This is a genomic window from Synechococcus sp. CCAP 1479/9 (genome assembly GCF_019038535.1).
GTDB lineage: Bacteria > Cyanobacteriota > Cyanobacteriia > PCC-6307 > Cyanobiaceae > Cyanobium.
The window spans coordinates 1-56,323 of record NZ_JAFKRK010000023.1 but is presented as its reverse complement, the minus strand read 5'-3'; the positions used below and the strand labels follow the sequence as shown (position 1 = coordinate 56,323).

Here is a 56,323-nt window from a genome sequence, read left to right as displayed (position 1 = left end):
GCCAGGCCGTCTGGGCGAAGAACAGGGTCATGGCGGGAGAACGGTCGGGACCGGAGATGGCCCGCGTGGTGGCGAACACTAAGATCCCAGGCGCCTGGCGGTGGCCTTTCCAGGAAGGAAAGACCTATGGGTTCACCAAGCACTCGTTATCAGTCGGCCGGGGGCGGTTCGGGGCTCAGGCGTCGGCGCTGCGGCGGCGGCGCCAGAGCCGCCACACCTTCTCCAGCTCCAGGTAGAGGAAGAACAGCAGACTGAAGCCCACGCAGATGCCCAGGTCGCGGGCCGAGAGGGGAACGGTGCCGAAGAATTTGGCCAGCACCGGCACGTAGAGGAGCGACAACTGCAGCAGGGTGGTGAACACCACCGCCCCCAGCAACCAGGGGTTGGTGAAGGGGTTCACCTGCACCAGGGGACGGTCGCTGCGGCACGCCAGCGCGTGGCCCATCTGGGCCAGGCACAGCATTGTGAAGACCATCGTCTTCCATGGACCATCGGGCCCACCGGACCTGTAGGCCAGCACCATCATCGTGATTGTGATGGCGGCGAACACCACGCCGATGCGCAGGATGTAGCTGCCGATCCCGCGGGCGAAGATCGACTCGCCCGGTTCGGCTGGGGGGCGCTGCATCAGGCCGGCTTCGCCGGGCTCGAGGGCCAGGGCCAGGGCGGGGACGCCGTCGGTGACCAGGTTCATCCAGAGGATCTGGATGGGGGTCATCGGCACCCCCACCAGCCCCAGCAGCGGGGCCGAGGCGATGGTGATCAGCTCGCCGACGTTGCTGCCGAGGATGTACTTGATGAAGCGGCGGATGTTGGCGTACACCAGGCGGCCCTGCTCCACCGCGTTGACGATCGTGGCGAAGTTGTCGTCGAGGAGCACCATGTCGGAGGCCTCCTTGCTCACCTCGGTGCCGGTGATGCCCATGGCCACCCCGATGTGGGCCTGCTTCAGGGCCGGGGCATCGTTGACGCCGTCGCCGGTCATGGCAACGATCTGCCCCAGGCCCTGGAGGGCCTTGACGATGCGCAGCTTCTGCTCCGGAGCCACCCGGGCGTAGACGTTGCAGCGGCCCACGATCGCGGCCAGCTGGCCGGCATCGGCCTCCTCCAGCTGGCGGCCGAGCACCACCTCGGCACTGTCGTCCACCAGGCCGATGTTGACGCCGATGGCCCGGGCGGTGAGGGGATGGTCGCCGGTGATCATCACCGGCCGGATGCCGGCCTCGCGGCAGCGGGAAACAGCCAGCGCCACCTCGGGGCGGGCGGGATCCAGCTGGGCCATCAGCCCGAGCAGCACCTGGTGCTCCAGTTCCTGTTCGGGGCTGGGGTGGTGGGGCGCGCAGGCGAAGGCGAGCACCCGCAGGCCGGAGGCGGCCAGGTCCCTGGCCTGCTCCAGCCACCACTGGCGCTGGTCGTCGCTGAGGGCCGCCACGCCGGAGCCGTCGAGCCAGCGGTCACAGGTGCTCAGAATCACCTCGGGGGCCCCCTTGCTGATCATCAGGGTGGCCGAACCGGCGGCACTGGCCCCCAGGGGGGCCTGCAGGCTCCCCTCGCGGTCCTGGACCCAGACGGCCATCAGCTGGCGTTCGGAGCTGAAGGGGATCTCCGCTTCCCGCTTGTAGTGACTGCGCAGGGCGAAGCCATCGAGATCGGCCTTCGCGGCCGCCACCACCAGGGCCCCCTCGGTGGGATCCCCGAGGATCTCCCAGCGCCCGTCGGGTTCCTGCTTGAGTTCGGCGTCGCTGCAGAGGACACCGGCCTGCAGCAGCAGATTCCGGCCACCTGCGGCAAGGCCGCCCGCGGCACCCGCTGGTGGGGCCAGGTCGGTGGCGCGGAACTCCCCGTGGGGGTCGTAACCGTTGCCGCTCACCGCCAGGGCCGTGGTGCCGCTGCGCAGCTCCTGCACCACCTGGCGGTTGAGGGTGAGGGTGCCGGTCTTGTCGGTGCAGATCACCGTGACCGAGCCCAGGGCCTCCACCGCCGGCAGACGCCGGATCAGGGCGGCCCGCTGCACCATCCGCTGGGTGCCGATAGCCAGTGTCACTGTGATCACGGCCGGCAGACCCTCGGGCACGATCGCCACCGCCATCGACAGGGCCACCTCCAGCAGGTCGAGCAGGCGCTGGCCCAGCAGCCAGCCCAGCAGCACCACCGCGGCCACCAGGGCCAGGGCGGAGCCCACCAGCACGTTGGCCAGGCCATCGAGCCGTTCCTGCAGCGGTGTGGTCTCGCCACCCGCGGTGTTGATCATCTCGGCGATCTTGCCCAGTTCGGTCTGCATGCCCGTGGCGGTGACCACCGCCAGGCCGCGGCCCCGCACCACCTCGGTGCCCTGGAACAGGCAGTTCTGGCGCTCCAGGACTGGGGTGGTGGGTTCGAGCACCAGCACGGCCAGCTTGTTCACCGCTTCGGCCTCGCCGGTGAGGGCCGCCTCCCGCAGGCCGAGCTCGGCCACCTCCAGCAGGCGGGCATCGGCGGGCACCCGATCGCCCGCCTCCACCCGGATCAGGTCCCCGGGCACTAGCTGCTCGCTCGGCAGACGCTCCCAGATGCCGTCCCGGCGCACGGTCACCAGGGGCTGGGCCATGTCGCGCAGGGCCTGCAGGGCCTGCTGGGCGCGGCTTTCCTGCAGGTAGCCCAGCAGGGCGTTGAGGCCCACGATCAGCACGATGGCGATCGCATCCTTGGGGAACCGCTGTGCGGCGTAGGCCACACCGGCGGACACGGCCGCCACCGCCAGCAGCATGATCAGCATCACGTTGCTGAACTGGTCCCAGAGGATGCGCAGGTTGCTGCGCCCGGCCTTGAGCTCCAGCCGGTTGGGCCCGAGCCTGGCCAGGCGTTCGGCGCACTGGGCCGTGCTCAGCCCTTCGGTGCTGGCCTCGAGCGCCTGCAGGCAGGCCTCAGGCGCCAGGGCGTGCCAGGGGCTGGCGGCAGGGGAAGGGGTCAACGCGGCAGTTAACGAATCGCTCAAACATTAGTCAGAGGAAGCGATGGCTTTTGTCAGCCAGGCGCGCCCGGCGGGGCGGACGTGATGCGACCCAGCCGCCGCTCCAGCAGCAGCAGGCCCACCACCGTGGTGACGGTCACCATCAGCACCAGGGACGAGAACTGGACGGCATCGATCAGGCCCTGATTCAGGGCCGTGGTGGCGAACACCAGCCCCGGCAGGCCCCGGGGGATCAGGCCGAACACCACCAGCCAGCGGTCGACCCCCGCCCGCCGGTCGTGGCGGTCGATGCCCAGGCCGCAGGCCAGCTTGCTGAGCAGGGCCATCACGATCAGGACCGCCGCCAGGCCCCAGGCCGCCGGCTGCAGCAGGGTGCCGGCGCTGATCCGCATCCCCACACTGATGAAATAGAGGGGCAGGAACACCTCCGAGAGCACGGTCAGCACCCGCTGCACCTCCCCCTCCACGGGCCCCAGCCGGGCCATCAGCACCCCGCCCCAGAGGGCGCCGAGCAGGCTGGTCAGGCCGCAGGCCTCCCCCACCCAGGCCGAACCGATCAGCAGCATCAGGATCGCCAGCGCGCTGGTGGGCCGCCGGCTGTGGTGGCGGGCCCAGTGGGACACCGCCAGCCAGCTCAGACCCGCCAGCAGCACGCCCACCAGCGGCCCGCCCCAGCCGATGCCATGGGTTCCCAACCGCAGGCCGGCGCTGGCGGTGGCGATCGCCAGCAGGGCGATGGCTGGCAGATCATCGAGGACCGACACCCCCACCAGCATCCGGCCCGAGGGGGTCTGGATGGCACCCCGCTGGGCGAGGACCCGCAGGGTCACACCCGTGCCGGTGGCACTCAGCACCGCCAGGCACAGCAGGGTGGTGGGGATGGACAGGTCGAACAGGGTCCTGAGGGGCCAGAAGGCCAGCAGCGGCGTGCAGAAGCTCAGCGCCACCGTGCGCAGGATCGCGGCCCGGCGGGAGCTGAGCAGGTCGCCGCGCACCTCCAGGCCCACCTGGAAGAACAGGGTGAGCACCCCCAGCTCCGTCAGGCCGCTCAGGGGCGCCATGGCCTTGAACGGCACCACGGTGTTGCCGAGGATGAAGCCCATGACCAGTTCCAGGATGATCGCCGGCACGGCCAGGCGTGCCATCCAGCCTTCCGAGAGGCGTGCCAGCAGCACGCCGATCAGCAGGATCAGGAGGGTGCTGAGCAGGGAAGGGTGAGCCATGGCTCTGATCAACCCAGGCGAACCATCTGGGGATTCGGCGACGCTGGGTGGATTCGGAAACAGACCTAGCGTCCTAGTCCATCCTGCGGAAGAGCCCCGGCTGCATGCTCATCCTTGACAACCTGCGACGGCGGCTGATCGGCACTCCCCTGCCCACCAGTGCCCACCACGAGGAGCGCTACAGCAACGCCGAGGCCCTGGCGATCCTCAGCTCCGACGCCCTCTCCTCGGTGGCCTACGCCACCCAGGAAATCGTGCTGGTGCTGGGGATGGGTGGGGCGGCGGCCCTGCCTTTCACCCTGCCGATCACGGTGCTGATCGTGGGACTGATGCTGATCGTGGCCAGCAGCTACCGGCAGACGATCAAGGCCTATCCGCACGGGGGCGGCTCCTACCGGGTCTCGCAGCAGAACCTCGGCCAGACGGCGGGTCTGGTGGCCGGCGCCTCCCTCTCGATCGACTACGTGCTGACGGTGGCCGTGAGTGTGGCCGCCGGCATCTCGGCCCTCACCTCCTATTTCCCATTGCTGGAGCCCGAGCGGGTCCCCCTCTGCCTGTTGGCGGTGCTGCTCGTCATGCTGGCCAACCTGCGTGGCGTGAGCTCCAGCGCCCGATTTCTGAGTGTGCCCACCTATCTGTTCATGGGCGCCGTCGTCACCCTGCTGGTGGCGGGGTTCTTCAAGACGGGACTGGGCCTGCTGCCACCCCTGCCCCTGGCGGAGCAGCAACGGCTGCTGGAGGCCGCCCACCAGGGCAGCCAGGGGCTGCAGGCGATCGGGCCGGTGCTGCTGATGCGGGCCTTCAGCTCCGGTTGTGCCGCCCTCACCGGCATCGAGGCCATCAGCGACAGCGTCTCCGCCTTCCGCCCGGTGGAGTGGCGCAACGCGCGGCGCGTCCTGGTGGTGATGGTGCTGATGCTGGCGGGCATGTTCAGCGGCATCAGCGCCCTGGCCCACCAGAGCGGCCTGGTGGTGGAGGAGAACGGGCCCACGCTTCTGTACCAGCTGGGGGAGCGGATCTTCGGCGATGGGCCGCTGCTGTTCGTGCTGCAGCTGGCGACGCTGCTGATCCTGCTGCTGGCCGCCAACACCGCCTATGCCGATTTCCCCCGGCTGGCGGCTTTCCTGGCCCAGGACGGCTTTCTGCCCCGTCAGCTCAGCTCCCTGGGCGACCGGCTGGTGTTCAGCAACGGCATCTTTGCCCTCAGCGCCATGGCGGCCCTGTTGCTGGTGATCGTGGATGGCAGCGTCAGCCGCCTGATCCCCCTCTATGCGGTGGGTGTGTTCATCAGCTTCACCCTGTCCCAGGCCGGGATGGTGGTGCATTGGTGGAAGCTGCGGGATCGGGGCTGGCGCTCCCGGGCGCTGATCAACGGCATCGGCGCAGCGATCACCGCCGTGGTGGCGGTGATCCTTCTGATCAGCAAATTCACCCACGGGGCCTGGGTGGTGGTGGTGGCCATTCCGTTGCTGGTGGCGATGTACCTGCGCATCCGCACCCACTACAACCATGTGTCGAAGCGCCTGCGGATGGGCTCCGACGTCCGACTGAAACTGCCGCCTTCGCCTCCGAACGGAGCTGGCACCCCCACGGTGGTGCTGGTGGGCCAGCTGCACCGCGGCACCTTCGAGGCCCTCTGTTTTGCCCGCAGCGTCGCCAGCGACCTGGTCGCCGTGCATGTGGATCTCGGTGATGGCCGTGCCGAGGCCTTCCGCCAGCAGTGGAACCGCCAGGTGCCGGATGTCCATCTGGAGGTGCTGGAGTCGCCCTATCGCTCCCTGGTAGATCCGGTGGTCGATTTTGTGGGCCGCTTTGAGCGCCAGCACCACAAGGGTCGTCTGTCCTTCTGCCTGGTGGTGCTGCCGGTGTTCGTCACCCGCCACCGCTGGGAGAACCTGTTGCATAACCAGTCGACGATCCGCCTGCGGCGCGCCCTGCGCGAGCACGGCACCCGGGTCGTCACTACGGTCGGCTTCTACCTCTGAACGGCCCGATGCAAGCGTTCCTCGCGGTCGCCGCCACGCCGGAAGGCCTGATCACCCTGGCGGTGTTCGCTGGGGCGATGGTGCTGTTCGTCACCGGCTGGCTGGCTCCGGAGGTCACCGGCCTGCTGGCGGCCGCCCTGCTGGTCAGTTTCAAGGTGCTCAAGCCCGATGAGGCGGTGCAGGGCTTCGGCAGCCCCGCCCTGATCACCCTGATGGGCCTGTTCGCCGTCTCCGCCGGGCTGTTCCGCAGCGGTGGCCTCGACCGGCTCCGGGCCCTGATCGGTTCCGATGCGGTCCGCAGCCCCAAGCGGATGATCGCCCTGATGGTGGGGGTGGTGGCCCCCATCTCCGGCTTCATCCCCAACACCCCGATCGTGGCCACCCTGCTGCCGGTGATCGAGGGCTGGTGCCATCGCCGCGGCGTCTCCCCTTCCAAGGTGCTGCTGCCCCTCTCGTTCGCCACCGTGCTGGGCGGCACCATCTCCCTGCTCGGCACCTCCACCAACCTGCTGGCCAGTGATGTGAGCCGCCAGCTGGGTTTCGGCTCCCTGGAACTGTTCAGCTTCACGGCCATCGGCATCCCCGTGTGGCTGCTGGGGGGGCTGTACATGGTGCTGGTCTCCGACCGGCTGCTGCCCGACCGCGGCCAGGGGGATGAGGACCTGCTGGGCGGACTCGCCCGCGACGGCTATCTCACCGACGTGCTGATCCCGGACCAGTCCGAGCTGATCGGCCAGTCGCTGCACAACAGCCGCCTGCAGCGGCGCTTCGACGTGGACGTGCTCGAGCTGCACCGGGGCCAGGAGAGCTTCAGCGCCCCCCTGGCCGACCTGCCCCTGCAGGCCGGCGACCGGCTGCTGCTGCGCTGCAACCGGGACAACCTGCTGCGTCTCCAGCAGGAGCACACCGTCACCCTTGCCCCGATCGGCGAGCAGGAGGAGGATCTGCGCGAGCTCTCCGGTGAGACCACCTCCCCCCAGCGGGTGGTGGAAGTGCTGCTGCCCAACGGTTCCACCCTGGCCGGGGCCAGCGTGCGGGACATGCGCTTTCGCCAGCGCTACAACGCCACCCTGCTGGCGGTGCGGCGCGGCAACCAGGTGCTGCGCGAGCTGCTGGGCCGGGTGGTGCTCCAGGCCGGCGATGTGCTGCTGCTCCAGGCCCCCGTGGATGCCATCCGCGGCCTGCAGGCCAACAACGACCTGGTGCTGCTCGACGAGCTCGAGAAGGACCTGCCCACCACCGATCGCAAGCTCATCGGCATGGTGATCGCGGGGCTGATGATCCTGCTGCCGATGCTCAAACTGCTGCCGTTGATGGCCGCGGTGCTGCTCGCCATGGTGGCGATGGTGGCCACGGGCTGCCTGCGTTCCGGTGAGCTGCTGCGTTCGATCCGCTGGGACGTGATCCTGCTGCTGGGCTCCCTTTCCTGCTTCAGCGTGGCGATGCAGAAGACCGGCCTGGCGGAGGCCCTGGCCACCGATCTGCTGCGCTCCCTCAAGGGCTGGCCGGCCTACGGGGTGCTGCTGGTGGTGTTCGTGCTGGGACAGCTCTTCACCGAGGCCCTCAGCAACGGCACCACCGTGGTGCTGCTGATCCCGATCGCCACCGAGCTGGCCAAGGGGCTGGCGTTGCCGCCCATGGCCTTCATCTTCGCCATCACCTTCGCCGCCAGCCAGAGCTTCCTCACCCCGATCGGCTACCAGACCAACCTGATGGTGTTCGGCCCCGGTCGGTATCGCTTCCTGGACATGGCCCGCTACGGGGCACCACTCACGATCACCCTGGCCCTGGTGGTGCCCTGGCTGATCTGTCGGCACTTCGGCCTGTAGGCCCCGCAGGCACCGGTCGGGTTCAGGGCGTGCGCCTCAGGCCTCCCCGTTGCCGCAGTGAATCGCCGAGGGAGAGCAGCAGCAGCACGATGCCGATCAGGCCCGTGACCCATTCGGGCAGATGGAGATCGTGCTGCTTCAGGACGATCCCGGCCAGCATCAGCACCCCCAGGGCGCCGATGGCGTAGTGGGCGCCATGCTCCAGGAACACCAGCTGATCGAGCGCCTTCTCCCGGCTGAGCATCAGGGTGAGGGAGCGGATGAAGAGGGCCCCGAGGCCCAGGCCGGTGATGATCAGGCCCAGGTTCTGGGTGATGGCGAAGGCGCCGATGGTGCCGTCGAGGCTGAAGGAGGCATCCAGCAGTTCCAGGTAGAGCAGGCTGGCCAGCCCACCCCCGGCCGCCAGCCGCAACCCCGCCTGCTCCTCATCGCCGAAGGCCTCGGCCAGGGAGGTGCTCAGCAGCTGCAGCACCAGACCGATCACGCCGCTGATCATCACCTCGGCCCGCAGGCGCTCCGGCAGGGCGGCAACGAGCAGCAGCAGCAGGATGAGGGCCAGGGCCACCTCCAGGGCTTCCACCCGGCCGGCGGCGCTGAGGCGGCGCTCCAGGGGACGGACCCAGTGGAGCGTTTTGGCCTCATCGAAGAAGTAACGCAGGAACACCATCAGCAGGAACAGGCCACCGAAGGCGAGGATCCTGGGCTCGGCCAGCTCCAGCAGGTCCCGGTAGCGCTCCGGGTGGTGCAATGCCGCATCGAGGGCGGTGCCCATGCCGACGCCACCGGCCAGGGAGACCATCACCAGGGGGCCCGCAAAGCGCACGCCGAAGACAGGAATCACCAGACCCCAGGTGAGGAAGAAGCGCTGCTGGCCGGGCGTCAGCCGATCGAGCACCCGGGCGTTCACCACCGCGTTGTCGAAGGAGAGGGAGATCTCCAGCAGCAGCAGCACCAGGGTGATCCAGGCCGCCTCGAGGCCATGCAGGCCAAGCACAATCGCCAGCCCCCCGGCGCAGCAGGCCAGGGGCACCAGCAGATAGCGCAGATATCGCATCAAGGGGAGCTCTCTTCGGCCCCATCGTCCAGCTGACGCTCTTCAAACCGGGAGATCAGCATCGGAATCGCCAGCAGCACCACCACCAGCACCAGGGCCCCGAGGCCGAACTGCACCACCCCCCCCACCATGCGCTCGAAGGGGATCCAGCGCCCACCGAGCCAGGCCAGGCTCACCATCGTGCCCGCCCAGAGCACCGCTCCGAGGCAGTTGAACAGCACGAAGCGGCGGTAGGGCATGTGCACGGCCCCGGCCAGGGGGCCGGCCAGCACCCGCAGCACCGCCACGAATCTGCCGATCAGCACCGACTTGCCGGCATGGCGCAGGAAGCTGGTCCGCAGGGACTCCATCTGCTCGGGGGAGCGGCGCAGCAGGCGCCCGACCCGCAGCACCAGGCCCCAGCCGGCACGGCGGCCCACCCAGTAGCCGAGGTTGTCCCCCAGGATCGCGCCGCCGGCCGCCGCCGCCATCACGCCGAAGACATTGAGATGGCCGCTGCCGGCGGCATAGCCGCCAAGCAGGGTGACGGTCTCCCCGGGCAGGGGCAGGCCGGCGTTCTCCAGCAGCATGGCGCCGAACACCACCCAGTAGCCCCAGTGCTGGAGCAGGGACTCCAGGGCGGTGGTGCTGATGGTCCCGTCGAAGAAGGCCAGGGGCCAGGCCATCGCAACGTGGAAGGTCTTCAGACCCTATCTCCCTGGCCAGGCCAGCGTTCCGGTCCAGAGCCAGCGGCGGCGGCGCAGGGGGTTGGCGTGGGGGCCCGGCCAGGTGAAGCGGGGCAGGGCCAGGGCCGGGGTGGCGGGGGTGAGCAGGGCCCCATCGACGGTGGCCACCTGGAGGAAGTGGCGGCCGCAGATCTGGTCGTCGCCGGGCAGGTGGCTGTTGAAGGGATAGGAGAACGACCGGGGCGCTTCCCCCAGGACCCCGCCGAGCACGGCGCTGGATCGGACCAGTTCCTGCTCGAACGCCGCCGGGCTGATATTGCAGCGGGGGACATGGTGGTGGCCGTGGCTGCCGATCTCGTGGCCGGCGTCCCGGGCCCGGCGCAGGTGGGCCTCGCTGGGGTAAAGGCCAACGGCTGCCGCCACCAGCTCGCCGGCCGTGCCCCAGCGCTCGGCCAGCTCCGCCAGCAGATCCCGGACCCGGGCCACGGGGGTGGCATCCCGCAGCCGGGCGATCAGGGCCGCCCCCCCCAGGTCGGCCGGCAGACCCAGCCGGCGCCGGGCCAGCTCCTCCAGCCGGGGCGCATAGGTGGGGTGGGCCCCGTACCAGTAGAGGGCGTGCTCCCAGACCAGTTCCCCGCCGGCGAGCATCCCGGTGGACTGGAAGAACACCGCGGGGATGCCCAGCGCCTGCAGGACGTCCATCCCTTCCTCGTAGTTGCAGCGCAGGCCGTCATCGAAGCTGACGATCACTGCGAACTCCTCAGCGGAGGGAAAGCGGCCCGCCCGCAGATCGGCGTAGGTGAGGAAGCGGGCGCCGTGGCGCCGCAGGAACCCCAGTTCCGCAGCCAGCTCGTCAGGGGGGATCGGCGGCACCCCGAAGCGGTCGAGGAACGGCACCCGGCCAGGCTCCTCCACCCGGTGGTAGAGCAGACACAGCACCTTGCCCCGCAGGCGCCGGCGCCAGAGGCGATCCAGGGGCGGCAGGAACAGCAGGTCCGCCGCCCGGTTGGCCGCCCGCCCCAGGCGGCTCATGGCTGCTCCCCCCGCACCACCCGCGCGCTCCGGTCCCGGTTCGCCTGGTCGGCCAGGTAGTCGCGCACCAGGCCGCGGTCGATGCGGCGGTTGGCCAGCAGCCGCTGCCAGGGCTCGTAGACATAGCCGGTGCGCCTGAGGAACAGCTTGCCCTTCTCCCACTGGGGCACCCGTGGGGCGGTGCCGGCCTCGAGCCTCCGGGCCGCCTCGATCAGCAGCTCAATGCCCACATGGAAGCTGCGTACGTCAATGGTCTCGACGTCGTCGTCGGGCTCCATCGGCACCCGGGCCGACAGGATGATGTCGCCGCTGTCGATGCCGGGATCGATGTGGTGCACGGTGACGCCCACCAGCTCCGGATGCCCCTCCATGAGCATGTAGAGGTTGCAGTTGGCGCCGCGGGAGTAGGGCGACAGCCCGGTGTGCAGATTGATGAGGCCGTGGCGGAGGGTGGGGATCAGCTCCAGCACCGGTGCCCGCAGCAGCTGGGTGCCGTTCACCAGGACGATGTCGGGGGCGACCTGGCGCAGGAAATCGGCGGTGCGCTGCTCGTTGATGGCCGAGGTGACCAGCACCGGCACCCCTTCCGGCAGCTCGGGCGGGGCGCCGTTGTAGTGGAACAGCTGCCGCTGCAGGGCGGCGCCGCGGCGGTCGTGGGGCCGCAGCAGCACCCGGGCGATCAGCTGGCGCAGCAGCCGCAGGGGGCGGCGGTATTTGGCCAGCCGGGAGAGGGTGCTGCGGCTGGCCGGCGGCGACACCTGCAGCACCCCCCCCACGAGGGTGAACTCCTCGGCCACCCGCCGCACCAGGTGGCGCTGGTAGAGGCCGTCGCAACAGAGCACGGCCACCCGCAGGGAGCTCACGGCCATGGATCCGCCGATCGCAGCATCATCTGCGGATGGTACGGACGGGGCGGCCGGAAGGCGGCACAGTGGGACCGATCCTGAGGCGCCCATGGCCGTCCGTGACGTGCTCACCATCGGCGATCCGCGCCTGCGCCAGGTGAGTGCGCCGGTGGAACGGTTCGACGACTCCGCCCTGTCGGCCCTGCTCGACGACCTGCGCGACACCATGGCCGCCGCCGATGGCGCCGGCCTGGCGGCCCCCCAGATCGGCGTGCCCCTGCGGGTGGTGATCTTCGGCATCACCCACAACCCCCGCTACCCGGAGGCGCCCCCCATCCCGGAAACGGTGCTGATCAATCCCGTGCTCACACCCCTGGGCGACGACCTGGACGACGACGCCTGGGAGGGCTGCCTGAGCGTGCCCGGCTGGCGCGCCCGGGTGCCCCGCTGGCGCCGCCTGCGCTACAGGGGCTTCGACGGCCAGGGGCAACCGATTGAGCGGGAGGTGGACGGCTTCCACGCCCGGGTGGTGCAGCACGAATGCGACCACCTCGATGGGGTGCTGTTTCCGGACCGGGTGCCGGCGGGGCTGCCCCGTGGCTGAGCTCACCGCTGCCGTCCCGCCGCGGACCCCCCGCTGGTGGGTGCGCGGCGACCTGGACGGCTTCCTCGGGCTCGGCCTCGACAACCTGATCCAGATCCTGCTGATCCTGGGCCTGTGTCGCGGCGTGCTGGGGTATCCCGATGAGCTGATCTTCGGCACGATCCTGCCGGCCACCGGCATCAGCCTGGTGGTGGGCAACGTGGCCTACGCCGTGCAGGCCCACCGGCTGGGGCGGCGCGAGGGCCGTGACGACCGCACCGCCCTGCCCTACGGCATCAACACGGTCAGCCTGTTCGCCTACGTGTTCCTGGTGATGCTGCCGGTGAAGCTGGCGGCCACCGGCCAGGGCCTGGATCCCCAGGCCGCTTCGCTGCTCTCCTGGCGCGCCGGGCTGCTGGCCTGCCTGGGGTCGGGGCTGATCGAGGCGGGGGGCGCCTTCCTGGTGGCCCCCCTGCGCCGCTGGCTGCCCCGGGCGGCCCTGCTCTCCACCCTGGCCGGCATCGCCCTCGGCTACATCGGGCTGGGTTTCCTGCTGCGCACCTATGCCGTCCCGGTGGTGGGGCTGGCCGTGCTGGCGGTGATCCTGCTGGCCTATTTCGGCCAGGCCCGGCTGCCCCTGCCGGGTGGCGTGCTGGCGGTGCTGGTGGGCATCGTGCTGGCCGCGGCCACGGGCCTGCTGCGGCTGGATGGGCCCACCTGGCAGGCCAACGTCGCTCAGGTGGGTCTGCATCTGCCCGTGCCCCGCCTCGGCGCCCTCTGGGAGGGTCGTGACGCCCTGGTCCCCTGGCTGGGGGTGACGGTGCCCATGGGTCTGTTCAACCTGCTGGGTTCCCTGCAGAACCTGGAGAGCGCCGAGGCGGCCGGTGACGCCTACCCGGTGAAGAGCTCCCTGCTGATCAACGGCATCGGCACGATCGCGGCGGCAGCACTCGGCTCCTGCTTCCCCACCACCATCTACATCGGCCACCCCGGCTGGAAGGGGATGGGCGCCCGCATCGGCTACTCCTGGCTCAACGGCCTGGTGATGGGCCTGGGCTGCCTGCTGGGGCTGTTCGGCGTGGTGGGCCAGCTGGTGCCGATCGAGGCCGGCATGGCGATCGTGCTCTACATCGCCCTGGTGATGGCGGCCCAGGCCTTCCAGGCCACACCCCCCTCCCATGCCCCCGCCGTGGCCCTCGGCCTGCTGCCCGGCCTGGCGGGTTGGGGATCCCTGATGCTGAAGGCGGGGCTGCGGGCCGGGGGCAGCGGCACCCCGGCCAACCCCTTCGGTCCCCAGTTGCTGTTGCCGCTGCAGCAGGCGGATGTGTGGGCCGCCGGTGCCTTCGCCCTGGAGCAGGGCCAGATCCTGGCGGCGATGCTGCTGGCGGCGATGCTCGTCTATGTGATCGAGCAGCGCTTCCGCGCCGCCGCCCTCTGCGCCCTGGTGGCGGCGGCCGCCTCCTGGTTGGGGCTGATCCACGCCTGGAGTTTCACCCTGGCCGACACGGTGCTGGACCCCGGCTGGGGCAGCGGCACCCCCTGGGCCCTGGGTTATCTGGCGATGGCGGTGGTGTTTCTGCTGGGGCGACGGCAAGGACCCACCTGACCATTCAAGGACAACGAATCAGGAGTCCTTGTTCTGGTTGTTGTCCTTGAGAATCTCTTTGCTGTGAGTTTTCTTCTTCAGTTTGGCCATCTGCTTTTGAGAGGCACGGCGGGACGACCTGAGTTTGCTGTGATAGGCGCGTTTGGCCTGCCAGGCCTCGACTCTGGCCAAGAGGCTCTTGCGTTGTTTTTCTGCGCTACGGGTGGCATCGTGTTGACTCTTCCGCTTGCGGAGGCGACTCCATTCCTGTAGCACGGTGAGTTCACTGTCCGGTCGCTGGGCCGAGGCCGCAAACGCAAGGCTGAAGCCCAGGGTGGAGATGGTCACATGAAAACAGCGTTGCAACAGACTCCACAGGATGGAAGGCTTGGCTCTGCCGAACTGCTCCATTGCGTTGCGTTTTGCCTGCTCCAGGGAAACCAGGAGTTTTGCCCGCAACACCGGAAGTGAAGTGGCGAGATTGGCCTCCGAAAGGCTCGGCCCGCCCGCCGCTTGGAGCCGGGACTTCAGATCAGCCGGACTGGACGCCCCCGTGATGGCAAGGCGCATGCCCTCGAACCGCTGGCTCACGACGGACTGCTCATTGCCACTCTGGCCTTGAATGTTGGCGGCATAAAGGCGCCAGGAAGAGACGACCTGCAGGGGCACGAGCAGCAGGAAGCCCAGGGCCACAACCAAGGCCCATCTGGAGATGAAGCCGTGGTAGGCGCGCAACGAAAGGTTGGACCCGTCCAGATGCATCGCCAGATGGGTGATGGCCATCCCGACCAGGGGAAGGGCCGCGTTCTCCACAAGCACCGAACACAACCGCAACTGCCAGTTCGCATCGAGTAGGGAAATCGGCAGGATGCCTGTGAGCACAACGGCTCCATAGGCCAGGAACAGGGCCAGGGAGATGAACGAAAGCTTGAAGCCTAAGTTTGAGGTCATCGCTCGATCAGAGGTCATCGTCTCAACGAACCAGGAGAACCATCAACGTTCGAATAAAAAAAGCCCTGCGGTAATGCAGGGCTTGGGTAGGGCAGGATTCAGCCGCGATCTCTCTGGGGAGATTCGCTGGAGTCAAGCCGAAGCGGAGATCTTCTTCCTGAGCCTGCGGCTCCAGGCGAAGGTGGCGCCGACCCCCAGCAGGGGCAGCGGGCCTGGGACGGATGACGTGCCAGTTGGCGGCACCACAACCACTTCGCCGCTGGAGACATTGAAGCGCCACACACCGGCCTCACCGACGTTGCTGGTGTTGACCAGATTCAGGACGTCAGCTGTCTTGGAGCCAGGAATCGTGTAGAAGTCCGTGCCGTTGCCCGCATCAAACCCGGCCAAGGCCGGTGTGCCTCCCAGACCCTGGCTGTTGCCACCGCTGGCTTGCCCCGTCGTCCAGTTGAGATCGTCGTAGCGGAACTCGAAGGAGAAATCGCCAGCGGTTCCAGTGGTGGGCTCAAGATTGCGCAGCACCAGCTGAAAATTGTTGGTCGGCGGTCTCAGCTGGTTGTAGACACCAACGTTGTTCCAGGTCACAACCGTGGTGTTGGCATCGGGATTGGTGTACCAGACCAGCCCCTCATCCCCGGAACTGGGGTTTCTTGTGTCCACATCGGCCCACCATGGGGCGATGATGGGCTGGGGGGCACCGGGGAAGAAGGACGGTGTGAATGTTCCGAAAACGGACTGGAAGGTTATGTTCCCGTTGGTATTGGCGTAGTAGTTGTTGTAGGTCGTGCCGTAGAAGTTGATGGCAAACGGCAGGGCGATGGGGCCAACGCCTTGGTCGTCATTCCTGAAGACCGAATTGGTCCCGAAACCCTTCGGACCGCCAAAGCCGCTCAACAGGGGGGCGGCTTGGGCCGGGACCACCAACAGGGCGAGGCCGGAGCCCACTAAGGCCAGCCCAAGTAAAGGGTGGAGAATCTTTGAGGGTTTCATTAGAAAATGGTGGATCTTCCGGTGAAGCTACCATCACTATTGATAAAGTAATCATTAGTCCTGCAACGTTATGCTAAGTAGTCCGCAGCGAACAGTTGTGGTGAGGGGGCTCTGTGCCCTCAGCCACCAGCCAGGGGCCGGTCACCGTGCCGAAGGCCTTGCACCACCCTCCCTTCTTATGGTGGGCTCCCAGAAGGCCTTCTCGGCATGACGGGTTCCGGGAAGGGTCGCTTCAAGCGGTACGAGCATCGCTTTGAGCGGGTGCTGTGGCGCCTGCGCCTGATCGCCATCCTGCCGGTGATCATGAGCCTGGTCAGCACGGTGGTGTCTTTCGTGCTGGGCACGCTCGAGATCTGCAAGGCGCTCGCCGCCTTCGGCAAGGTGGACCAGCTCGACAAGAAATTCGTGGCTGAGCTGCTGGGGGCGATCGTCTCAGGCATCGATCTCTACCTGATCGGCATCGCCCTGCTGATCTTTGGCTACGGGGTCTATGAACTGCTGATCTCCCCGATCGAGGCGGCCCGGGAGCATGACCAGGGCGGCGGCGGCCTGCTGGACATCCGCAGCCTTGACCAGCTGAAGGAGAAGCTGGTCAAAGTGCTGGTTGTGGCTCTGATCGTGTCCGCCTTCAAGGCGATGCTCACCCTGCCGATCAAGGACGGCCCCTCCCTTGCCTTCTTCTGCCTGAGCGTGCTGCTGCTGGCCCTGAGCGGCTATCTGGTGACGGCCAACGTCAACCGTTCGCTGCCCTGAGCATGGGACTATCTTCGCCGCAGTCGGACGCAGTCCCCCAGCTCCTGCGCCTGCGCCGTCCCGACGACTGGCACGTGCACCTGCGTGATGGGGCCCTGCTGCAGGCGGTGGCCCCGGCCACGGCCCGCAGCTTCGCCCGAGCGATCGTGATGCCCAACCTCAGCCCGCCGATCACCACGGTGGCGGCCGCCGCGGCCTACGGCGCCCGGATCCGGGCGGCCCTGCCGGATGGCAGCCGCTTCACGCCCCTGCTCACCGCCTACCTCACCGACACGATCGATCCGCTCGAGATCGAGCGCGGCCACCGCGAGGGGGTGTTCACCGCCTGCAAGCTCTACCCGGCCCATGCCACCACCAACGCCGCCGCCGGCGTCACCGACCTGGCCCGGATCGAGGCGGTGCTGGCCACGATGGAGCGCATCGGCATGCCCCTGCTCATCCACGGCGAGGTGACCGACGCCGAGATCGACATCTTCGATCGCGAAGCCGTGTTCATCGAGCGCCACCTGGCGCCGCTGCTGCAGCGCCATCCGGGCCTGAAGGTGGTGCTGGAGCACATCACCACGGCGGAGTCCGTCGCCTTCGTGCGCCAGGGGGGCGCCAACCTGGCCGCCACCATCACCCCCCATCACCTGCACATCAATCGCAACGCCATGTTCCAGGGCGGACTGCGGCCGGACTTCTACTGCCTGCCGGTGGCCAAGCGCGAACGCCATCGTCTGGCCCTGCGCGAGGCGGCCACCTCGGGGGAGTCCTGCTTCTTCCTGGGCACCGATTCGGCCCCCCACCCCCGCTCGGCCAAGGAAAGCGCCTGTGGCTGCGCCGGCATCTACAACGCCCCCTTCGCCCTGGAGAGCTACGCGGCAGTGTTCGAGCAGGAGGGGGCCCTGGATCGCCTCGAGGCCTTCGCCAGCCTGCATGGGCCCGCCTTCTACGGGCTGCCCCTGAACGAGGGCCACATCACCCTGGTGCGGGAGCCCCACACGGTGCCGCTGCGTCTGCACGGCAACGCCGCCAATGGGGACGCCACCACGCTGGTGCCCTTCCATGCCGGCCAGGTGCTGCCGTGGCGGCTGGCCGACGACGACTGAGCGCCAGCCCCGCCGGGATGGATCAGGGGCGCGGTGCCAACGGCGCCCCGTCCGCCAGGGAGGGAACGCCGCTCAGCACGGCGGTGCCCGCCGGTTGTCGGCCGGCCGCCGGGATGCGCTCCTTGCTGCGGTAGCCCCGGCCGTCGAACACCTCGCGCACCCAGGTGGCAGGTGCGCCGCCGCCGGACTGCAGCCGCCAGAGATCGCGCCAGCGGTTGCGGCGCGCCTCCGGGACGATGACCGGCAGCCGGCTGGTGGGGAAGCTGGTGATGAGGCGGTAGCCCCGGGCTTCCTGGCGGAACACCTGGAGCGTGCAGCCACCGGTGCCGCAGACGTAGGGACCCATCAGGTAGACGAGCACGTCCTGACGGCCATCCCCATCGAGGTCGGTGCGGCCGTACACGTAGCTGACCCGACCCATGCCCCCGGCGGCGCTTCCCAGGGGGCGGCGCAGGTCGGGGGAGGCCGCCATGATCGCCGTCTCCAGCGCCGGGTCGGGCCGGTTGCTGTAGCCGGGCCCGGCGGCGGCGCGGGGTTCCCAGATGAGGATGCCGCCATCGGCCAGCAGGCTCAGGTTGAGCCGGCCGTCCCGCAGCAGGTAGCCCCGCACATAGGGAAGCTGGCGGGCCAGGGGTTCCCCCAGGCTGGGCGCCGGGCACAGGGCCTTGGTACTGGCCAGGGGCCCGAAGCGGAAGCCGCCGTTGCCTGGGTCGGTGCTGGGCTCCACCTGCCAGCTGCCCGTGGCGCGGTTGCAGTCGAGCTGCAGGACCGCCCGGCCATCGGCCTGGAGCGAGAGGGTGTAGCGGGAGGCGTCCTGCGGGCGCTTCAGGCCCTGGGCGTCATCCATCGACTGGATCCCCACCAGCTGCCAGCTGGTCCCCTGTAGCGGCGGGTTCTGGGGGGCTGCGTGCAGGGGTAGCGCCGCCCCCGCCAGGAGCGAAGCCGCGGCCACGGCGCCCCCGCTCCAAGCCGCCAGGAGCCGGATCGAGCTGGCTGGGAAAGGCATCGGGCGTCTCCGGCGGGCTCTCCACAATCGGACACGGACGCCGGAGTGGCGGCAAACGTACGAGCATGGGCGTGCCGCCCTGTCGCTGCCATGGGCCTTCTCCGCGCCGCCGCCACCTACTTCGCCCTGGTCTTCGGCACCGGCTTCGTGCTGGGGGCGGTGCGGGTGACGTTGCTGGTGCCGCGGCTGGGGCAGCGCCTCGCCGAACTGCTGGAGATGCCGTGGATGGCCCTGGCGATGGTGCTGGCCGCCCGGCTGGTGGTGCGGCGGCAGCTCCCCGGCCGAAGCCCCCTCACCCGGGCGGCGGCCGGGGTCCTCGCCCTGGTGTTCATGGTGGCGGCGGAGCTGGCGGTGGGGCTGTTCCTGCAGCAGCGCCCCCTGCAGGACGTGCTCATCGGCCGCGACCCTGTCTCCGGCGCCGTGTATCTGGCCCTGCTGCTTCTCTACGCGCTGCTACCGCTGCTGCTGGGCAGGGGCTCCACCACCACGGCGGTGCCGTAGCAGAGCACTTCGGTGGCGGCGGCGGTGCCGCCCTGCACCTCCGAGCCGTCGTAGCGGGTGCCGACGATGGCATTGGCCCCCAGGGCCCGGGCGTGCTGGATCATCTGCTCGTAGGCCTGCTCCCGGGCCTGCTCGCACATCTCGGTGTAGGCGCCGATGCGGCCGCCCACGATCTGCTTGAGCCCGCCCAGGAAGCCCTGCACCAGGGTGGGGGAGCGCACGACGATGCCGCGCACCAGGCCCCGGTAGGCGGTGATTGTGTAGCCCTCGATCGTGAAGGTGGTGGTCACGAACACGGGTTTGACCATCGGAGAGCGGTCGGCGGCTGCCCCATCCTGCTGGGCGCGGCAACGCGCATCAAGCGGCGTGCTTCAGGCGGCCGGGGCGAGGGCTGCTTCCAGGACGGGAATCGCCCGCTCCAGGGCCACCCCGCGGCTGGCCTTGAGCAGCACCCGGTCCCCAGGCTCGAGCCAGTCGAGCAGCACGGCGGCCGCCTCCTCCGGCGTGGCCGCCCGCGCCAGCCGCGGCAAGCCGGCGGCGGCGGCGAGCATTTCCTGCGCCTCGGCCTCGGCGGCCACGATCACCAGTCCGTCGAGGCCCAGCGCCCGGGCCCGTCCCGCCACCTGGCGGTGCAGCTCCAGGCTGCGCTCCCCCAGCTCGAGCATCGTGCCCAGCACCGCATAGCGGCGGCCTGCGCAGGCTCCATCCGGGGCCCCCAACAGCTCCAGGGCGGCGAGAACCGCCTCCGGAGAGGCGTTGTAGGTCTCATCGAGCAGCTCCACGCCCCCCAGCTGCAGGCGTCGGGCGCGACCGCCCGGCAGTTCCACCGCCAGGTCGGCCAGGGCTGCTGCCGGCACGCCCAGTTCCCGGGCGACGGCCACCGCCAGAAGCAGGTTGCGGGCGTTGTGGCGGCCCTCCAGCGGCAGGGCCAGGCTCGGGCCGTCCAGGAGGCACAGGCGAGACCCCTCCAGCCGGCCCACCAGCTCCGGCGCAGGCAGCCCCGCCGGGAAGCCCGTCGCCTCGTCCTCCAGGGCGACGCGCACCACCCGGCCCCGCCACACCCGCGCCAGGGACTGCTCCAGCAGCGGATCCCCGGCGGGAATCACCAGCACCCCTTCCGGTCCGAGTCCGGCGGTGATTTCGCACTTGGCCTGGCCGATCGCCTCCCGGCTGCCCAGCCGGCCGATGTGGGCGGTGCCGATGTTGGTGATCACGGCCACGTCCGGCTCGGTGCAGCGGGTCAGACGGTCGATCTCCCCCAGTCCCCGCATCCCCATCTCCACCACCAGGGCCGCCGTGCCCGCGTCCGCTTTCAGGATCGTGAGCGGCGCTCCCACGTCGTTGTTCTCGTTGCCGCTGCTGGCCACCACCGGCCCCAGCGGGGTCAGGGCGGCCCGGATCAGCTCCCGTGTTGTCGTCTTGCCCGCCGAACCGGTCACCGCCACCACCGGCAGCCCCAGCTGCCGCCGCCAGAGACGGGCCAGCTGCTGGTAGGCCTCCAGGGTGTCGTCCACGGGCCAGATGGGCCGGCCGCTGCCGGCCACCAGCTCCGCCAGCGCCGCCCCATCCAGCCGGTCCCGCTGCACCAGGGCCGCCGCCGCCCCGGCGGTGAAGGCATCGGCAAGGAAGCGGTGACCATCGAAGCGCTCCCCCACCAGCGGCACGAACAGGGCGCCGGTCAGATCGCCGCGGCTGTCGGTGCTGACCCGACGGATGGGCTCGGGGCCGGCGCTGCCGGGGGCCACCAGGGGCTCGCCGAAGAGCTGGAACAACGGCTCGAACGGCAGCAGCATCAACCTGAAGTCCCGGGGTCGAGCAGGATCATGCCCGACCCCACCAGGGCGCCGCGGGCGAGCAGCCGCCGCTGGCCGTCCACCAGCTCCAGCCGCTCGTAGCCCAGCCCCCGGGCACGCTGCTGCCAGCGCTCCGCCCAGCGTCCCCGGCTCGCCGGGGCGAGGCTGGCGTAGGCCGGTGCCATCGTCAGCACCAGGCGACCTTCGGCGGGCTCCGGATGGGCCGAGGCGATCAGGTGCTCCGGGTCATCCTCTGCCAGCAGGGCCAGGAGGGGATCGAGCTCCAGGACGGGCGGCGGCTCGGGGTCGGTCGCCGGCGCGGTCGCGGTGCTGGGCAGCGGCGCTGCCGCGGGCCCGACCGGCGGGGCCACAGGCGCGGGTGTGGAGGCGGTTGGAGCCGAGACGGACGCCGCTGGTGCCGTTGGCGCTGGAGCCACGACGGCTGACGTGGCATCACTGGTCAGGCGGGCGCCACGCTGGGACAGCCCGCGCCGGGCCTGACCCGCCAGGGCCAGGAGCAGGGCCAGCAGGGCCGCCAGCAGCAGCGGCCAGAACAGGGGGGCCAGCCCCTGGGGCCAGAAGCCCGGCACCGACAGGTCCCCCTCGCCATTGCGGCGCCAGAGTTCTCGCAGCTTCAGGCGCAGGGAAGCCAGCACGGCCAGCAGCGCCTGGGCGAGCCGACCCCAGGGGCTCGCGTAGGGCGCCGGCAGATCGGAGGGTGGCGGAACCGGATCAGCCATGGACGCCGGACACGGGGAGCTGGCTCAGGAGTCGTTGCGGCGGCGCAGCAGGGCCAGGGGGTTGCGGGGACGCTGGGGCGGCGGCGGCTCCTTGGGGGACCCCTCCGGCCTGGAGTCGTCGTGCAGCAGGCTCGGATCCGCCCCCTGACCCTGGGAGAAGCGCTCCACCTGGGCCGCGTCGGGGGTGGGCTCCTTGACCCCGCACACCTCCCGGTACATGGCGTCGTACTCCAGGGCGGAGCGGTTCCAGCTGAAGTCGGTGGTCATGGCCCGCCGCTGCAGCTCCTGCCAGCTGGGTTCGTTGCGGTAGGCCTCCCAGGAGCGCACGATCGTCGTGTAGAAGTCGATGGCTTCGTAGCGATCGAAGCCGTAGCCGGTGCCGCTGCCGGCGGTGGGGTCGTTGGGGGGCACGGTGTCCACCAGGCCGCCGACGCGGCGCACCACGGGGATCGAGCCGTAGCGCATCGCCAGCATCTGGCTGATGCCGCAGGGCTCGAAGCGGCTCGGCATCAGGAAGGCGTCGCTGCCGGCATAGATCAGCCGCGACAGGGCGTCGTCATAGGTGAGGAACACGGAGAAGCGGCCGGGGTGGCGGGCCGCCATCTGCCACAGACCGGACTCATAGCCCCGATCGCCGGTGCCCAGCACCACGAATTGGCTGTCGCTGTAGGCCAGCACCCGGTCGGCGACCTGCAGGAGCAGGTCGACACCCTTCTGGTCCACCAGCCGGCTCACCATCCCCATCAGGTAGGAGCGGGGGTTGACGTTCAGGCCCATCCGCTCCTGCAGCAGCCGCTTGCTGGCGCTGCGGCCGCTGAGGTCGCCTGAGGAGAAGGGGGCCGGCAGGGTGGTGTCGGTGGCTGGATTCCAGTCCTCGGTGTCGATGCCGTTGAGGATGCCGCGCAGCTTGCCGCTGATGAAGTTGAGCAGGCCGTCGATGCGCTCGCCGTATTCAGGCGTGCGGATCTCCATCGCGTAGGTGGGCGAGACCGCATTCACCCGGTCGGCGTAGAGCAGGGCCGCCGCCATGGTGTGGTCGCCCTGCATGTACCAGGGGCACCAGGTCATGCGGTCCAGCTTCCAGCGCCAGGGGCCCTGGTAGCGGAGGTTGTGGATGGTGAACACCGTGCTGATCTCCGGGTCCTGATGCATCCACACCGGGATCATTCCCGTGTGCCAGTCGTGGCAATGGAGAACCTGGGGCTTCCAGCCGCCGTTCCAGGCGAATTCGGCAGTGGCGTTGGCAAAGAAGGTGAAGCGCCAGTCCTCATCTTCACCGCCATAGATGCGCTCGGGATCGAACACCGGATGGCCCACCAGATAGATGGTCAGACCGCTGGTGGGGTGGCGGGTTTCGTAGATGGCGAAATCGGTGCCCATCGCGTGGCCACGCCACATCGGTTCGGCCGGAATCTCCAGCCGACTCCACAGTTTTCCGTAGCCCGGCATGATGATCCGGACGTCGTGCCCCAATGCCGCCAGGGCCGGTGGCAGGGAGCCGACCACGTCGCCCATGCCCCCCACCTTGATCATCGGAGCGCACTCCGCAGCGGCAAACAGAACCCTCATCCGTGCTCGATCGCTGGTGCGCCTGGAACTCTACGGGCTGCCACGGAACGCACCGGCTGCCGCAGGCAGCGGGCTCAGGGCAGCACCGTCACCGGTGTGCCGACCTGCACCATGTCGAACAGCTCCTTGACGTCCTCATCGAACAGCCGCACACAGCCATGGGAGACGGCACCGCCGACACTGTCGCGGTTCGGCGTGCCGTGGAACCCGGAGGTCACGCACCCCTTCACCTCCAGATGCTCCTGGCCGTTGAAGCCGCGCCGGCCCTTGCAGTCGCGATGGAAGCCGATCCAGCGGGAACCGAGGGGATTGGTGGGGCCGGGGGGGATGCGCACGCCCTTGGCGGGATGCTCCCAGATCGGGTAGGCGGTCTTCTCGATCACGCTGAAGGATCCCACCGGCGTCTCCCAGCCGGGCATCCCCACCCCCACCCGGAAGCGGCGCCGCTCCCGGTCCCCTTCCATCACCTTGAGGAGCCGCCTGCGGCGGTCCAGGACCAGCTGCAACGGGGGAAAGGCGGGCTCCACCGTCGTCGCCGCCGGCTCAGGGTGGGTCGCTGACGGGTCGGTACCTGGGGCGGCGGCCAGAGCGGTCGCCACCGACCATCCGGAGAGACAGCTGAACAGGGCCAGAGCCAGGGGCAGGGTGGCTTGGCGGTTCACGATGCGGTCAGCCGGGATCAGACTTCTGGTCTGAGGTTGGCGAGCCGAACGCAGCCACGGTCCGGGGCCGTCCCGGAACAGGCCTGGCCGGGCCTGAGCCCGGTCTAAACTCCTCCTACCAAGTCCAACGGTGAGCCCGATTGCAGCCTCGATTGCGGCGATCGATTGCATCGCCACGGTTGCACCGATTCGCCGTCAGCACGTCTGCCCTTCTGTTCATGGGTCTGGAGATCGTCACCCCAGCCCTTGGGGCTCCGGACCATCACCCCGGCCTTCTCTACAGCTACAAGAACGACACCGTCCCGCCCCGCTGTTCGCGCAGCTTCTGGCTGCTCCAGAAGAGCAAGAAGGTGTGGTTCCTGGTCGATGAGCACCACAAGGACTCGGACACCCAACCCGCCTTCTTCTACCGGGGCCGGAGAATTCTCTACAGCGGTGATCTGCGCTCACTGCCGCCGGAACGGAGAAAGCCTCTCGAAACCAACAGCATCGTGTGGGGCCAGACCGTTGCCCATGGCTGGGGACGGGGGCCGAACGGGACGAACCACTACCTGCATCTGTGGACCCGCTGGTCGATCTTCCAGCCAGCCCGTTGCCATCCCGAGTACTTCACGATGACCTTCCTGTCCCCCCATCAGCGCTGAGGGGGTGGCAGAGGGACAGGCAGTTGGTCGCTGCGCCGATCCGCCGGTGGCTGATCGTCCATCCGTAGGCGCTGCGGAGTTTCAGGAACATCACCAGGCCCCAGTGGGCCTCCCTGGCCAGGGGATCCTCACCTGTGGCTTCCATCGCCTTCTCCACGGTGGCCAGGGCGGCATCGAAGTCGAAGGGGGCACCCTGGTCGAGGATCTGCACGCAGAACCGCTGGCTGCTCACCTGCACCGACAGCTGGACCGGCGGCGGCGGGTCGAGATCGGCGTGGGCATGGCGAACCGCATTGGTGAACCCCTCGACAAGGGCCAGCTGGGCCTGCATCCAGAGCTCCGAAGGCACGGCAGGGTCACTCAGTTGCTCAAACCAGCGAAGCACCGTCTCGATTTCATCGAGATCACTGTGGACGGCGAGCTGGCTGAGGGGCCGATCGGATTCTGAGGCCTGGGGCAGGTTCATGCCGCCCCGGAGTTCTTGCTGAACAGAACCAGAAAGGTGCGGACGATCAGCTTGAGGTCATATCCCAGACTCCAGTTCTGCTGATAGCGAAGATCCAGCCGGATCACATCTTCGAAATCCCGGATCGATGAACGGCCACTCACCTGCCATTCCCCACTCAGGCCAGGCCGCACATCAAAGCGCTGCCAACTGGGGATGGCATAGCGCCGCACTTCGTCCGGGGTGGCGGGCCGGGTGCCGATCAGGCTCATGTCGCCGACCAGCACGTTCCAGAACTGGGGCAGTTCATCCAGGCTGGTCTTGCGCAGGATCCGGCCCACGCGGGTGATCCTGGGGTCATTGTCATTCTTGAAGAAGGCCCCCTGGGCCTGGTTCACCACACTGTCCTTCAGGCGTTCGGCATCGGTGACCATCGAGCGGAACTTCCAGATGCGGAAATGGCGGCCCATCCAGCCGCAGCGCACCTGACGGAACAGGATCGGCCCCGGGCTGTCCAGACGGATCGCCAGGGCGATGGGCAGGAACAGCACCGCCGTGACCCCCAGCCCCACCAGGGCGCCGCAGACATCCATGCCTCGCTTGACGGCGGAGCGCACCGAGGGGTGGGTCAGCGGTGGCCGCTGGTCCTCGGCCCGGGAGAGCTGGGGCAGCAGCCCTTCGGAATGGTCCGTGATCGGCAGGACCTTCTCCAGTCCCGTCATCTGCAGGGCCAGGAACACCTGCCGGTGCAGGCTCCAGGCCGCCAGGGGAACCGCACGCTCCTGGGCCGTCTTGATGGCGCCCACCAGGGCACCGATGCCGCTGCTGTCGATGATGGCCGTGCGACCGAAATCCAGGATCACCTGCCGCAGGTCCTCCACCTCCGCCAGCCAGCCAGCGAAACCGGAGCGGAACGCCACGGCTTCGGCGACGGTGAGCCGGGGCGGCAGCTGCAGGATCAGGACGCCGTTGCGCACGGTCGTGACGAAGGCCTCCTGGGACGACGGGACGCCGCTCATGGCTCGGGAAAGTGGGAGTGGAGACTCCGGCAGAGGGACTGGGCGGAGCTGTCGGTCACGTCGCTGATCGAGGTCTTGAACGGGGCACCGAGAAAGCGCACGAGATCCCCTGGACTCCAGGCGATCGGCACACCCATCTGCTTCAGGGCCAGGGCGAGTTCCACCTGGTGATCGTCGACATGCTCCTGATAGCGGACGCTGCGGGGCACCAGAATGAAGGGCTGCTCCAGTTCATCGAGCAACAGGACCGTTCCTTCCCCGCAATGGGCAATCACGACCCGCGCCCGTTCCACCAGGGCCCGAAAGGAGTCCTCCTTCAGCAACCGGTACACGGTGGTACCGCTGGGGAGAAACGTACAGGTGCCGTACTGAACAACGATCTCCTCATCGAGGAGCTCCTGCTGGATCAGCAGCTCCATCCACTGCATCAGCCGGTTGAACGGGAACTGTTCCGTCCCCACACTCACCAGGATCATGGTGCCACCTTGTCCTGGACAAGTTCGGCGCGGGGATAGCGACGCTGCAGCTGGGGCCAGTGCACGTAGAGGATGTCAAGAAACGGTCGAACGAGCCGCGCCGAGAGGCTCAGGGTCTCGATGCGGGTCACGGACTCGATGAACACGGTCTTGCATCCGAACAGCTTACCGAGCAGAAGAAAGGGGACGGCCACACCGGCACCGGTCGAAACGATCACGTCCGGCCGTTGGCTGCGGATCACCTGCAGTGCCAGCCCCAGGTTGCGCAACAGATTGGGCAGGTTGCGGTTGGTGGGGCTGTGGGCCCATTGCACCGGCTCCCCGGCCAGCGCCGTTTCGGTGGTCGGCGTGCGGAAGGTGATCCAGAGATGGGGATGGCGCCCCCAGAAATCGGCCAGTTGCTGCAGGGCCTTGAAATGCCCCCCCGATGAACAGACCAGCAGGATCTTCATCGTCCCAGTTCCCCCTGCATGCGCCGCTTCTGGCTGGCGCCGGTGGAGCGCAGCATCCGCCCCTCCAGCCAGCGATAGGGACCCTCCGGCAACACCAGCAGCAGATAGGCCGCCACCAGGGTGATCAGCGTGCGCCGTGGTTCCTCCACCAGCACCCTCCAGTCGGTGGCCAGGGATTGGTGCAGCAGGCGCACGGCCAGGGCGCCGTCCCGCTGACGGGTGGCCCGGCGCGCCAGGTAACGCAGCTGATAGGCCCGGGCCCTGGAGCCCCACTGGGCGATGAAATCGGGGTTGGTGGTTTCGGTCTTGAGCAGAACCCGCTCCCAGGTGGCGTACTGCTTCATCAGGTTGGCCGAGAGTCCGCCGTCGCTGATGCGGTAAAGGGTCAGGGCCTCGGGGATCCCCTCGATGCGCCAGTGGGTCTGGAGGGCGATCCGCAGCCAGCACTCGATGTCTTCGGATTGCCGGAAGGTGTCGTCGAAGAAGAAGTCTTCCTCGGTGCCATAGAGATTGGCGGTGAAGCGAATGGCAGCGAAGACCTCGCGGCGGATGACGACCGCGGAGCCATTGCCGATCGGATTGCGGCAGAAGACGATCTCCGGCGTGATGTCCTGCAACCTCGGCATCTGGTAGATCCCGATCGGTCTGGAGTCCTCATCGATGAATCCGGAGCGGGAAAAGCTGACACCCACTTCCGGCCGCGCCTGCAGATGGGCCACATGGCGCTCAACCTTGGTGGGCAGCCACAGATCATCGCTGTCCAGAAATCCCAGGAACTCCCCCTTGGCCTGCCGGATGCCGGTGTTGCGCGCCCCGGCCAGGCCCCGGTTCTGCTGATGCACCACCCGAACGCGCCGGTCCTGGTACCCCTGGCAGATCGCCACCCCGTCATCGGTGGAGCCGTCGTTCACCACCAGGATCTCCAGGTTGGGGTAGGTCTGGCTGAGAACGGATTCCAGGCTTTCCCTCACCGTGGCGGCGGAGTTGTAGAGCGGCATCACCACCGAGACCAGGGGGGATGGGCTCATGGGAGTGGCCTCACAGGCAGCGGGGCGTTGGCGAGAGCCATCATGGCCTTGCCCCGTCGTGGCGGCCACCCAGGCGGCGGAAGGGGGCCAGCAGCTGTCGGGCGAAGACGGCCAGGGCCGTGAGCACGGTACGGCGCGGCTCCTGCAGCAGGATCCGCCAGTCGGAGCGCAGGGAGCGCAGCATGAAATCGGTGCCGATGGCGGGGGCTCCCCCCAGGCGCAGGGAGCGCCGGGCCAGGTAGCGCAGGTGGATGGCCTGGGCCGTGGCGAAGTGGCGCGCCACCAGCTCCGGCGCATAGCCACGGGCTTCGGTGATCAGCCGCAGCCAGCCCCGCTCCATGCGCTGCAGGCTCGAGGAGAGTCCCCCGGTCGAGGTGCGGTAGTAGGTGAGCACCTGGGGCAAGCCGGCGATCTGCCAGCGGCCATCGCAGGCCACCCGCAGCAGCCATTCCAGATCCTCCGAATAACTCATGTCGGCGACGAATCCGCCCACCGCGTCGAACACCTGCCGCCGCAGCACCCAGTTCGACGTGGTGTTGGTGGGGTTCTCACAGAGAAAGTCCACCGGACGATGCGATTCACGTGGCAGGGCCGCCAGCAGGCCCGTGGGTGTCCCCCCAGGGGACAGGAACGCGACGCGGGCGAAACTCACCCCGACATCAGCATGGTTGGCGTGGTATGCCACATGCAGGTGCAGCTTGTCGGGATGCCAGAGGTCATCGGCATCGAGGAAGGCGATCAGGGGCGCACGGCTGCACGCCACCCCGCGATTGCGCGCCATCGAGACCCCGGCGTTGGGCTGGATCACGAGGTGCACCCGGGGATCCTCCCCGAACAGGCTGGACACGATGGCGGCGCTGTCGTCGGTGGAGCCGTCGTCCACCGCGATCAGTTCCCAGTTGCTCAGGCTCTGGTTCAGCACGGAGCGCAGGGTTTGCTCGATGTGCGGCGCCGCGTTGTAGATCGGAACCACCACGGCAATGGCCGGTCCTTCCAGCGTTGCCGGATCTGGTACGACCGCAGCGGTCTCGTGAAGATCCATGTCCACCATCGTGGCGGCTACGAGGTATGGCTGGAGCGGTGGCCGCCCAGAAGCCGACGCAGGATGGCCATGAAACGCCCCATCAAGGTGATCCGGATCATCCGCAGGCGTTTGGCGTAGTAATCGAACTGGTTGATGGTTGGTGGCTGACCCTCCTGGAAGTGGTTCAGCTGGCGCGCAGGCAGCAGCTTGGATGTCCAGTCGATGGAGTTGATATGGCGAAACTGTTCGTGGCCGAAACGGGCCTGGAGCTTCTCCTTGATCTGGTCAGGCGTGCGGTAGGGGTAGTGGCGGTTGTAGAGGCGCTGGGAGCAGGCCTTCTTGAGTCCGTTGGGCCACTGGGGTGCCACCGCTTCGTTCCACGGTTGATCGGGCTGGTTGCGGAAAAAGCGGTACTCCCGCCAGTTGGCTGAGTAGTACCGACGCCGTTCGGTGATGGGTCGGTTGGTTTCCAGCTGCTCGGTCGCCCAGTTCTTGTAATCCGTATCCGTGAAATAGAACTGAAGATTCCAGGCCGTCACGAAGTCGGCCTTTTCGCGATTCGCCTTGGCGAGCACGTCTCTGGGGTTCCCTTCAAGGAACTCATCCCCATCCAGCCGCAACCACCAATCCTGATCCGTCAGTTCATGGTTGTATTTGTTGTAGACGATGGAGCGCATCCCGTCACGGAATGGAATAAGGAGCTGTTCCTCAATCACGATCGCCGGATACTGTTTTGCAAGGGCATTGACGGTTTCCCAGGTTCCATCCGTGCTGCCGTTATCAAGAACAAAGATCCGATCGCAGAACGTCAGCGCATGATGCAGACAATCTGCAATGACATCGCCCTCATTCTTGATCAGGCAAATGGCGTAGATCTTCACGAGCGGATCGGGCGGACGGACGTCAAGGTTGGCTTGGCTGGCGCCCTGGGCACCACGGAGGTGCTCCGGACCGGTGGCGGGAGCAGGGGCTTGAAGGCTTCCGTCACCATAACCTCGCCTCGGGCGGGGCCCCAGTCACAGGCCTGCGGGCTGAGCGATCTGGATCCTTCGCAGCAGCCGTTGCCCCAGCATCAGGTAGATCGGTTGCAGCGTGAGATGGGTTGCTGCCACGGCGACAGCCACGCCGAGGGATCCCCATGTCGTGCCGATCAGAATGGCCACGGTGAGTGCCACCGTGAAGGCCAGGTTCCAGAGCAGATCCACCTGGGGCAAGCCCACCGCGCGGAACAACATGGCGGAGGCGTTGGCGAAAGGCCTGGACAGGGCCGACAGGCAGATCAGCATGAGAATCGGCACCGCCCCCTCCGACACCCATTGCCGGCCAAAGACGATCGGCACATACAGCGGGGCAAGGCTGCACTGCAGGGCCACCACGGGCACGATCACCTTGGTGATGGTGATCAGGTTCTTGCGGAAACGCTCCTTGAGTACGGCGGGTTGGCTGCGGACGTCACAGAAGTCGGAGTAGAGCGAGACCGACAAGGCATTGATCACGCTCAGGCTCAGACCGAGTCCGGCATTGAAGGCGAAGTAGTAGACCCCAAGCGCCTTGACACCGATGAAGCGGCCGATCAGGAGATAGTCCACGTTCTCCCGGAAGGTGTTGAGCATCTCCACCCCGAGAATGCGACTGCCGAACTGCAGCACGGACTTCCAGCGTTTGATCGTGAACGACATGGCCGGCCGCCAGGGCTCGAAGCGCAGCATCATCGCGACCCAGACGGGAGCCACCAGCAACTTGGGAAGCACAATCGCCCACATGCCCATTCCCAGCAGCGCAAAGATTCCCGTCATCAGGTTTTCGCTGGCGACGGCAGCCAGGTTGGTCATGCTGTAGAACTTCAGCCGATTCTTGCGACGCACCAGCGCCGACTGGACCATGGAGAGTGGATAGATCAGATAGCTGAAACTCACCACGATGATTGGCACGATCAGCGCATTGTCGTTGTAGACCCTGGCCATGACAGTCGAACCAATGACCTGGATAAGAAACAGGCTGAATCCGATCAGCCAGTTCAGACTCCATGCCGTCTGACAGATCTCGCTGACCTCATCCGCATCGGCCTGCACGATCTTGTCGCCGATGCCGTTGCGTGTGAAGACCTTGACCAGTTCGCCGGAGGTCAGCACGATGGCCGCCAGGCCATAGTCCCTGGGGCTCAGCAGCCTGGCCAGCAGAACCGTGGCCACGAGTCGCGAGACTCGGATTCCCACCTCCCCCACACCCATCCAGCCGATGTTGCGGATGAATCGATCCTTCGGGATGAACCGTTTCAGGTTGCTGAGCAGGCGCATTAACGGTCAACCCCACGCTGGAGCTTCTGATGGCTCATCATGGCATCAAGGCCTCTCACTGCAGTTCCTTCTGGTTGGCATCACGACACGGCCTGAAGCTCTGGCTGGGGAATGCTTTTCTTTTCCTGCAGAGCCATTCCCATGATCACCATCCCCGGCCAGAAGAGATAAACAAGAATTTCAAGATTCTCGCCAAACGTATACATGAATAGGAGGATGATGATTCCCAGCCCTGCTGAGCCAAGTTGATAGTGGGGGCTTGCCGCGCGGCGCAGCAGATCCACCCCCGTTGCCAGCATCGGCACCGCAATAGCGAAGAATCCCACGATGCCCTTGACAAAAAGAACTCCGGCCCAGGTGTGATGGGAGCCGATGGCCATGTACTCCACCAGATGGGGGCCGCCTTCCACAACACCATGCCCCCAGATCGGAGCCTCAGTCTCCCAGCGATGGAAGGCGATTCGCTTCAACGCAAAGCGAACACGGGTCGAGCCAGCCCGAGCTCCCTTGAAGCCTTCCCAGTAATCATTGATGGCCGTAAGAATCGATGTGGCGAAGATCCCGCCCAGATAGGAGACAACCCCAAGTGATATCAGCATGACCGGTTTGCGGAGTCTGGAAACCACGAACGTCACGGACGGGATCAGGATGATGCAGAGCTGGGCCAGACGTGACTTGCAGACAAAGCACATGACGATCGAACCGGCAATCCCCAGCAGTTTCCATTTTTGGTCCTTTTCCAGGAGGCAAATCATGAAGTTGATGTTGCCAACAAAACCAAGCGCTGGCCCCCACGGTGCAAAGAGACGCCAGCGAAGATCACCTGTGCTGCCATCGATTTCGTAGAGAGGAACATCAAAGAACTCATTTCCCGGACCACCGACGGCCCTCAGTGGCGAAACATAGAGAACCTCTGGAAGCCCAAGATTGGGAGTCAGCATCAGAAACGGCATGATGAGCAGCGTATGCAGCCCGACGATGCATATGGCACGGGTAATGATGCTGCTGCGAATCGGCAAGGCTCCGGCTAGCGGGTAAAGGGCCAAAGCGGCCCAGCCCTTGGCCCAGCCGATGGTGGACTTGATGATCGCCCCCGTTCCGAGGTTGAAATTCACATGGCCTGCAATCAAGGCAACTTCCATGACGATCATGCCGATAATCCAAAGCCAGATCACAGGAGAGATTGAAATTTCCTCGTTCTCCTCTGGGTGATCCATGCGGGCCAGGATCTTGATCAGCAGGCAACCCAGGAGTAGCCAGCACAGAACAGATCCCACCACATAGAGTCCACCGACGAGCCAGATGGGGTACGTGCAGATAATCGACCACCACACCAGACGCTCTGGCACGTTTCTTGGCTGAAGACCATCCTCAGAATGAAAGGCCTTGGAAAGAAGCGTCTTGAGTCCCAAAGAAGTCTCCTGGTTAGGTTGAAACCCAACGGCCGAGCCGCTTGATCCAGGGCTTGCGGATCCATAAGATCCAGAGACCTGTCGTCGTCAGGATCGAGCCGAAAGCTGAGCCAGCAAGAACCAATGAACGTTTTGGTGACGTCGCCTTCTCCGGCAGCGATGGCTCCACAGCAATCTGGATCAGCGGGAAGGCTGCAAAGATGTTCGCCTGACCAAGATCCAGTTTGGCCAATGTCGATGCAAACACGGCTTCTGCGATCTGCTCGTTTCGCTTCAGGTTCTCCAAAGACGACTGCCTCTGGGACATCAGCCGAAGCCGGTTCTCCAAGGAGCTGATCTGTTGATCAAGCTTACGAACTTGTGATGCAGCACCACTGGCATCTGATTGGTAATTCACCAGATTCTGAAAGAGAGACTCGCGCCCCGAACTTGCACCCGTCAAGGCAAGTCGTGAGAGCGTCTGGGCGGATGCAGGCCGACCAAGCAAGAGAGTGGCACGCTGATTCAAGGCCTGCATGGCCGCCTCTTGCCGCTTAATCTCTTTGAGAATCCGAGGATTATTTCGGCCGAACTTAGACTGTTGAACCTTCAGGATTGACGTGGCTTCGCTGTAGTCTTTTAAATTCTGCTGGAAGATCTGATCCACCTGCAACTTGAACGCATCTGTGGCATCGGATGGAGATAGCCCCAGGCTACGACTCAATTTCTCCAGTCGACTTTCAGCCTGCGATTGCTGAGCAGCGAGTTCGGCCCTTTGCTTGCGCAACTGTTCGATATTGGCCGACAGGATCTCCACCTGTTCTGTCGATGTGAGGCCAGACTGGCGCTTGTATGCAGACACTTGCTTTTGGGCATTCTCAAGCTTCTGCTGCGTTTCCAGAAGAATCTTCTGTGCTGGACCTTGCCGTTGCTCGATCTCGCTGACACGCAGCTCATTGAGACGCTCTACCATGGCGTCATGTAATGCATTGGCACGCTTGCGAGCATCTTCAGGCGATGGACCGGTGGTATCAATCTGCATCAGCGTTGTGTTATCAATATTCTTAATGCGTGGCTTGGCGAAGTCCGCCTTGGGAATATTGGCAATCTTGGCAGCCCTTGCTAAAACCTGATCGCTAACGAAGATGAATTCATAGTTGGCTCGAGGATCAAATGTTGCCAAGCCAAGGGACTCGTTAGATGCCGTAGCTTGACCAATCTCAGGCAGGCTTAAATTCACAGCGTTAGCACTTCCAGGTAAAATCAAAGCCCAGGAGCTGGTATAGACAGGCTTCGCCAGCAGAAGATAAAGAATGCTGGATCCCCAGATCAGACCATTCGTACACGTAGAAACGAAAAGATAACGACTCCAGCGAAGCTTGTCCGTTCGACTCAGCTTTTTCCACCAACCCTTTGGATCGGGAGGCTTCAACCCAGGGATGTTTCGAAACTGCTCGGCAAACAGCCGCGTCGCCTTGCCCAAGGGTTCTTGCACGGCCTGCACTTTAGGCCTGATTCGTCTGATGATCGGCGGAGCGTCTTTCACTTCACTCTAGGGAATGCTGCGATCATAAATCAAAACGGCGGGATTCAGGAACTGAGTAAAGATATTAAGAACGGCCTGGAAGTTTGTCATCTTGGAGTCATAACAGGCCACGCCATCGTCTGCCATGAGATAGGGGTTGTTGGCGTTGTCCGTCGAGGCGCGAAGAAGATCTTCTACGCCCCGTTCGTAGACCGTCGTTTTGCCCGAGGCTCTTTCTGTTCGCACCAGGATGGCTTTGCGTCGCGCATTGGTGACCATGGTTCCACCAGCACAGTTCGCCGAGATGACGGCATGGGACAGGCGTGATCCATAGGGAAAGTTCCTGGCCTGAGAGCCAATACCGGCAACAGAGTTTCCCGCCGCAGGAACAGTAAGATTGGAGATGTTGATTTCAACCTCAGCGGGTGTGATGTGCGACGGGCGCACGATCAGTGGGTTCACGCTACCCGTGTCGGGAACAATCACTTGATCACCGGCAATCAGCGGGATGTCCTTAAAGGGCACCCCCGTGAAGGCACCGGTGAGGTCAATCACTTGCTTCCGTGATCCCCGTTTCAACTCCACGGCGGTGACATCGGCGGTGGGAGTCACGCCTCCCGCACGACGCAGAGCCGTGGTGAGCATACGATTGAGCGGGGCCTGCCCAGAGAGTTGAACAGGTGTCTGCGTCTGTTCCACATCACTCAACTCGTTGATCAGCACGCGACCAGGCTGAAAAGCGGATCCAATCACGAAGACGGGAACCGGTGCCCACTGGACGACGCTCAGGCTGACCCTGAGAAAGGATGGTTGAAAGAAGCCCTGTTGCACAAGGGCTTGAGAGACACGCTTCTGCAGCTGCTCAGGTTCCAGGCCGACGGCTGAGATTCCCTTGAGATAGGGAAGCTCAAGTTCTCCGTTCAGATTGATTTCAAAGATTCCACTGAATTCTTCACCCTCCGGAATGGTCACCTTGACTCGATCACCGGGTGAGATCGGCAAAGCCTGAGCTGCACCCGCTGTGCCAATACAGCAGGCCAGCCCAAGAAGCCTGTATACAAGTTTCGACATTGGTGTCGATTCGGAACAGTTTCTCCGATTGGCTTTGCAATCAACCCTAGCGTATCCCTAGTCGGCGAGCCAGCGCGTTGTTTGCTTCGCAGGATTGATAGGCTTCCATTCCATCGCTGGATGATTCCCATCCCAAGCAGGCAGGGCCTCTGAATGTGCATCCGCCCAGCTCCCTGGCGGAGCTGTTGGTCAACGGTCTCGATCTGCAGGACTTGGGACGATGCTTCATCCTTTGAGGCTCAGCTTGATCCGAGGATCGCAGGCATCAGTTCGCCATCCCGGCCCATCAGGCTGCAGCAGCAGCCATCAGAAACCTACCACCTGAGAGTGTTGTACCAGGGAGACCCGCCCTTCCCCCTGACCAACCGCTCCGGCAGCCCCTGGTTTGCGGCGCTGGTGTCCCGTCAACTGGATTGGGGAACTGGCCGCCACCGTCTGCAACAGCAGGTTCCCGGTGGCTGCACGCGGCCCCATCCGCGTGATGGTTCCAGGTTGCCCGCGTTTTGGTCGGCTTCGCCCCAGACGGCTCCGGCGTGCAAGCGATCTCCACAGCTTCCTGATGTCCGATCAGGCCCCGTCGCGGCCATGCCGCCAGGACCATCTCTACGGAACGCCATCGCCGAATCAGAACGGGGCCGGGAACGGGCAACACCCCTAGAGACATTTGAGCCATCGCTGGAGTCATGTCAGGCCATACGGCCAATTGGCCATGGCAACGGCGCTGATTCATGGTGCTGGGCTAAACTTCAATCGCATGGTTGCTTGAGGTACAATGGTCAATATTGTGATTGTTGCCACCGCGAACTATCTTTGGGGTGCTGCAGTTACTGTCCGGTCCGCGTTGGAAGCCTGCAGTACAACCCTCAATCCCTATGTCATCAGCGTTGATCTATCCCCTGAAGACAAGCAGAAGCTCTTTGAATCCTGGCAAACCACCAATCTTGGTGCCATCAAGTTTATTGACTTCGACCTTGGGCAGGTCGATAGGCTTCGTAGCACGCTGCTCGTCAAGAGCAAATCCCCATATGCACGCTTCTTCATTCCCGAATATTTAGCTGATGTTTCCCGCTGTATTTACCTGGATACGGATCTTATCGTGTGCTCGGATCTGAATGGCTTGCAGCTGCTCGATCTGCAAGGGAAATCGAGTGCTTGCGTGATTGACGGTGGTATCGACACCCCGCAGCAGCAACAGCGTCTTCGCGAAAAGCTGAAGCTGGAAAACCCTCAGCAATACTTTAACTCGGGGGTTATCGTCATGGATCTGGACGCCTGGCGTGAACGTCACATTCAATCGAAGGCTTTGACGATTGCGCAAGACAACTACGACTTGCTCGATCAGATGGATCAAGACGCCCTCAATATCGTTCTGGCTGATGACTGGTTGGTTCTTGATCCGAAGTGGAACACCTCGAAAGGCAAGGCGGATATCGGCTTTTCGGATGGAATCATCCATTTCTTAGGTAAGGTCAAGCCCTGGCATGCTGATTACACCGCGAACTTCCAAGACCGATGGTTTGCTCTCCTGGATCGGACCGCATTTTCTGGCCAACGTCCGGTGAAGCTCATGGGTATTGGAGCCGCCTACCGTAAGTTTGTCCGTTCCATTCCAACCTTGGAGATGGTGAAGGGCAAGCTGCGGCGACTCTTGCGTTCTCAATGAGTCTGCCGTGTGGCCAGGCTCCACGCCACCGTGATCCTGGCGCCCAGGATTCTCCCATTCGCTCGGATCTGTAGCCTTCCCTATCCTTTTGGCTGTCCAGCCATCCCTTGCAGGTCAGTCGGTACCGACCCGTCTCTGTGCTGTGCTGATACGATGGCAGAGGCTTTCATGCTATCGCTTCACTCTGGAAGCATTCTGGAAGCGCTCTGGAAGCAGCCACAACGCGCCAGCCGTTCACGCAGCGTTACCAGAATTGTCTCTTTCTTCTGTAACCTCCCGTGCGCATTGGCCTGATCAACGCCTACAGCACCCTGAATCTGGGGGATGCAGCCATCTACAGCGCGTTTCGAAAGCTCCTCCCCGGTGCGGACCTGGTGGGTTGCGTTCAGGATGAGCGGCCTGATTCCACACTGGGCGTCACGTTCTTGCCTGAAAGGCCCAGGAATTGTGAGGCCTACATCAGCGTGGGGGGCGATATCTTCAACAATTCTCGTGAATGGTTCGTCACCAAGGCGTTCCTCATGAACCTGGCGGAACTGAGGCATAGCCCCCGTCACACGTTTCTGTTCGGCCAGTCGATTCCTCGCTCCTGCCACGGCATGAGCTTCTACCTGCTACAGCGCTATTTCAAACGATTGGCGGCCGTCTGTGTGCGTGATGCGGAAAGTCACCAGCGGCTTTGTGCGGCAGGGGTTCCCGCCAGGTTGTCTTACGACATCGCCTTCGTCCTGGAGAGTTCACCCCTTGCGGAGACGACGGCGCGGCAATCCCTCGAACGCCTGGCGATTGATCCTGCCCAGGCCGCCGTGCTTTCCGTGCGTGGCTTTGACAGCATGTATGGCCACGACAATGACGCTTTCGTCACCAGGATGGCCGAGCTCAGTCTTCAACTCTCCGGTGCTGGCCTCAGGCCCCTCATTCTGATCCAATCAGGCGCCTACGGCTCTGACAATGATCTTGAGGTGGCCGCCGCTATCCAGGCCCGTGCTCCCGGCACAGCCATTCTCAATCCGTTTGTCGACCATCCGGCCGTGCCGAGTTGGCAGCTCGCCATGGCCCTGTTCGCCCTGGTGGACATCGTGATTGCGGTGCGCTTTCACACCGCAGTTCTGTCCCTGGCCGCTGGACGGGTTCCGTACCATCTCCACTACTCCAACAAGGGCAGGGACCTCTGCCGGCGGCTCGATCTGCCCGGTTGTGACCTGGCCAGCCTTGATCCCCCTTCGGCCTTGCCGGCCATCCTTGCCACCCGGGGTCGCCTGTTCGCCCACGAGCCTGTCCGCGAGCAGGTTCGCCGCGATTTCCAGTGGTGCCTTGATCAGTTACCTGGAAGCACCTGAAGGGATACCGCCTGCCCCGGCGGGCTAGATTCACCTCATTTAGCCGTTCAAGGATGTACGGGCTTGTCAACCGGGCGATCCAGCAGATGGTCACCACCCACCATGGGGAGGATGTCTGGCAGCGCATCAAGGAGCGGGCGGATCTCCAGGACCTTGATTTCTTCTCCACGTACCAGGCCTATCCCGACGATGTGACCCATCGTCTGGTGGCGGCGGCCACGGAGGAACTTGGCCTCTCAGGTGATCAGATCATGCAGGCTTTTGGTGAGTACTGGATCACCTATACCGCCACGGAAGGCTATGAGCAGCTTCTTGAGAGCACGGGTGAAACCTTGCCGGAATTCCTGGATCACCTCGACAATCTCCACGCCCGCGCCGCCCTGGCCTTTCCTGAGCTGCAGCCGCCCTCCTTCCGTTGCGAGCACCGTGCCGATGCGTCCATGCAATTGGAGTACCGCTCCAAACGGAGAGGCCTGGCCCCGATGGTGACCGGCCTGCTGCATGGCCTCGGCAAGCGGTTCCGTACCCCTCTGGCGGTCGATCAGGTCGCCTCCCGTGACCAGGGTGATGGCACGGATCTGTTCCACGTTCGCCTCGCATCTCCAGCAGACCCTGGGCTTCCCGATGGCGGCATGACCCACGAATGACGATGCGTCGTTTCTGATGGTCATGTCCGTGCCGATTCCTGACCATCTTCTTGACCCTCTGTTTCCGTTTCATCTCGTCGTTGACCGTGGGCTGACCATCCACTCGGCTGGCTCTGTCCTGCGTCGCATCCTGCCTGGTCCGGATCTGTTGGGGCAGCCCCTGGACGAACACTTTCAGCTTCTGCGGCCGGATGTGCCCATGGATTTCGCCAGCCTGAGTGACTGCACAGATCGGCATGTGATCCTCAAGTCTGAGCGGATTGCGTTGCAGCTGAAGGGCCAGATCTGTTGTCTTGATGAGAAGGAGCAGCTGCTGTTCGTCGGAACCCCCTGCTTGCTGCAGCTGGAGGACTTGAAGTCCCTCGGGCTCAAGATCAATGACTTCCCTCTCCATGATTCCCTGGTTGACTTCCTGTTTCTGCTCCAGGCCAGGAATGTGGCGCTCACGGAAAGCCAGAAGCTCAACGAGGTTCTGACGGCTCAGCGGGCGGAGCTGCGGCAGTCAACGCTGCGTCTCTCAGCGCTCAATGCGGAGCTGGAAGCGGCCCGGCAAGCCGCTGAGGCGGCCAATGCCGCCAAGGACACGTTCCTGGCCACGATGAGCCATGAGATCAGGACCCCGATGAACGCCATCATCGGCATGGCAGGGCTGCTTCAGGACTCGCGGCTTGACGCCGTGGATCGGGAATACGTTGAGATCATCAACAGCAGCACCGATTCCCTGCTCACGATCATCAATGACATCCTTGATTTCTCGAAGATTGAATCCGGCGCCATGCAGCTGGATGAGCAGCGTTTCGACCTACGCATCTGCATCGAAGAGGCCCTGGATCTGAGTGTGTCCCGCCTGCAGGACAGGGAGGTGGAACTGATCCTGGACATCGAACCCAGCTTGCCCACGGCCGTCATCGGCGACCTCACCCGCCTCCGCCAGATCCTCTGGAACCTCCTGAGCAATGCCGTCAAATTCACCTCCCAGGGTGAGATTGTCGTCACGGTGACGGCGGAGCCCCAGGGCGCCAGGGCCGGCGAGCCAACCCCCTGCCTGTTCACCTTTCAGATCCGTGACACCGGCATCGGCGTGTCGGCTGCCCTGATTCCCCTGTTGTTTGAACCGTTTCGGCAGGCCGATCCCTCCACGGCCCGGCGCTACGGCGGCACGGGTCTTGGTCTGGCGATCACCCGCCGTCTGTGCGAGTTGATGGGGGGATCGATCGGCCTGGCCAGCGAGGAAGGGGTCGGCAGTGTCTTCACCTTCTCCGTGCTGTTGAGGCTCGACCCGACCTCCACGGCGAGCATCTCCCCGGAGCTCCTGCCGATTCCAGCCCCGCACGCAGCGTCGGTTCTGCTGCTGATCGCCAACCCCGCCCTCCGTGGCCTGCTCCAGAAGCAGCTGGGCTGGATGGGCCTGTCGGTGATCGCTCCCGACCTCTGTCAGATCCCCATGCGGGTTGCCCCCACCGAGATCGCTGATGCCGGCCCAGCTGCCGTCGTGATCGATGGGCGTCTGCTGGTCTGCGAAGGGGACCCTTCGCCTCCGCCCTTCCTGCAGGATCCCCTGCTGCGGATGCGTCCCTGGATCGTCCTGGCCGACCGGAGCAAGGTCACGGAGCTGACGTCGCTCTCCCAGACCCCGCCCGTGATGCTCACCAAGCCCGTGCGACTCGCCCAGCTTCGCCGCGCCCTGCTGCAGCAACTGCAGAGCCCAGCGGAGCAGCGGCTGTCCGCCCCTCCAACCCAACCCCTCCATCCCGTCCCGGAGGGTGGCCCCCAGCGACTCGCCGATCGGCTGCCGCTGCGGTTGCTCGTCGTCGACGACGTCCCCGTGAACCGACAGCTGGCGCTGCTGTTATTGCAGCGCCTGGGCTATCGGGCCGATGCCGTGGCTTCCGGATCCGAGGCCCTCGCGGCCCTGCAGGCGACCCCCTACGACGTTGTCTTCATGGACGTGCAGATGCCGGAGCTGGATGGCTATGCCACCACCAGGGCCATCCGGCAGCTGCCGGCTCCGTTCGTGCAACCCTGGATCATCGCGATGACCGCCCATGGCCGTCCGGAGGATCGCCAGGCCTGCCTCGAGGCCGGCATGGACGACTTCCTGGCCAAGCCGATCGTGCCAGCCCAGCTCAGCTACGCCTTGGAGCACTACACCCCCCGTGACCAACCCCAGGCCCCAGCAGGGGCGGCCGGGGATGACCCGATCGACGCCGGCGCCTGGGAGGAGCTGGAGCTGTCACTCGGCGATGGGGCCGCGCCTCTGCTCCAGGAACTCATTGATCTGTTTCTCGAGGACGCGACAAGCCTGGTCTCGGCCGTCGTGATGGCCCACCAGTACCACGACCCGCCGGCCATGATCGCTGCCGCCCACTCCCTGCGCTCCCCCAGTGCCAGCCTTGGCGCACTGGGTCTGGCCGGCCTGTGCGGAGCGGTCGAGGAGTCCCTGCGCTCCGACCCGGAGGTTTGGCCCCAGCTCAGAATCGACCAGCTGCTCGTCGAGGCTGGCCGGGTCACCGAGGCGCTGCGGCAGCGACGCCCCACGGTCCCGTGAGCCCTCCCCCGATGGACAGCAGAGGTGCCCCGACCACGATCCTGCTCGTCGATGACGATCGCGTCCATTCCCGCCTGCTTCAGGCCAGGCTGAGCAGTCAGGGCTACCGGGTCGTGGTGGTGGACTCCGGCGTCACCGCCCTTGAGCAGGCCCGTCTTTCCCCGCCCACCCTGATCCTCTGCGACTGGCTGATGGACGGCATGGATGGGCTGGAGGTCTGCCGCGCCTGCAAGGCCGACCCTTCCCTGGAGTCGGCCCATTTCATCCTCCTGACCTCCCGTTCCCGGGTCGAGGACCGCGTCCGGGGGCTGGACTGCGGTGCCGATGACTTCCTCAGCAAGCCGGTGGACCCCGACGAGCTGCTGGCACGGGTCCGTTCCGGCATCCGTCTGCACCAGGCCAACGAGCGCCTCAAGGATCTGGCTGAGGAGCTGCGGCAGCAGAAGGCCCGGCTCGATCAGGAGCTGGAGGAGGCGGCGAGCTATGTGCGGTCCCTGTTTCCCGAGTTCATGACCGGTGCCGTCCGCGTGGAGGCGCGCTTCGAGCCCTCCCATGAGCTGGGTGGGGACTCCTTCGACTTCTTCTGGCTGGATGCGGATCATTTCATCCTTTATCTCGCCGATGCCTCCGGCCATGGGCTGGCGGCGGCGTTCCCCTCCATTTCCGTCCACAACCAGCTGCGCTCCCGCTCGTTGCCCGTCGATCTGCGGGATCCGGCCGCGGTGCTGCAGGCCCTCAACGGCGGTTTCCAGATGGAGCGCCACCAGGGCCGCTACCTCACCATCTGGTACGGGGTGTATCAGCTCTCCAGCAGGACCCTGCGCTACGCCAGCGCCGGCCACCCCCCTGCCCTGCTCTGGAGCCGTACGGGGGCTTTCCCCAGCCTCTGGCTCAGGGGCCAGGGCATGGCGGTGGGCCTGTTCGAGGAGTCCACCTATGCCAACGAGAGTCTGGAGGTCGGGGAGGGGGGGTGTCTGCTCGTCTATAGCGATGGGCTCTACGAAGTCCCCAGGCCAGATGGTGTGATGGGTACGTTGGCGGAATTCATGCAGCTGGCGGAACAGTGCCGGGGCCTGCTGTCGGACGACGATGGCCTCGAGCGGCTGCTCTCCCAGATCCATGACATCACGGCCAATACCCCGTTCACCGATGACTATTCGGCGATCCGTGCCATCTTTTCCTGAGACTTCTCAGCGCTCCACGCCTGAACACGTTATGCGATTGGCTTCTGTGACAGGGCCGTCAGGCAGGACTCCCGATTCGGGAAGATCGTGAAGACCTTTTCCGTGCCGGTGAGCTCCAGAACGATCCGCACCTGGCTGGTGAGACTGCACAGATACAGCTGCTTTCCGTGCTCCCTGACCCTCTTGAGCACGGAGACCAGGGCACCGAAGCCACTGCTGTCCATGAAGTCGATGCCCTGAAAGTCAATCAGGATGTCTCCTGGCTTTTCGTTCAGAAGAGAGCCGATGGATGATCGCAGGTCGGCGCCACTCTTGGCATCAAGCAAACCTGAAGGCTTCAGGATGGAGAGATCATCCACACATGGAATCTCGAATCTCATTGATCTTACCATTCCCGCAGGATTGGGGCTTCCGCCAACGGACGGCCCGGCCCAGGGCGGGCTGCGGCTGGCTGGCTTCCTGGTTTGTCCAGCCTGCGCGTGGCCGTGTCCAGGTCCTGAGCGAGCCGGGGCGGCTTCCGGGATGCGGCGCTAAGGTTTGTGAATCACCCGGTGATGTCTGCGGCGCTGGCCATGGTCACGATTGAAGAGCTCCGCCAGAAGTCCCTGCCCTTCGTTGCCGCCGACCGTGACGGGTGCATCGTGGAGATCAACGACCTGTTTGAATCCACCTATGGATGGACCTTGCAGGATCTGGAGGGGCAGTCCCTCTCCATGATTCTTCCCGACTCTTTCCGCGACGCCCACCACCTGGGATTCTCACGCTTTCAGATCGTTGGTGAATCCCAGATTCTCAACCATCCCCTGGAGTTGATGACGATCTGCAAGGATCAGCGCGCCATCAATTCAGAGCATTTCATCGTCGCTGAACGGCGCGGGGATGGCTGGGTCTTTGCGGCGACCCTGCGTCCGCTGAGCTGAGTCCGGGATGGCCGATCAGGAGCTCGTCGCCCAATTGCGCACCACCCTCGGCCGGCTGGAGGCGGCTCTCGGGGCGGTGGAAGAAGCTCTCGCCTTCACCGATCTCGATGGCATCGTCGAGTGGACCAATGCCTCCTTTGATCGCTTCGTGGGTCTCCCACGCCTTCAGTGTCTGGGCCGCTCCCTGAGCGGGATCCTTCCCGACAGCCAACCCCAGGCCACGGCCGAGCCCACGGCCGGCCAGCCCTTCTGGACGCAGGCTCCCGAGGGCACCAGCACCTGGGAGCTCGCCAGCGCCCCACCCCGGCGGGTCATCGAGGTGTCGTGGGCCACCGTCAACGTCCCGAGCAAGCCCTCGCTTGTGTTCACGTTCCGGGATCAGAGTGCGATCGTCCAGGCCCAGGACCGGCTGATCGACGCGCGCGATCAGCTGGAGCAGCAGGTGGCCCAGCGGACTCTGGAGCTGCGGCAGGCCCGGGATGAAGCCCTGGCGGCCAGCCAGTCGAAGACACGTTTTCTGGCCACGATGAGCCATGAGATCCGTACCCCGCTCAACGCCGTGATCGGGATGAGCGACCTGCTGCTGGCCAGCCCGATGGACGGACGCCACAGGGAGATGATCCAGACCATCCATGAGAGCGGCGACTATCTGTTGAATCTGGTCAACGACATTCTCGATATCTCCCAGATCGAGACCGGTCGTCTGGCGTTGAACCCCAGAACGTTTGATCTCCACCATCTGCTCGATGATGTGCTGAATCTGTTTCAGCATCAGGCCTCCATCCGGCAGCTTGATCTGCGGCTCAACCTGTCGCCGGATGTGCCGAGATGGTTGATCGGGGACGATCTCAAGCTGCGTCAGATCCTTTTCAACCTGCTGGGAAATGCCTGCAAATACACCAACCATGGGGAGATCCGGCTCGTCGTCGAGGCCACCCGGACGGCGGCGGATGCCGTCGGGCTGTGGTTGCGTGTCTCCGACACCGGCATCGGCATCGCCGCCGCAGCCCTGCCGTTCATCTTTGAGGAGTTCGTCGGTCACGCCGACCCGGAGCAGACCCGCCAGAGTGCCGGGCTGGGCCTGGCGATCTGTTCCCGGCTGTGCCAGCTGATGGGCGGTGAGATCTCGGTGGATTCCAGCCTCGGCAAGGGCAGCTGTTTTTCGGTCCGCCTGCCCTTCGCGGTGGCCTCAAAGAGCCAGCAGAAGCCTCTCCAGAGCAGCCCTCCCCAAGGTCTGGATCCTGGGCTGAGGATCCTGGTGGCCGACGACAACCGCGTCAACCAGCGCGTGCTGGAGCTGATGCTGGCCAGGCTGAATCTGTCGGTGCAGCTGGTGGGCGATGGCGACGCCACACTCCAGCGCATCCGAAGTGAGCCCTTTGATCTGGTGGTCATGGATGTGGCCATGCCCCGTCTGGATGGCATCTCCGCGGCCCGACAGATGCGTAGCGAGGGCTATTCGGATATCTACATCATTGCCTTGACGGCCTATTCCTTCAGCTCCCATCGCCAGGAGTGTGAAGCCGCCGGGATGAACGACTTTCTCTCCAAGCCCCTGCGTTTCGTGGATCTCTGTGCCGCCCTGGATCGCTTCCAGGCCTGGCGTCGGGATGCGACGCCGTAGGCTGGAGAGTGTGGAGGCCATGGGCGTGAAGCGACCGGAGGACATTCCCGCGCCAAGGCGCCGAATGGTCCGCGATTCCTGCCTGCTGAGCCTGGGAATCATGGCCATCTCCAGCACGGCCCTGATCGTCACCTATCGCGCCGCTGAGGGCAGCCTCTACGCCAACATCCAGGAGCGCTTACGGGATCTGGCCGCGGTCACGGCGTTGGAGATGGATGGGGATCTGCATGAGCGGATCACCCGCCCGGAACAGGCAGGCAGCGTTGCCTATCGCCAGGCCACCGAGCCCCTGCTCCGCCTCAGGCGGTCGGTGCCGGATGTCTTTTACGCCTACACCCTGAGGGGGCCGGCGAAGGATCTCCGCTTCGTTCTCGACAGCACCTACTACATCAAGAACCAAGGGGACGACGTGAGCCCCCTGGTGATCGGCAAGCGCTACGGCGAGGCCCCGCCCTCCGCCCGCTCGGCGGCTCGCGATGGCAGGGTCACGGTGAGCTCGGTTCCCTACACCGATCGGTGGGGCACGTTCCTGAGCAGCTTTGCTCCCTTCCGTGACGGGTCTGGCAGGACGGTGGGTCTGGTGGGTGTCGATCTGTCGATGGCCACCCTCAATCAGCAGCTGTTTCCCCTGCGCCTCAGCCTGGCCCTCTCGCTCACCGGCAGTGCCCTTCTGTCCGCTTTGGCGGGAGTGCTCCACTGGCGTTCGCTGCGCTCCTCGGCTATGGCGCTGGAGGTGAGCCTGGAGGCCCGCGATCTGGCCCGCCGGGCGGCGCAGGACTCCGAGCAGGCCAACCTGGCCAAGACCACCTTCCTGGCCACCATGGGCCACGAGCTGCGGACCCCCCTCAATGGTGTGATCGGACTCACCGACATCCTGCTGAACACGGCCCTCACCGCCCACCAGGAATCGTGCCTGCAGACGGTTCGCAACTCCGGCGAGTCGCTGCTGCTCCTGCTGAACCAGCTGCTCGACTTCTCCGCCATCGACAGTGGCGCCCTGGTGATCGATGCAGCCCCTTGCCGCCTCCGCCCCCTGGTGGAGGAGGTCGTCCATCTGTTCCGCCAGCAGGCCCAGTCGAAGGGGCCGGCCATCACGCTCAGCTTCGATGCCGACATTCCCGACGTCGTGACCTCCGATCCCCTGCACCTGCGGCAGATCCTCGTGAATCTGGTGGGCAATGCGGTCAGGTTCACGGTGCAAGGCGAGGTGGCCGTGGCCGTCGGCGTGGAGGATCTCCTTCCCGATGGCCGCTGGCCCCTGCTCTTCCGTATCCGGGATACCGGGCCCGGGATCAGCCCCTCCTCCCGGGAGACGATCTTCCAGCCCTTCACCCAGGGGGATGGCTCCAGCACCCGTCCCCATGGCGGCACCGGCCTGGGCCTGGCCATCTGCCACCACCTGGTGGTGGCCATGGGGGGCGGGATTGAAGTGGAGAGCGAACCCGGCCAGGGTTGCCTGTTCACGGTCAGCCTGCCGGTGATGGTGCCGGCGGGCCAGGCACCGGCAGAGGCCAGCTTCGCCGCGAGCCATCCGCTGCGGATCCTCCTGGCCGAGGACAATCGCGTCAACGCCCGCGTCTGTGAGCTGATGCTGCAACGGCTCGGCTACGGCGTCAGCGTGGCCTGCGACGGCGAGGAGGCCCTGGAGCAGCAGCGCAGCCTCGACCCGGACATCATCCTGATGGATCTGCGAATGCCGAAACTCGATGGATTCGACGCCACGCGACGGATCCGTGAGCAGGGCGGCCGTGGGGTCCGTCCCTGGATCGTGGCGGTCACCGCCAACATCCGCGAGAGCGACCGCGCCCAGGCGTTGGCGAGCGGCATGGATGACTTCATTGGCAAGCCGATCCGGGTGGAGTCGCTTCAGGGCGCCCTTTCGCGGGCCTATGCGGCCGTGCAGGCCCGCTGATCGGGGAGGTCCGCCCTAGGCCGGCGTCGTTCCCGACAACCTGGCTTGGCTCAGGGCCGCCTCGGCCCGCCGGAACAGGTCCTTGAATCCGCTGTCGTCATCGCCCAGCGAGGCGACACCGCAGCTGATGGCCAGCGGATGGCGGACGCCCTCCACCAGCCAGCCATCGAGGGCCAGGGCGGCCCGCATCTGCTCCGCCAGGGCCAGTCCTTCCGTGCTGTCCATGCCTGGGCGCAGCACGGCGAATTCGTCGGCGGTCACCCGTCCCAGCAGGGAGCTCTCCCCCACCTGGTTCAGCAGCCGGGCAGCCATCTCCTGGAGCAGCCGATCCCCCTGCGGAGCTCCGAACCGGGCGCAGAACCCAGGGAAATCATCGAGTCCGAAGATCAGCAGGGTGAGCGCATCGCCGTTCTGGCGAGCCCGCTGGCACTCCCGCTGCCCCGCCTCCTGGAAGGGGCGTCGGTTCTGGAGCCCCGTGAGAGGACAGAGATAGCTGTTGCGCCGCGATTCCAGATACTGCGTCACCATGCCGGCCAGATCCTGCAGCAGCTGTTGCTCCGTGCCGGCAAGCTGTCTGGGCTGGGGGCTGATCACGCACAGCGTCCCCACGTTGAAGCCGGAGCGGGTTTGCAGCGGGACGCCGGCGTAGAAGCGGATATGGGGGTCCCCCGTCACCAGGGGATTGTCCCGGAAGCGATCATCGGCGGTCGCATCACTGACCACCATGACGTCATCGGAGCAGATGGTGTGGGCACAGAAGGCCAGCTCCCGCGGCGTTTCACTCGGCTCCAGGCCCACCCGGGAGAGAAACCACTGACGCTGGCGGTCCACCAGGGAGATCAGGGCAATCGGAACCCCCAGCATCTGGCTGGCCAGGCGGGTGATGCGGTTGAAGTCTTCCCCGGGCTCCGTATCGAGGATGTACTGGTCGTCCAGCGCCGCCTGCCGCTCGGCTTCGTTGTCCGGAATCGGATAGGAGGACACCGGTCGTCGCTGCCAGGAAAGTCAGTATGGACCGGGGCCCCATCAGGGCAGCCAGGGCGCCTCGGAAAAGTCCGGGTCCCGTTTCTCCAGGAAGGCATTGCGTCCCTCCTGCCCTTCGCTGGTCCGGTAGAAGAGGTGGGTGGCCTGGCCCGCCAGCTCCTGGATCCCCGCCAGACCGTCGGTCTCGGCGTTGAAGGCGGCCTTCAGGCAGCGGATCGCCGTGGGGCTGTGCTGCAGCACTTCCCGCGCCCAGGCCACCCCTTCCCTCTCCAGGTCCTCCAGGGGCACCACCGCGTTTACCAGCCCCATGGCCAGGGCCTGGCCGGCGTCGTAGCGACGGCACAGGAACCAGATCTCCCGGGCCTTGCGCTGGCCCACCACCCGGGCCAGGTAGCCGGCGCCGAAGCCACCGTCGAAACTCCCCACCCGCGGCCCGGTCTGGCCGAAGACGGCGTTCTCGGCCGCCAGGCTCAGATCGCAGAGCAGGTGCAGCACCTGGCCGCCGCCGATGGCGTAACCCGCCACCAGGGCGATCACCACCTTGGGCAGGCTGCGGATGATCCGCTGCAGATCGAGCACGTTGAGCCGCGGCAGGCCCGAATCGTCGAGATAGCCGCCGTCGCCGCGCACGCTCTGGTCACCTCCGGCGCAGAAGGCCCAGACGCCGTCGGCGGCCGGCCCCTCGCCGGTGAACAGCACCACACCGATGGAGGGGTCGTCCCGCACCCGGTTGAAGGCATCGCAGAGCTCCTGCACCGTGAGCGGCCGGAAGGCGTTGCGCTTCTCGGGCCGGTTGATGCTGATCCGGGCGATCCCGTCGCCGCTGGTCTCGAAGCGGATGTCGCTGTAGGTGCCGGCGCTGGTCCAGTGCGGCGGGGCGGGGGGAACGGGGGTCATGGGGAGGGGAACGGCCCGGTGGCCAGGGGGTCGGCCAGATCTGCGGCCATTGTGCGCAGCCGCTGCCGCAGGGCCGCATCCCGGCGTCGGTCGGTGGTCAGCACCAGCAGGGCCAGCGGCTGGGCCAGGGCCCAGGCCAGGGCGTCCTCCAGATCGTCCAGGCTCACCAGCCGCCGCCCAGGGACGCCATGCACCGCCGCCAGCGCCAGCGGGTCCACCGGCTGGGGCATGGCGAACAGGCGCTCGAAATCCATGGCTGCCGCCGGCTGGGTGCGGATGGGCAGCTGCTCGAAGATGCCGCCGCCGCCGTTGTCGATCAGTACGACGGTGAGCCGGCCCCGCAACTGCGGGCGCCACAGCCAGCCGTTGGCATCGTGCAGCAGGGCCAGATCGCCGCTCACCAGCACCAGGGCGCCGAGGGCTTCGGCCAGGCCGCAGGCGCTCGAGAGGGTGCCGTCGATGCCGGAGGCCCCCCGGAAACCGTGCATCGGCCGGGCTGGGGCGGCCGGGTCGGCGAAGCTCTCCCAGTCCCGCACCGGACTGCTGTTGGCCAGCAGCACCGGCAGGCCCGCCGGCAGGAGCCGGCTCAACCGCCGGGCCAGGGCCGGTTCCCCCTCGTCGTTGGCCAGCTCGCGCTCCAGCAGGGCCTGCACCGCCGCCTCCGCCCGCCGCCAGCGGTCCGCCAGCGCCAGTGATGCTTCGGATGGATCGCCCGCCCCGGTCGGCGGCGTCTGCTCCGCCAGCCAGGCCGCCAGGCCGGCGCTGGCCTGACCCCGCACCACCCCGAGGGGATCGAGCCGGCGCCCGTCCCCTTCGCTCACCAGCACCTGGGGGCCCCCCTGGGCCGCCAGCCAGCGCTGCAGGCGTCGGCTGGCCGGCAGGGGGCCCAGGCGCAGCACCTGCAGCGCATCCGCCGGCATCGCCACCCCGCCGCCGGAGCTTTCCGAAAGGATCAGGTCGTAGGCCGTCACCGTGGCCAGATCCGGCAGGCCCCGCAGGCCCGAGAGGGCATCGGCCAGCACCGGCCAGCCGCTGCGGCGCTGCCAGCGCCGCAGGGCCTCCACGTGGGCCGGCCAGGCCGCCGGGGCCCCGCGCCAGGGGCCGGCCACCACCACACCGGGCTCGTCCGGGTCCAGGGCGGTGCCGGACGAGACCAGGGGCACGGCGGCCGCCGGGGGGGCCGTGGTGGCTGCGGCGCCAGCTGCCGCGGGCCTCGGCAGCGCTTCGGCCAGCGCGGCGGCCAGCTGGATCAGATCCGTGCCGTCCGCATGCAGGGGTTCCTCGAAGGGCAGGTTGAGGTGCACCGGGCCGGCGGAGCGGCCGGCCCCATCGCCCCGGGCGGCGGCCAGGGCCCGGCGGGCCAGGGCGTCCAGCTCGGCGGGGGCCATGGCGGCCAGCCCCTCCGGGTCGCCCTCGCCCAGCCAGCGGCAGCTGCCGACCAGGAACACCTCCTGGTTGACGCTCTGGTTGGCGCCGCAGCCCTTGAGGCGCGCCGGCCGGTCGGCCGTCAGCAGCAGCAGGGGGACCGAGCCGAAGTCGGCCTCCACGGCGGCGGGCAGCAGGTTGGCCACGGCGCTGCCCGAGGTGGTGATCACGGCCGCCGGCTGGCCGCTGGCCCGGCCCAGGCCGAGGGCGAAGAAGGCGGCGGAGCGCTCGTCGATGGCGGTGTGCAGCCGCAGGCCCCCGGGCTCCAGCAGGGCCGCCGCCACCGCCAGGGGGGCCGAACGGCTGCCGGGGCAGAGCACCCCGTGGGCCAGGCCGCCCCGGCGCAGTGCCCCCAGGAGCGCCACAGCCGCCCGCACATTGGCCAGTGATGTGGCGGACCCGGCCAAGGGGGACGCTCCGGTGTTCAGGATGGGGGAATCATCCTCACGGACGGTTTCCCCATGGGCAGCGGCCCCGCCATCGCCCCGCCCACGCCGCCTTCCGCCCCCCAGGGTGGGGCAGGGGGCCTGCTGCGGCAGCTGTTCCGGCTGCTGCTGTGGGTGCTGGTGGCGCTGCTGCTTCGCTGGACGGTGGTGGAGCCCCGCTGGATTCCGTCGGGCTCGATGCTGCCCACCCTCCAGCTCCAGGACCGGGTCCTGGTGGAGAAGCTGAGCCCCCGCTTCGGGTCGGGGGTGCGGACGGGCCGCATCGTCGTCTTCCATCCGCCGGCCGCCCTGCAGCAGGCGGGCTACGACCCCGGCGCGGCCCTGATCAAGCGGGTGGTGGCGGTGGCCGGCGACCGGGTGGAGGTCAAGGGCGGCCGCCTCTGGCGCAACGGCATCCCCGCGGAGCCGGACTGGGCCCGTGAGCCGATGGACTACGGCCTGGAGCCCTTCGTGGTTCCGCCTGGGCAGGTGCTGGTGCTGGGGGACAACCGCAATGCCAGCCTGGATTCCCACCTCTGGGGCCCCCTGCCGGAGAGCGACCTGATCGGCACCGCCATCTGGCGGTACTGGCCCCTGGCCCGGTTCGGTCCGGTTGGGTTCTCCACTCCAGACGCTGGGGAAGCCGCTTGAAAGACTGCGTTAGGGTGCACGTCGTGTTACAGCGCACACCGGAGGGCACATGTTCAACCCGGAGTTCCTGACCGCCGACAACGAGGCGATCAGCGACAATTCGCTGATTCAGTACCTGCAGGAACAGTCCCCGGATGTGCTCCAGAGGGTGGCGCGTTCGGCCACCGGCGACATCCAGGACATCATCCGCCACAACGTCCAGGGCCTGCTGGGCATGCTTCCCGGTGAGCAGTTCGAGGTGAAGATCCAGGCCAGCCGCGACAACCTCGCGGGCCTGCTGGCCTCGGCGATGATGACCGGTTACTTCCTGCGCCAGATGGAGCAGCGCATGGAGCTGGAGTCGGCCATGCTCGGCAGCGGCGGCTTCGAGGGGGGCCTCGACGCGGACCCCGGAGAACTCGAGCTCTAGTCCTCAGCGCTCCTTCCAGGCCTCAGGCCTCCCCTTCCCCCGGCACCAGCCCCAGCCGCACCAGGGTGTTGTCGATGCCGGCCAGGGTTTCCCAGGCTCCCTGATCGGGGGCCCACTCGTCCGCGTCGATCCGATCGGCCAGGGCCGCCAGCTCCTGGGGCGAACTGGCCACGGGGGCGTCATGGTGGGCCGGAACCACCCAGCGCAGGTCCTTGAGGCCCGCCAGAAGCCGGATCCAGGCCACCAGGGCGGCCCGCTGGCGGGGGAACACCAGCCGCTCCAGCACGGCCGCCACCTGCAGGGTGCTGCGGCCCCCCGGCGCCAGGGCCTGGAAGTCGGCCTGCCAGCCGGGCAGCCAGCGGAACGGGTAGAAGCCGAAGTGGGCGCGGGCGTCGCGACACCCCGGTGCCAGGCAGCGGCGCAGCACCTCGCCCAGGGGCGGCACCTCCAGGGGACGGGGGCGCAGATAGGTGGCGAACAGCACCAGCCGCCACCAACCCCGGCGGCGTCGCTCGGGATCGTCCTGCAGCGGCTCATCCCCCTGCTCGCGGGCATGGAACAGCAGCGGCGTGGGATCGAGATCGAACACCGCCGGCGGCTCCGGCGGAATCGCCACCAGGGCATCGGTGAGCAGCAGGCTGCCGCTGGCCCGATCGAAGCAGGCGATCTCCAGGAAGGTGCCCAGCCCCAGGTCCAGGGGGCCCAGGGGCAACCAGTCGAGCTGGTCGCCGTGGGGTACCCCGTCGCTGAGCAGCACCCGGGTGCGGGCGGCGGGGAACCCCAGCCAGGCGGGCGGCAGCGCCAGGGGGAAACTCCACTGCCGCGGCGTGACCCATACCTGGGCCCGGGGGAAAGCCCGGGCCATGGCCGGCACCGGCAGCTTGTGCTCCAGCCCCGACGCGGTGGGCAGCACGATGGTGCACACCGGGCCGTGGCGCTCCTCCAGGTCCCGCAGACGGGAGCGCACCTCGGCGGTGGGGGCCACCGGGGCGTAGAGCAGCAGCCCCTCCCGCACCCGCAGCACCAGCATGCGGATCGGCACGGCCACGTACCAGACCCCCTGCAGCTGCTCGAAGCTCCACAGCCGCCCGGCGACCAGCTCCCGCACCAGGGTGCGGCGGCGGCCGTAGGGGTAGAGGGGCAGCAGGGGCCACCAGGGCCAGCGCTGGTCCGCGGGCGAGACAGGGGCGGCGCCGCTGGCGGACGCGCTCACGCGGATGGGAAGCGGGAGGCCCGCGGCGAGCGGCGCCGCTGGGCGAGCAGGCCATGGCGCGGTGCCAGCAGGAAGCACAGCAGGAACAGCAGCGTCTGCACCAGCACGATGCAGCCGGCGGTGGAGGCATCCATCCAGTAGCTCCAGTAGATCCCGGCCACGCTGGAGATCACCGCCGAGAGGATCGACAGCCACACCATGCGGTCGAAGCGATCGGTGAGCAGGTAGGCGGTGGCCCCCGGGGTGACCAGCATCGCCACCACCAGGATGATGCCCACGGTCTGCAGGCCCGCCACCGCCGCCAGGGACAGCATCGACAGCAGCAGGTAGTGCAGCACGCCGGTGTGGAGGCCGATGGAGCGGGCGTGGGTGGGATCGAAGCAGAACAGGATCAGGTCCTTGCGCAGCACCAGCAGCACGGAGAGCACCAGGACGCTGATCACCACCGTCTGGAGGATGTCGGAGGAGCTGATGCCCAGCACGTTGCCGAACAGGATGTGGGAGAGGTCGATGCTGCTGCGCACCTTGGAGATCAGCGTCAGGCCGAGGGCGAAGAAGCCGGTGAACACCAACCCGATCACCGTGTCCTCCTTGATCCGGGTCATCTGCTTGATGTAGCCGATCAGGGCCACCGAGCCGACCCCGAAGACGAAGGCCCCCACCGCGAAGGGCAGGTTCAGGGCATAGGCGATCACCACGCCCGGCATCACCGCATGGGACACCGCATCCCCCATCAGGGCCCAGCCCTTGAGGGTCATGTAGCAGGAGAGCAGGCCGCAGACGCAGGAGACGAGCATGCTGACCAGCAGGGCCCGCACCATGAACTCCTGCTGGAGCGGTTCGATCAGCCAGGTGAGCACGGCCGTCATGGCGCCTGCGGCGGCTCGGGCTCGACGGCCGCGGTCGGGTCGCCCTCCAGCCGCAGGCCGCCGAAGGTGAGGGCCAGGTTCTCGCTGGTGAACACCGAGGAGGTTTCGCCGTAGGCGAGCACGGTCTTGTTGATCAGCACCACCTGGTCGCAGAAGCTGGTGACGTGGGCCAGGTCGTGGGTGGAGATCATCAGGGTGCGCCCCTCGCGCCGGAATTGCTCGAACAGCTCGATCATCAGTTTCTCGGTGCGGATGTCGACGCCGTTGAAGGGCTCATCCAGCAGCATCACCGACGCACCCTGGGCCAGGGCCCGCGCCAGGAAGGCGCGCTTGCGCTGGCCGCCGGAAAGGGCGCCGATCTGGCGGTGGCGCAGGGGCCACAGGTCAACCCTCTCGAGCGCCTCCTTCACCGCTTCCCGGTCGACCGGACGGGGGATGCGCAGCAGATTCATGCTGCCGTAGCGGCCCATCATCACCACCTCATGGACGTTGACCGGGAAGTTCCAGTCGACGCTTTCGGTCTGGGGGACGTAGGCCACCGCCCGGGCCCGGCGTGCCTGCCGCAGGGGCAGGCCGTTGATGGCGATGCTGCCGGCCGAGGGGCGCACAAAGCCCATCAGGGCCTTGAACAGGGTGGATTTGCCGGCCCCGTTCATCCCCACCAGGGCGCAGATGGTGCCGGCATCGAGATGCAGGGAGGCCTCATGGACGGCCACCACCCCGTGGTAATCGACGCAGAGGTTGTGGACGGCGATGCGCTCGCTGCCGGGCAAGGGGGTGGGGCGAGAGGGCATTGGTTCAGCTCCCCGCCAGACCCGCTTGCAGGGTCTCCACGTTATGACGCTGCAGCTCCAGAAGATTGGGGGCCGGGCCGTCCGGCAGGGAGAGCGAATCCACGTGGAACACGCCGCCGAAGCGGGCCCCCGACTGCTTCGCCACCTGCTTCTGGGGCTCGGCGCTGACCGTGCTTTCGCAGAACACCGCCGGCACCCGGCGCTCCTTCACCAGGGCGATCAGGCGGGCCATCCGCTGGGGGGTGACCTGGGATTCGGCGTTCACCGGCCACAGGTAGGCCTCGGTGAGGCCGTAGTCGCGGGCCAGGTAGGAGAAGGCCCCCTCACAGGTGGCCAGCACTCGCTGGCCGGGGGGGATCCGGGCCAGGGAGGTCCGCAGTTCCCGGTCGAGGGCGTCCAGCTCGGCGCTGTAGCGCTCGGCGTTGCGCTGGAAGGTGGCGGCCCCGGCGGGGTCGAGCCGGGTCAGGGCGCGGCGGATGTTCTCCACATAGACCTTGGCCAGCCGGGGGGACATCCAGGCGTGGGGGTTGGGCTTGCCCTGGTAGGCGTCGCCGGCGATCGGCAGGGGCGTGATGCCCTCGGTGAGGGTCACGTGGGGCACCTCGGGGAGGCCGGCATAGAAGCGCTGGGCCCAGCGTTCCAGCCCGAAGCCGTTCTCCAGCACCATCTGGGCCCCCGAGGCCCGCTTCAGATCGCTGGGGGTGGGCTCGTAGCCGTGGATCTCGGCCCCCAGTCGGGTGATCGATTCCACCCGCACCCGCTCGCCGGCCACCTGCCGCGCCATGTCCGCCAGGATCGTGAAGGTGGTGAGCACCAGGGGACGGTCGTCCTTCGCCCCGGCCGTGTCGCTGGCCCCGGCGGTGTCGCTCGCGCCGGGGGCCTTGCCGCCGCCCTGGGGGCCGGGGCTGCAGCCACCGCTCAGCAGCGGAAGCATCAGGGCGGCGGCCACCAGGGCCTGCTTCAGGAGGAAGCGGGGGGCTTCGGGGTGGCCCTGGCCGTCACGGCGGTGCTGGGGCATGGCGGCCGCTGGCGAGCAGAAAGCTTGGAATGAACATTCTGGCCGCCACCGCCGCCCAGCTACGGCCGGATGGCCGCCAAGGAAAAGCCCCCTCGGCGTCCGCAGGGGACGGAGGGGGCAGGGTCTGGAACGGCGAGCGGACCGGGGGCCGCAGCCGACCGTGGGTGCCGAGGGGATCAGCCGATCGCCGGAGCCTGCAGGGCCACGGGAACGGACTGCACGGTGGCCAGATCGAGGGGGAAGTTGTGGGCGTTGCGCTCGTGCATCACCTCGAAGCCGAGGTTGGCGCGGTTGAGCACGTCGGCCCAGGTGTTCACCACCCGGCCCTGGCTGTCGAGAACGGACTGGTTGAAGTTGAAGCCGTTCAGGTTGAACGCCATGGTGCTGATGCCCAGGGACGTGAACCAGATGCCGACCACGGGCCAGGCGGCCAGGAAGAAGTGGAGGCTGCGGCTGTTGTTGAAGGAGGCGTACTGGAAGATCAGACGACCGAAGTAGCCGTGGGCGGCCACGATGTTGTAGGTCTCTTCCTCCTGGCCGAACTTGTAGCCGTAGTTCTGGGACTCGCTCTCGGTGGTTTCACGCACCAGGGAGGAGGTCACCAGGGAGCCGTGCATGGCG

53 protein-coding genes (1 of these 53 cut by a window edge) are annotated in these 56,323 nt (G+C 66.7%); 18 read left to right on the top strand and 35 right to left on the bottom strand.

Annotated features, from left to right (window positions below; genetic code table 11):
• The 3 genes from KUG38_RS09340 to KUG38_RS09330 form a co-directional block, all read right to left on the bottom strand.
• Positions 1-31 carry the start of an NAD(P)H-quinone oxidoreductase subunit F gene (locus KUG38_RS09340; protein ID WP_216920912.1) on the bottom strand. The gene continues 1,886 nt to the left of window position 1, outside the view, so 31 of the gene's 1,917 nt are visible here — the first part of the coding sequence; the start codon lies at positions 29-31; the stop codon falls past the left edge of the window.
• Positions 32-175: 144 nt separating this feature from the next.
• Positions 176-2,950 (bottom strand): cation-translocating P-type ATPase, encoded by a 2,775-nt coding sequence (locus tag KUG38_RS09335; RefSeq protein WP_216920838.1) that lies wholly within the window; start codon positions 2,948-2,950, stop codon positions 176-178.
• Positions 2,951-3,003: 53 nt separating this feature from the next.
• The gene (locus KUG38_RS09330) at positions 3,004-4,173 is read right to left on the bottom strand and encodes a cation:proton antiporter (protein ID WP_216920836.1); all 1,170 of its coding nucleotides are present in this window, start codon (positions 4,171-4,173) and stop codon (positions 3,004-3,006) included.
• A gap of 104 nt (positions 4,174-4,277) precedes the next feature.
• On the opposite strand from KUG38_RS09330, the gene KUG38_RS09325 reads away from it, so the two are divergent.
• Together KUG38_RS09325 and KUG38_RS09320 are read left to right on the top strand one after the other, a co-directional pair.
• Entirely contained in the window at positions 4,278-6,158 is a 1,881-nt protein-coding gene (locus tag KUG38_RS09325; protein ID WP_216920834.1) for an APC family permease, read from the top strand.
• Positions 6,159-6,166: 8 nt separating this feature from the next.
• Positions 6,167-7,987: an SLC13 family permease gene (locus tag KUG38_RS09320; protein ID WP_216920833.1), complete on the top strand. Its 1,821-nt coding sequence runs from the start codon at positions 6,167-6,169 to the stop codon at positions 7,985-7,987.
• Positions 7,988-8,009: 22 nt separating this feature from the next.
• On the opposite strand, the gene KUG38_RS09315 is transcribed toward KUG38_RS09320, so the two are convergent.
• From KUG38_RS09315 to KUG38_RS09300, 4 genes are read right to left on the bottom strand one after another with little or no spacing between them, the layout of a single operon-like run.
• Positions 8,010-9,041, bottom strand: coding sequence for a DUF475 domain-containing protein (locus KUG38_RS09315; protein WP_216920831.1), 1,032 nt, complete (start codon positions 9,039-9,041; stop codon positions 8,010-8,012).
• Positions 9,041-9,706, bottom strand: a complete 666-nt coding sequence (locus KUG38_RS09310) for a DedA family protein (RefSeq protein ID WP_216920829.1) — start codon at positions 9,704-9,706, stop codon at positions 9,041-9,043. Before KUG38_RS09310 ends, KUG38_RS09315 begins: the two co-directional genes overlap by 1 nt.
• A gap of 24 nt (positions 9,707-9,730) precedes the next feature.
• Positions 9,731-10,738: a polysaccharide deacetylase family protein gene (locus KUG38_RS09305; RefSeq protein WP_216920827.1), complete on the bottom strand. Its 1,008-nt coding sequence runs from the start codon at positions 10,736-10,738 to the stop codon at positions 9,731-9,733.
• Entirely contained in the window at positions 10,735-11,607 is an 873-nt protein-coding gene (locus tag KUG38_RS09300; protein ID WP_216920826.1) for a formyl transferase, read from the bottom strand. Before KUG38_RS09300 ends, KUG38_RS09305 begins: the two co-directional genes overlap by 4 nt.
• 85 nt (positions 11,608-11,692) lie before the next feature.
• Between KUG38_RS09300 and def the strand changes: the two genes are divergently transcribed.
• Together def and KUG38_RS09290 are read left to right on the top strand one after the other, a co-directional pair.
• Positions 11,693-12,187, top strand: a complete 495-nt coding sequence (gene def, locus KUG38_RS09295) for a peptide deformylase (protein WP_216920824.1) — start codon at positions 11,693-11,695, stop codon at positions 12,185-12,187.
• Positions 12,138-13,772 carry an NCS2 family permease gene (locus KUG38_RS09290; protein ID WP_286195846.1) on the top strand — a complete coding sequence of 545 codons (1,635 nt, stop codon included), beginning with the start codon at positions 12,138-12,140 and terminating at the stop codon, positions 13,770-13,772. Before def ends, KUG38_RS09290 begins: the two co-directional genes overlap by 50 nt.
• An 18-nt stretch (positions 13,773-13,790) precedes the next feature.
• Here KUG38_RS09290 and KUG38_RS09285 read toward each other — a convergent pair whose 3' ends face one another.
• Both KUG38_RS09285 and KUG38_RS09280 read right to left on the bottom strand, forming a co-directional pair.
• On the bottom strand, positions 13,791-14,720 hold the full coding sequence (locus tag KUG38_RS09285; RefSeq protein WP_216920820.1) for a hypothetical protein: 930 nt from the start codon (positions 14,718-14,720) through the stop codon (positions 13,791-13,793).
• 114 nt (positions 14,721-14,834) lie between these two features.
• Positions 14,835-15,647 carry a nidogen-like domain-containing protein gene (locus tag KUG38_RS09280; protein WP_216920818.1) on the bottom strand — a complete coding sequence of 271 codons (813 nt, stop codon included), beginning with the start codon at positions 15,645-15,647 and terminating at the stop codon, positions 14,835-14,837.
• Positions 15,648-15,899: 252 nt separating this feature from the next.
• Between KUG38_RS09280 and KUG38_RS09275 the strand changes: the two genes are divergently transcribed.
• Both KUG38_RS09275 and pyrC read left to right on the top strand, forming a co-directional pair.
• Positions 15,900-16,445, top strand: coding sequence for a YqhA family protein (locus KUG38_RS09275; RefSeq protein WP_216920817.1), 546 nt, complete (start codon positions 15,900-15,902; stop codon positions 16,443-16,445).
• A gap of 2 nt (positions 16,446-16,447) precedes the next feature.
• Complete coding sequence (gene pyrC, locus KUG38_RS09270; protein WP_216920814.1) at positions 16,448-17,536, top strand: dihydroorotase; 1,089 nt, start codon at positions 16,448-16,450, stop codon at positions 17,534-17,536.
• A 22-nt stretch (positions 17,537-17,558) separates the two neighbouring features.
• Here the strand turns inward: pyrC and KUG38_RS09265 are convergent, their stop codons facing one another.
• On the bottom strand, positions 17,559-18,542 hold the full coding sequence (locus KUG38_RS09265) for an META domain-containing protein (protein WP_216920812.1): 984 nt from the start codon (positions 18,540-18,542) through the stop codon (positions 17,559-17,561).
• Positions 18,543-18,632: 90 nt separating this feature from the next.
• On the opposite strand from KUG38_RS09265, the gene KUG38_RS09260 reads away from it, so the two are divergent.
• Positions 18,633-19,043: a hypothetical protein gene (locus KUG38_RS09260; protein ID WP_216920811.1), complete on the top strand. Its 411-nt coding sequence runs from the start codon at positions 18,633-18,635 to the stop codon at positions 19,041-19,043.
• Here the strand turns inward: KUG38_RS09260 and KUG38_RS09255 are convergent.
• The 5 genes from KUG38_RS09255 to KUG38_RS09235 form a co-directional block, all read right to left on the bottom strand.
• Entirely contained in the window at positions 18,986-19,351 is a 366-nt protein-coding gene (locus tag KUG38_RS09255) for a YbjQ family protein (protein ID WP_216920810.1), read from the bottom strand. The genes KUG38_RS09260 and KUG38_RS09255 overlap by 58 nt on opposite strands.
• 63 nt (positions 19,352-19,414) lie before the next feature.
• Complete coding sequence (locus tag KUG38_RS09250) at positions 19,415-20,836, bottom strand: UDP-N-acetylmuramoyl-tripeptide--D-alanyl-D-alanine ligase (RefSeq protein WP_216920809.1); 1,422 nt, start codon at positions 20,834-20,836, stop codon at positions 19,415-19,417.
• Positions 20,836-21,576, bottom strand: a complete 741-nt coding sequence (locus KUG38_RS09245) for a hypothetical protein (protein WP_216920808.1) — start codon at positions 21,574-21,576, stop codon at positions 20,836-20,838. Before KUG38_RS09245 ends, KUG38_RS09250 begins: the two co-directional genes overlap by 1 nt.
• A gap of 24 nt (positions 21,577-21,600) precedes the next feature.
• Entirely contained in the window at positions 21,601-23,145 is a 1,545-nt protein-coding gene (gene glgA / locus KUG38_RS09240; protein ID WP_216920807.1) for a glycogen synthase GlgA, read from the bottom strand.
• A gap of 74 nt (positions 23,146-23,219) precedes the next feature.
• The gene (locus tag KUG38_RS09235) at positions 23,220-23,807 is read right to left on the bottom strand and encodes a L,D-transpeptidase (RefSeq protein WP_353617763.1); all 588 of its coding nucleotides are present in this window, start codon (positions 23,805-23,807) and stop codon (positions 23,220-23,222) included.
• Between the two features lie 179 nt (positions 23,808-23,986).
• Between KUG38_RS09235 and KUG38_RS09230 the strand changes: the two genes are divergently transcribed.
• Positions 23,987-24,451 carry a hypothetical protein gene (locus tag KUG38_RS09230; protein WP_216920806.1) on the top strand — a complete coding sequence of 155 codons (465 nt, stop codon included), beginning with the start codon at positions 23,987-23,989 and terminating at the stop codon, positions 24,449-24,451.
• Here the strand turns inward: KUG38_RS09230 and KUG38_RS09225 are convergent.
• The 11 genes from KUG38_RS09225 to KUG38_RS09175 form a co-directional block, all read right to left on the bottom strand.
• Positions 24,417-24,917: an ATP-binding protein gene (locus tag KUG38_RS09225; protein WP_216920805.1), complete on the bottom strand. Its 501-nt coding sequence runs from the start codon at positions 24,915-24,917 to the stop codon at positions 24,417-24,419. The genes KUG38_RS09230 and KUG38_RS09225 overlap by 35 nt on opposite strands.
• Positions 24,914-25,915: a sugar transferase gene (locus KUG38_RS09220; protein WP_216920804.1), complete on the bottom strand. Its 1,002-nt coding sequence runs from the start codon at positions 25,913-25,915 to the stop codon at positions 24,914-24,916. Before KUG38_RS09220 ends, KUG38_RS09225 begins: the two co-directional genes overlap by 4 nt.
• Positions 25,912-26,391 carry a glycosyltransferase gene (locus KUG38_RS09215; protein ID WP_216920802.1) on the bottom strand — a complete coding sequence of 160 codons (480 nt, stop codon included), beginning with the start codon at positions 26,389-26,391 and terminating at the stop codon, positions 25,912-25,914. Before KUG38_RS09215 ends, KUG38_RS09220 begins: the two co-directional genes overlap by 4 nt.
• Positions 26,388-26,843, bottom strand: coding sequence for a PssD/Cps14F family polysaccharide biosynthesis glycosyltransferase (pssD, locus tag KUG38_RS09210; protein ID WP_216920800.1), 456 nt, complete (start codon positions 26,841-26,843; stop codon positions 26,388-26,390). Before pssD ends, KUG38_RS09215 begins: the two co-directional genes overlap by 4 nt.
• Complete coding sequence (locus KUG38_RS09205) at positions 26,840-27,871, bottom strand: glycosyltransferase family 2 protein (RefSeq protein ID WP_216920798.1); 1,032 nt, start codon at positions 27,869-27,871, stop codon at positions 26,840-26,842. Before KUG38_RS09205 ends, pssD begins: the two co-directional genes overlap by 4 nt.
• A gap of 40 nt (positions 27,872-27,911) precedes the next feature.
• Positions 27,912-28,913, bottom strand: coding sequence for a glycosyltransferase family 2 protein (locus KUG38_RS09200; protein ID WP_286195841.1), 1,002 nt, complete (start codon positions 28,911-28,913; stop codon positions 27,912-27,914).
• Between the two features lie 17 nt (positions 28,914-28,930).
• Positions 28,931-29,776, bottom strand: a complete 846-nt coding sequence (locus KUG38_RS09195) for a glycosyltransferase (protein ID WP_216920796.1) — start codon at positions 29,774-29,776, stop codon at positions 28,931-28,933.
• 135 nt (positions 29,777-29,911) lie between these two features.
• On the bottom strand, positions 29,912-31,192 hold the full coding sequence (locus KUG38_RS09190; RefSeq protein WP_216920795.1) for a lipopolysaccharide biosynthesis protein: 1,281 nt from the start codon (positions 31,190-31,192) through the stop codon (positions 29,912-29,914).
• A gap of 80 nt (positions 31,193-31,272) precedes the next feature.
• The gene (locus KUG38_RS09185) at positions 31,273-32,604 is read right to left on the bottom strand and encodes an O-antigen ligase domain-containing protein (protein WP_216920793.1); all 1,332 of its coding nucleotides are present in this window, start codon (positions 32,602-32,604) and stop codon (positions 31,273-31,275) included.
• 13 nt (positions 32,605-32,617) lie between these two features.
• Positions 32,618-34,129, bottom strand: a complete 1,512-nt coding sequence (locus KUG38_RS09180) for a GumC family protein (protein ID WP_216920791.1) — start codon at positions 34,127-34,129, stop codon at positions 32,618-32,620.
• Positions 34,130-34,135: 6 nt separating this feature from the next.
• Positions 34,136-35,179, bottom strand: coding sequence for a polysaccharide biosynthesis/export family protein (locus KUG38_RS09175; protein WP_216920789.1), 1,044 nt, complete (start codon positions 35,177-35,179; stop codon positions 34,136-34,138).
• A gap of 772 nt (positions 35,180-35,951) precedes the next feature.
• Here KUG38_RS09175 and KUG38_RS09170 point away from each other — a divergent pair.
• The 5 genes from KUG38_RS09170 (at position 35,952) to KUG38_RS09150 (ending at position 42,561) form a co-directional block, all read left to right on the top strand.
• Positions 35,952-36,842 carry a glycosyltransferase family 8 protein gene (locus KUG38_RS09170; RefSeq protein ID WP_216920786.1) on the top strand — a complete coding sequence of 297 codons (891 nt, stop codon included), beginning with the start codon at positions 35,952-35,954 and terminating at the stop codon, positions 36,840-36,842.
• 278 nt (positions 36,843-37,120) lie between these two features.
• Positions 37,121-38,182: a polysaccharide pyruvyl transferase family protein gene (locus KUG38_RS09165; protein WP_353617761.1), complete on the top strand. Its 1,062-nt coding sequence runs from the start codon at positions 37,121-37,123 to the stop codon at positions 38,180-38,182.
• Positions 38,183-38,235: 53 nt separating this feature from the next.
• Positions 38,236-38,829, top strand: coding sequence for a heme NO-binding domain-containing protein (locus KUG38_RS09160; RefSeq protein WP_216920784.1), 594 nt, complete (start codon positions 38,236-38,238; stop codon positions 38,827-38,829).
• Between the two features lie 16 nt (positions 38,830-38,845).
• Positions 38,846-41,377 (top strand): ATP-binding protein, encoded by a 2,532-nt coding sequence (locus KUG38_RS09155; RefSeq protein WP_353617760.1) that lies wholly within the window; start codon positions 38,846-38,848, stop codon positions 41,375-41,377.
• An 11-nt stretch (positions 41,378-41,388) separates the two neighbouring features.
• Positions 41,389-42,561: a PP2C family protein-serine/threonine phosphatase gene (locus KUG38_RS09150; protein ID WP_216920781.1), complete on the top strand. Its 1,173-nt coding sequence runs from the start codon at positions 41,389-41,391 to the stop codon at positions 42,559-42,561.
• A 29-nt stretch (positions 42,562-42,590) separates the two neighbouring features.
• On the opposite strand, the gene KUG38_RS09145 is transcribed toward KUG38_RS09150, so the two are convergent.
• A complete protein-coding gene (locus tag KUG38_RS09145) occupies positions 42,591-42,941 on the bottom strand; it encodes an STAS domain-containing protein (RefSeq protein ID WP_286195835.1) in 351 nt (116 codons plus the stop codon).
• A gap of 174 nt (positions 42,942-43,115) precedes the next feature.
• Between KUG38_RS09145 and KUG38_RS09140 the strand changes: the two genes are divergently transcribed.
• Genes KUG38_RS09140 through KUG38_RS09130 form a run of 3 tightly spaced genes read left to right on the top strand, consistent with a single transcriptional unit; the run spans position 43,116 to position 47,017 of the window.
• The gene (locus KUG38_RS09140; RefSeq protein ID WP_286195833.1) at positions 43,116-43,481 is read left to right on the top strand and encodes a PAS domain S-box protein; all 366 of its coding nucleotides are present in this window, start codon (positions 43,116-43,118) and stop codon (positions 43,479-43,481) included.
• 7 nt (positions 43,482-43,488) lie between these two features.
• Positions 43,489-45,105, top strand: a complete 1,617-nt coding sequence (locus KUG38_RS09135) for an ATP-binding protein (RefSeq protein WP_216920779.1) — start codon at positions 43,489-43,491, stop codon at positions 45,103-45,105.
• Positions 45,092-47,017, top strand: coding sequence for an ATP-binding protein (locus KUG38_RS09130; RefSeq protein WP_216920778.1), 1,926 nt, complete (start codon positions 45,092-45,094; stop codon positions 47,015-47,017). Before KUG38_RS09135 ends, KUG38_RS09130 begins: the two co-directional genes overlap by 14 nt.
• Before the next feature lie 15 nt (positions 47,018-47,032).
• On the opposite strand, the gene KUG38_RS09125 is transcribed toward KUG38_RS09130, so the two are convergent.
• From KUG38_RS09125 to menD, 3 genes are read right to left on the bottom strand one after another with little or no spacing between them, the layout of a single operon-like run.
• The gene (locus KUG38_RS09125; protein WP_216920777.1) at positions 47,033-48,001 is read right to left on the bottom strand and encodes a sensor domain-containing diguanylate cyclase; all 969 of its coding nucleotides are present in this window, start codon (positions 47,999-48,001) and stop codon (positions 47,033-47,035) included.
• Between the two features lie 42 nt (positions 48,002-48,043).
• Complete coding sequence (menB, locus tag KUG38_RS09120) at positions 48,044-48,898, bottom strand: 1,4-dihydroxy-2-naphthoyl-CoA synthase (protein WP_216920776.1); 855 nt, start codon at positions 48,896-48,898, stop codon at positions 48,044-48,046.
• Positions 48,895-50,730 (bottom strand): 2-succinyl-5-enolpyruvyl-6-hydroxy-3-cyclohexene-1-carboxylic-acid synthase, encoded by a 1,836-nt coding sequence (gene menD / locus KUG38_RS09115; RefSeq protein ID WP_216920774.1) that lies wholly within the window; start codon positions 50,728-50,730, stop codon positions 48,895-48,897. Before menD ends, menB begins: the two co-directional genes overlap by 4 nt.
• A 54-nt stretch (positions 50,731-50,784) precedes the next feature.
• On the opposite strand from menD, the gene lepB reads away from it, so the two are divergent.
• The gene (gene lepB / locus KUG38_RS09110) at positions 50,785-51,399 is read left to right on the top strand and encodes a signal peptidase I (protein WP_286195829.1); all 615 of its coding nucleotides are present in this window, start codon (positions 50,785-50,787) and stop codon (positions 51,397-51,399) included.
• 49 nt (positions 51,400-51,448) lie between these two features.
• Positions 51,449-51,808, top strand: a complete 360-nt coding sequence (locus KUG38_RS09105) for a DUF760 domain-containing protein (protein ID WP_094585938.1) — start codon at positions 51,449-51,451, stop codon at positions 51,806-51,808.
• Between the two features lie 22 nt (positions 51,809-51,830).
• On the opposite strand, the gene KUG38_RS09100 is transcribed toward KUG38_RS09105, so the two are convergent.
• From KUG38_RS09100 to KUG38_RS09080, 5 genes are all read right to left on the bottom strand, one after another.
• Positions 51,831-53,021 (bottom strand): DUF4336 domain-containing protein, encoded by a 1,191-nt coding sequence (locus KUG38_RS09100; protein WP_216920772.1) that lies wholly within the window; start codon positions 53,019-53,021, stop codon positions 51,831-51,833.
• The gene (locus tag KUG38_RS09095; RefSeq protein ID WP_216920770.1) at positions 53,018-53,890 is read right to left on the bottom strand and encodes a metal ABC transporter permease; all 873 of its coding nucleotides are present in this window, start codon (positions 53,888-53,890) and stop codon (positions 53,018-53,020) included. Before KUG38_RS09095 ends, KUG38_RS09100 begins: the two co-directional genes overlap by 4 nt.
• Positions 53,887-54,684 (bottom strand): metal ABC transporter ATP-binding protein, encoded by a 798-nt coding sequence (locus tag KUG38_RS09090; RefSeq protein ID WP_216920768.1) that lies wholly within the window; start codon positions 54,682-54,684, stop codon positions 53,887-53,889. Before KUG38_RS09090 ends, KUG38_RS09095 begins: the two co-directional genes overlap by 4 nt.
• 4 nt (positions 54,685-54,688) lie before the next feature.
• Positions 54,689-55,702, bottom strand: coding sequence for a metal ABC transporter substrate-binding protein (locus KUG38_RS09085; RefSeq protein WP_216920766.1), 1,014 nt, complete (start codon positions 55,700-55,702; stop codon positions 54,689-54,691).
• 176 nt (positions 55,703-55,878) lie between these two features.
• Positions 55,879-56,323: photosynthetic reaction center family protein (locus tag KUG38_RS09080; protein ID WP_502988694.1), on the bottom strand; the 445-nt coding region annotated here is incomplete at its 5' end.

Excerpts from the sequence above, each read along its gene's own strand:
- pyrC (WP_216920814.1), top strand. The coding sequence starts at position 16,448 with ATGGGACTATCTTCGCCGCAGTCGGACGCAGTCCCCCAGCTCCTGCGC.
- KUG38_RS09320 (WP_216920833.1), top strand. The coding sequence starts at position 6,167 with ATGCAAGCGTTCCTCGCGGTCGCCGCCACGCCGGAAGGCCTGATCACC.
- KUG38_RS09315 (WP_216920831.1), bottom strand. The coding sequence starts at position 9,041 with ATGCGATATCTGCGCTATCTGCTGGTGCCCCTGGCCTGCTGCGCCGGG.
- KUG38_RS09215 (WP_216920802.1), bottom strand. The coding sequence starts at position 26,391 with ATGATCCTGGTGAGTGTGGGGACGGAACAGTTCCCGTTCAACCGGCTG.
- KUG38_RS09325 (WP_216920834.1), top strand. The coding sequence starts at position 4,278 with ATGCTCATCCTTGACAACCTGCGACGGCGGCTGATCGGCACTCCCCTG.
- lepB (WP_286195829.1), top strand. The coding sequence starts at position 50,785 with ATGGGCAGCGGCCCCGCCATCGCCCCGCCCACGCCGCCTTCCGCCCCC.
- KUG38_RS09130 (WP_216920778.1), top strand. The coding sequence starts at position 45,092 with ATGCGACGCCGTAGGCTGGAGAGTGTGGAGGCCATGGGCGTGAAGCGA.
- KUG38_RS09220 (WP_216920804.1), bottom strand. The coding sequence starts at position 25,915 with ATGAGCGGCGTCCCGTCGTCCCAGGAGGCCTTCGTCACGACCGTGCGC.
- KUG38_RS09300 (WP_216920826.1), bottom strand. The coding sequence starts at position 11,607 with ATGGCCGTGAGCTCCCTGCGGGTGGCCGTGCTCTGTTGCGACGGCCTC.
- glgA (WP_216920807.1), bottom strand. The coding sequence starts at position 23,145 with ATGAGGGTTCTGTTTGCCGCTGCGGAGTGCGCTCCGATGATCAAGGTG.
- KUG38_RS09190 (WP_216920795.1), bottom strand. The coding sequence starts at position 31,192 with ATGCGCCTGCTCAGCAACCTGAAACGGTTCATCCCGAAGGATCGATTC.
- KUG38_RS09205 (WP_216920798.1), bottom strand. The coding sequence starts at position 27,871 with ATGAGCCCATCCCCCCTGGTCTCGGTGGTGATGCCGCTCTACAACTCC.
- menB (WP_216920776.1), bottom strand. The coding sequence starts at position 48,898 with ATGACCCCCGTTCCCCCCGCCCCGCCGCACTGGACCAGCGCCGGCACC.
- KUG38_RS09170 (WP_216920786.1), top strand. The coding sequence starts at position 35,952 with ATGGTCAATATTGTGATTGTTGCCACCGCGAACTATCTTTGGGGTGCT.
- KUG38_RS09200 (WP_286195841.1), bottom strand. The coding sequence starts at position 28,913 with ATGGATCTTCACGAGACCGCTGCGGTCGTACCAGATCCGGCAACGCTG.
- KUG38_RS09090 (WP_216920768.1), bottom strand. The coding sequence starts at position 54,684 with ATGCCCTCTCGCCCCACCCCCTTGCCCGGCAGCGAGCGCATCGCCGTC.
- KUG38_RS09150 (WP_216920781.1), top strand. The coding sequence starts at position 41,389 with ATGGACAGCAGAGGTGCCCCGACCACGATCCTGCTCGTCGATGACGAT.
- KUG38_RS09155 (WP_353617760.1), top strand. The coding sequence starts at position 38,846 with ATGGTCATGTCCGTGCCGATTCCTGACCATCTTCTTGACCCTCTGTTT.
- KUG38_RS09285 (WP_216920820.1), bottom strand. The coding sequence starts at position 14,720 with ATGACCTCTGATCGAGCGATGACCTCAAACTTAGGCTTCAAGCTTTCG.
- KUG38_RS09085 (WP_216920766.1), bottom strand. The coding sequence starts at position 55,702 with ATGCCCCAGCACCGCCGTGACGGCCAGGGCCACCCCGAAGCCCCCCGC.
- KUG38_RS09290 (WP_286195846.1), top strand. The coding sequence starts at position 12,138 with ATGGGGTGCTGTTTCCGGACCGGGTGCCGGCGGGGCTGCCCCGTGGCT.
- KUG38_RS09175 (WP_216920789.1), bottom strand. The coding sequence starts at position 35,179 with ATGTCGAAACTTGTATACAGGCTTCTTGGGCTGGCCTGCTGTATTGGC.
- KUG38_RS09305 (WP_216920827.1), bottom strand. The coding sequence starts at position 10,738 with ATGAGCCGCCTGGGGCGGGCGGCCAACCGGGCGGCGGACCTGCTGTTC.
- pssD (WP_216920800.1), bottom strand. The coding sequence starts at position 26,843 with ATGAAGATCCTGCTGGTCTGTTCATCGGGGGGGCATTTCAAGGCCCTG.
- KUG38_RS09225 (WP_216920805.1), bottom strand. The coding sequence starts at position 24,917 with ATGAACCTGCCCCAGGCCTCAGAATCCGATCGGCCCCTCAGCCAGCTC.
- KUG38_RS09330 (WP_216920836.1), bottom strand. The coding sequence starts at position 4,173 with ATGGCTCACCCTTCCCTGCTCAGCACCCTCCTGATCCTGCTGATCGGC.
- KUG38_RS09275 (WP_216920817.1), top strand. The coding sequence starts at position 15,900 with ATGACGGGTTCCGGGAAGGGTCGCTTCAAGCGGTACGAGCATCGCTTT.
- KUG38_RS09160 (WP_216920784.1), top strand. The coding sequence starts at position 38,236 with ATGTACGGGCTTGTCAACCGGGCGATCCAGCAGATGGTCACCACCCAC.
- KUG38_RS09245 (WP_216920808.1), bottom strand. The coding sequence starts at position 21,576 with ATGGCTGATCCGGTTCCGCCACCCTCCGATCTGCCGGCGCCCTACGCG.
- KUG38_RS09265 (WP_216920812.1), bottom strand. The coding sequence starts at position 18,542 with ATGCCTTTCCCAGCCAGCTCGATCCGGCTCCTGGCGGCTTGGAGCGGG.
- KUG38_RS09095 (WP_216920770.1), bottom strand. The coding sequence starts at position 53,890 with ATGACGGCCGTGCTCACCTGGCTGATCGAACCGCTCCAGCAGGAGTTC.
- KUG38_RS09255 (WP_216920810.1), bottom strand. The coding sequence starts at position 19,351 with ATGGTCAAACCCGTGTTCGTGACCACCACCTTCACGATCGAGGGCTAC.
- KUG38_RS09250 (WP_216920809.1), bottom strand. The coding sequence starts at position 20,836 with ATGCTGCTGCCGTTCGAGCCGTTGTTCCAGCTCTTCGGCGAGCCCCTG.
- KUG38_RS09135 (WP_216920779.1), top strand. The coding sequence starts at position 43,489 with ATGGCCGATCAGGAGCTCGTCGCCCAATTGCGCACCACCCTCGGCCGG.
- KUG38_RS09145 (WP_286195835.1), bottom strand. The coding sequence starts at position 42,941 with ATGAGATTCGAGATTCCATGTGTGGATGATCTCTCCATCCTGAAGCCT.
- KUG38_RS09310 (WP_216920829.1), bottom strand. The coding sequence starts at position 9,706 with ATGGCCTGGCCCCTGGCCTTCTTCGACGGGACCATCAGCACCACCGCC.
- def (WP_216920824.1), top strand. The coding sequence starts at position 11,693 with ATGGCCGTCCGTGACGTGCTCACCATCGGCGATCCGCGCCTGCGCCAG.
- KUG38_RS09105 (WP_094585938.1), top strand. The coding sequence starts at position 51,449 with ATGTTCAACCCGGAGTTCCTGACCGCCGACAACGAGGCGATCAGCGAC.
- KUG38_RS09260 (WP_216920811.1), top strand. The coding sequence starts at position 18,633 with ATGGGCCTTCTCCGCGCCGCCGCCACCTACTTCGCCCTGGTCTTCGGC.
- KUG38_RS09140 (WP_286195833.1), top strand. The coding sequence starts at position 43,116 with ATGTCTGCGGCGCTGGCCATGGTCACGATTGAAGAGCTCCGCCAGAAG.